This window comes from Luteimonas lutimaris (genome assembly GCF_039537065.1).
Lineage (GTDB): Bacteria > Pseudomonadota > Gammaproteobacteria > Xanthomonadales > Xanthomonadaceae > Luteimonas > Luteimonas lutimaris.
On record NZ_BAAAZU010000012.1, the window covers coordinates 379 to 58,049 of the forward strand.

The 57,671-nt window shown below is 68.7% G+C and carries 47 protein-coding genes, 2 tRNA genes and 1 pseudogene (1 of these 50 running past the window's edge); 43 read left to right on the plus strand and 7 right to left on the minus strand.

Annotated elements, in window-relative coordinates; all coding sequences use genetic code 11:
* From ABD679_RS10525 to ABD679_RS10560, 8 genes and pseudogenes are all read left to right on the plus strand, one after another.
* A pseudogene (locus ABD679_RS10525) lies at window positions 1–545 on the plus strand (DUF2345 domain-containing protein); the annotation flags it as partial.
* Between the two features lie 4 nt (window positions 546–549).
* Window positions 550–2,697, plus strand: a complete 2,148-nt coding sequence (locus ABD679_RS10530; RefSeq protein ID WP_344759944.1) for an esterase/lipase family protein — start codon at window positions 550–552, stop codon at window positions 2,695–2,697.
* 46 nt (window positions 2,698–2,743) lie between these two features.
* Window positions 2,744–3,649: a T6SS immunity protein Tli4 family protein gene (locus ABD679_RS10535; RefSeq protein WP_344759945.1), complete on the plus strand. Its 906-nt coding sequence runs from the start codon at window positions 2,744–2,746 to the stop codon at window positions 3,647–3,649.
* A 179-nt stretch (window positions 3,650–3,828) separates the two neighbouring features.
* Entirely contained in the window at window positions 3,829–4,893 is a 1,065-nt protein-coding gene (locus tag ABD679_RS10540) for a T6SS immunity protein Tli4 family protein (RefSeq protein WP_344759946.1), read from the plus strand.
* Window positions 4,894–5,088: 195 nt separating this feature from the next.
* The gene (locus ABD679_RS10545) at window positions 5,089–6,099 is read left to right on the plus strand and encodes a T6SS immunity protein Tli4 family protein (protein WP_344759947.1); all 1,011 of its coding nucleotides are present in this window, start codon (window positions 5,089–5,091) and stop codon (window positions 6,097–6,099) included.
* Window positions 6,100–6,472: 373 nt separating this feature from the next.
* On the plus strand, window positions 6,473–6,937 hold the full coding sequence (locus tag ABD679_RS10550; RefSeq protein ID WP_344759948.1) for a MarR family winged helix-turn-helix transcriptional regulator: 465 nt from the start codon (window positions 6,473–6,475) through the stop codon (window positions 6,935–6,937).
* On the plus strand, window positions 6,924–8,651 hold the full coding sequence (locus tag ABD679_RS10555; protein WP_344759949.1) for a chloride channel protein: 1,728 nt from the start codon (window positions 6,924–6,926) through the stop codon (window positions 8,649–8,651). Before ABD679_RS10550 ends, ABD679_RS10555 begins: the two co-directional genes overlap by 14 nt.
* Before the next feature lie 107 nt (window positions 8,652–8,758).
* Window positions 8,759–9,382, plus strand: a complete 624-nt coding sequence (locus ABD679_RS10560) for a trimeric intracellular cation channel family protein (RefSeq protein ID WP_344759950.1) — start codon at window positions 8,759–8,761, stop codon at window positions 9,380–9,382.
* Here the strand turns inward: ABD679_RS10560 and ABD679_RS10565 are convergent.
* The 4 genes from ABD679_RS10565 to ABD679_RS10580 all read right to left on the minus strand — a co-directional run bounded on the left by ABD679_RS10565 (window position 9,379) and on the right by ABD679_RS10580 (window position 15,861).
* A complete protein-coding gene (locus ABD679_RS10565) occupies window positions 9,379–10,710 on the minus strand; it encodes a hypothetical protein (protein ID WP_344759951.1) in 1,332 nt (443 codons plus the stop codon). The genes ABD679_RS10560 and ABD679_RS10565 overlap by 4 nt on opposite strands.
* Before the next feature lie 73 nt (window positions 10,711–10,783).
* On the minus strand, window positions 10,784–12,310 hold the full coding sequence (locus tag ABD679_RS10570) for a DUF1501 domain-containing protein (protein ID WP_344759952.1): 1,527 nt from the start codon (window positions 12,308–12,310) through the stop codon (window positions 10,784–10,786).
* A gap of 11 nt (window positions 12,311–12,321) precedes the next feature.
* Window positions 12,322–14,352, minus strand: a complete 2,031-nt coding sequence (locus ABD679_RS10575) for a DUF1800 domain-containing protein (protein ID WP_344759953.1) — start codon at window positions 14,350–14,352, stop codon at window positions 12,322–12,324.
* A 105-nt stretch (window positions 14,353–14,457) separates the two neighbouring features.
* Window positions 14,458–15,861, minus strand: coding sequence for a GntP family permease (locus ABD679_RS10580; RefSeq protein ID WP_344759954.1), 1,404 nt, complete (start codon window positions 15,859–15,861; stop codon window positions 14,458–14,460).
* A 186-nt stretch (window positions 15,862–16,047) separates the two neighbouring features.
* Between ABD679_RS10580 and ABD679_RS10585 the strand changes: the two genes are divergently transcribed.
* The gene (locus ABD679_RS10585) at window positions 16,048–18,330 is read left to right on the plus strand and encodes a TonB-dependent receptor (RefSeq protein ID WP_344759955.1); all 2,283 of its coding nucleotides are present in this window, start codon (window positions 16,048–16,050) and stop codon (window positions 18,328–18,330) included.
* A 263-nt stretch (window positions 18,331–18,593) separates the two neighbouring features.
* On the plus strand, window positions 18,594–21,917 hold the full coding sequence (locus ABD679_RS10590) for a hybrid sensor histidine kinase/response regulator (RefSeq protein ID WP_344759956.1): 3,324 nt from the start codon (window positions 18,594–18,596) through the stop codon (window positions 21,915–21,917).
* 7 nt (window positions 21,918–21,924) lie between these two features.
* On the opposite strand, the gene ABD679_RS10595 is transcribed toward ABD679_RS10590, so the two are convergent.
* Window positions 21,925–22,590, minus strand: coding sequence for a response regulator transcription factor (locus ABD679_RS10595; RefSeq protein WP_344759957.1), 666 nt, complete (start codon window positions 22,588–22,590; stop codon window positions 21,925–21,927).
* Window positions 22,591–22,687: 97 nt separating this feature from the next.
* Here ABD679_RS10595 and ABD679_RS10600 point away from each other — a divergent pair, with 97 nt between their 5' ends.
* The gene (locus ABD679_RS10600) at window positions 22,688–24,523 is read left to right on the plus strand and encodes a 3-hydroxybutyrate oligomer hydrolase family protein (protein ID WP_344759958.1); all 1,836 of its coding nucleotides are present in this window, start codon (window positions 22,688–22,690) and stop codon (window positions 24,521–24,523) included.
* A gap of 664 nt (window positions 24,524–25,187) precedes the next feature.
* Here ABD679_RS10600 and asd read toward each other — a convergent pair.
* Entirely contained in the window at window positions 25,188–26,057 is an 870-nt protein-coding gene (gene asd, locus ABD679_RS10605; protein WP_344759959.1) for an archaetidylserine decarboxylase, read from the minus strand.
* Window positions 26,058–26,123: 66 nt separating this feature from the next.
* Window positions 26,124–26,768, minus strand: a complete 645-nt coding sequence (locus ABD679_RS10610) for an SCO family protein (RefSeq protein WP_344759960.1) — start codon at window positions 26,766–26,768, stop codon at window positions 26,124–26,126.
* A 99-nt stretch (window positions 26,769–26,867) separates the two neighbouring features.
* Between ABD679_RS10610 and prmB the strand changes: the two genes are divergently transcribed.
* The 32 genes from prmB to nusA all read left to right on the plus strand — a co-directional run.
* A complete protein-coding gene (gene prmB / locus ABD679_RS10615; protein WP_344759961.1) occupies window positions 26,868–27,818 on the plus strand; it encodes a 50S ribosomal protein L3 N(5)-glutamine methyltransferase in 951 nt (316 codons plus the stop codon).
* Window positions 27,819–27,846: 28 nt separating this feature from the next.
* Window positions 27,847–28,938, plus strand: coding sequence for a chorismate synthase (gene aroC, locus ABD679_RS10620; RefSeq protein ID WP_344759962.1), 1,092 nt, complete (start codon window positions 27,847–27,849; stop codon window positions 28,936–28,938).
* A 111-nt stretch (window positions 28,939–29,049) separates the two neighbouring features.
* Window positions 29,050–30,066 carry an aspartate-semialdehyde dehydrogenase gene (locus ABD679_RS10625; RefSeq protein WP_344759963.1) on the plus strand — a complete coding sequence of 339 codons (1,017 nt, stop codon included), beginning with the start codon at window positions 29,050–29,052 and terminating at the stop codon, window positions 30,064–30,066.
* 59 nt (window positions 30,067–30,125) lie between these two features.
* Window positions 30,126–31,967 (plus strand): motility hub landmark protein FimV, encoded by a 1,842-nt coding sequence (locus ABD679_RS10630; protein WP_425561888.1) that lies wholly within the window; start codon window positions 30,126–30,128, stop codon window positions 31,965–31,967.
* An 18-nt stretch (window positions 31,968–31,985) separates the two neighbouring features.
* Entirely contained in the window at window positions 31,986–32,774 is a 789-nt protein-coding gene (gene truA, locus ABD679_RS10635) for a tRNA pseudouridine(38-40) synthase TruA (protein ID WP_344759964.1), read from the plus strand.
* Window positions 32,775–32,859: 85 nt separating this feature from the next.
* Entirely contained in the window at window positions 32,860–33,576 is a 717-nt protein-coding gene (locus ABD679_RS10640) for a phosphoribosylanthranilate isomerase (RefSeq protein ID WP_344759965.1), read from the plus strand.
* On the plus strand, window positions 33,573–34,811 hold the full coding sequence (gene trpB / locus ABD679_RS10645) for a tryptophan synthase subunit beta (RefSeq protein WP_344759966.1): 1,239 nt from the start codon (window positions 33,573–33,575) through the stop codon (window positions 34,809–34,811). Before ABD679_RS10640 ends, trpB begins: the two co-directional genes overlap by 4 nt.
* The gene (locus tag ABD679_RS10650) at window positions 34,808–35,404 is read left to right on the plus strand and encodes a hypothetical protein (RefSeq protein WP_344759967.1); all 597 of its coding nucleotides are present in this window, start codon (window positions 34,808–34,810) and stop codon (window positions 35,402–35,404) included. The genes trpB and ABD679_RS10650 overlap by 4 nt, the downstream gene beginning before the upstream one ends.
* Before the next feature lie 124 nt (window positions 35,405–35,528).
* Window positions 35,529–36,338, plus strand: a complete 810-nt coding sequence (gene trpA, locus ABD679_RS10655) for a tryptophan synthase subunit alpha (protein WP_344759968.1) — start codon at window positions 35,529–35,531, stop codon at window positions 36,336–36,338.
* A 65-nt stretch (window positions 36,339–36,403) separates the two neighbouring features.
* Window positions 36,404–37,294: an acetyl-CoA carboxylase, carboxyltransferase subunit beta gene (gene accD, locus ABD679_RS10660; RefSeq protein ID WP_344759969.1), complete on the plus strand. Its 891-nt coding sequence runs from the start codon at window positions 36,404–36,406 to the stop codon at window positions 37,292–37,294.
* An 8-nt stretch (window positions 37,295–37,302) separates the two neighbouring features.
* Window positions 37,303–38,664 (plus strand): phosphoglucosamine mutase, encoded by a 1,362-nt coding sequence (glmM, locus tag ABD679_RS10665; RefSeq protein WP_344760019.1) that lies wholly within the window; start codon window positions 37,303–37,305, stop codon window positions 38,662–38,664.
* Between the two features lie 145 nt (window positions 38,665–38,809).
* Window positions 38,810–39,763 (plus strand): isopenicillin N synthase family dioxygenase, encoded by a 954-nt coding sequence (locus ABD679_RS10670; RefSeq protein WP_344759970.1) that lies wholly within the window; start codon window positions 38,810–38,812, stop codon window positions 39,761–39,763.
* Between the two features lie 186 nt (window positions 39,764–39,949).
* Entirely contained in the window at window positions 39,950–40,705 is a 756-nt protein-coding gene (tpiA, locus tag ABD679_RS10675; protein ID WP_344759971.1) for a triose-phosphate isomerase, read from the plus strand.
* Between the two features lie 49 nt (window positions 40,706–40,754).
* Entirely contained in the window at window positions 40,755–41,186 is a 432-nt protein-coding gene (gene secG, locus ABD679_RS10680) for a preprotein translocase subunit SecG (RefSeq protein WP_344759972.1), read from the plus strand.
* Window positions 41,187–41,239: 53 nt separating this feature from the next.
* Window positions 41,240–41,324 (plus strand) — tRNA-Leu (locus ABD679_RS10685).
* A gap of 149 nt (window positions 41,325–41,473) precedes the next feature.
* A complete protein-coding gene (locus ABD679_RS10690; RefSeq protein WP_344759973.1) occupies window positions 41,474–41,830 on the plus strand; it encodes an NADH-quinone oxidoreductase subunit A in 357 nt (118 codons plus the stop codon).
* Window positions 41,821–42,408: a NuoB/complex I 20 kDa subunit family protein gene (locus ABD679_RS10695; RefSeq protein ID WP_344759974.1), complete on the plus strand. Its 588-nt coding sequence runs from the start codon at window positions 41,821–41,823 to the stop codon at window positions 42,406–42,408. Before ABD679_RS10690 ends, ABD679_RS10695 begins: the two co-directional genes overlap by 10 nt.
* Window positions 42,401–43,189, plus strand: coding sequence for an NADH-quinone oxidoreductase subunit C (locus ABD679_RS10700; RefSeq protein ID WP_344759975.1), 789 nt, complete (start codon window positions 42,401–42,403; stop codon window positions 43,187–43,189). Before ABD679_RS10695 ends, ABD679_RS10700 begins: the two co-directional genes overlap by 8 nt.
* Complete coding sequence (locus ABD679_RS10705; protein WP_344759976.1) at window positions 43,186–44,496, plus strand: NADH-quinone oxidoreductase subunit D; 1,311 nt, start codon at window positions 43,186–43,188, stop codon at window positions 44,494–44,496. Before ABD679_RS10700 ends, ABD679_RS10705 begins: the two co-directional genes overlap by 4 nt.
* The gene (nuoE, locus tag ABD679_RS10710) at window positions 44,493–45,020 is read left to right on the plus strand and encodes an NADH-quinone oxidoreductase subunit NuoE (protein WP_344759977.1); all 528 of its coding nucleotides are present in this window, start codon (window positions 44,493–44,495) and stop codon (window positions 45,018–45,020) included. Before ABD679_RS10705 ends, nuoE begins: the two co-directional genes overlap by 4 nt.
* 26 nt (window positions 45,021–45,046) lie before the next feature.
* A complete protein-coding gene (gene nuoF / locus ABD679_RS10715) occupies window positions 45,047–46,402 on the plus strand; it encodes an NADH-quinone oxidoreductase subunit NuoF (RefSeq protein ID WP_344759978.1) in 1,356 nt (451 codons plus the stop codon).
* Window positions 46,399–48,630 (plus strand): NADH-quinone oxidoreductase subunit NuoG, encoded by a 2,232-nt coding sequence (gene nuoG, locus ABD679_RS10720; RefSeq protein ID WP_344759979.1) that lies wholly within the window; start codon window positions 46,399–46,401, stop codon window positions 48,628–48,630. Before nuoF ends, nuoG begins: the two co-directional genes overlap by 4 nt.
* Complete coding sequence (gene nuoH / locus ABD679_RS10725; protein ID WP_344759980.1) at window positions 48,627–49,703, plus strand: NADH-quinone oxidoreductase subunit NuoH; 1,077 nt, start codon at window positions 48,627–48,629, stop codon at window positions 49,701–49,703. Before nuoG ends, nuoH begins: the two co-directional genes overlap by 4 nt.
* Window positions 49,703–50,191 (plus strand): NADH-quinone oxidoreductase subunit NuoI, encoded by a 489-nt coding sequence (nuoI, locus tag ABD679_RS10730; RefSeq protein WP_344759981.1) that lies wholly within the window; start codon window positions 49,703–49,705, stop codon window positions 50,189–50,191. The genes nuoH and nuoI overlap by 1 nt, the downstream gene beginning before the upstream one ends.
* A 7-nt stretch (window positions 50,192–50,198) precedes the next feature.
* Window positions 50,199–50,849: an NADH-quinone oxidoreductase subunit J gene (locus tag ABD679_RS10735; protein ID WP_344759982.1), complete on the plus strand. Its 651-nt coding sequence runs from the start codon at window positions 50,199–50,201 to the stop codon at window positions 50,847–50,849.
* Complete coding sequence (gene nuoK, locus ABD679_RS10740) at window positions 50,849–51,172, plus strand: NADH-quinone oxidoreductase subunit NuoK (protein ID WP_344759983.1); 324 nt, start codon at window positions 50,849–50,851, stop codon at window positions 51,170–51,172. The genes ABD679_RS10735 and nuoK overlap by 1 nt, the downstream gene beginning before the upstream one ends.
* A 12-nt stretch (window positions 51,173–51,184) precedes the next feature.
* Window positions 51,185–53,254, plus strand: coding sequence for an NADH-quinone oxidoreductase subunit L (nuoL, locus tag ABD679_RS10745; RefSeq protein ID WP_344759984.1), 2,070 nt, complete (start codon window positions 51,185–51,187; stop codon window positions 53,252–53,254).
* A 19-nt stretch (window positions 53,255–53,273) separates the two neighbouring features.
* Complete coding sequence (locus ABD679_RS10750; protein ID WP_344759985.1) at window positions 53,274–54,785, plus strand: NADH-quinone oxidoreductase subunit M; 1,512 nt, start codon at window positions 53,274–53,276, stop codon at window positions 54,783–54,785.
* A 40-nt stretch (window positions 54,786–54,825) separates the two neighbouring features.
* On the plus strand, window positions 54,826–56,280 hold the full coding sequence (nuoN, locus tag ABD679_RS10755) for an NADH-quinone oxidoreductase subunit NuoN (RefSeq protein WP_425561889.1): 1,455 nt from the start codon (window positions 54,826–54,828) through the stop codon (window positions 56,278–56,280).
* A 176-nt stretch (window positions 56,281–56,456) separates the two neighbouring features.
* Window positions 56,457–56,533, plus strand: a tRNA-Met gene (locus ABD679_RS10760).
* 188 nt (window positions 56,534–56,721) lie between these two features.
* Window positions 56,722–57,321, plus strand: a complete 600-nt coding sequence (gene rimP / locus ABD679_RS10765; RefSeq protein ID WP_344759986.1) for a ribosome maturation factor RimP — start codon at window positions 56,722–56,724, stop codon at window positions 57,319–57,321.
* Between the two features lie 7 nt (window positions 57,322–57,328).
* Window positions 57,329–57,671 carry the start of a transcription termination factor NusA gene (gene nusA, locus ABD679_RS10770; protein WP_344759987.1) on the plus strand. Its footprint extends 1,169 nt past the window's final position, so only the first 343 of its 1,512 coding nucleotides appear in the window; the start codon lies at window positions 57,329–57,331; its stop codon lies beyond the right edge, outside the window.

Below are 57,671 nucleotides of genomic sequence, written 5' to 3' on the forward strand. Positions count from 1 at the left end.
ACCTGCGGGTGCACAGCGGGCAGGCGATCGGGCTGCTGGCCGCGGCGGTGGAGGGGCAATCGGAGGAGACCGCGCTGAGCATCGTGGCGGGCAATGGCGAACTGGACGTGCAGGCGCAGAACGACGAAGCGCGGCTGCGCAGCCGGAACCAGCTCAAGGTGGTCAGCGCCAACGCCGAGGTGGAACTGGCGGCGGGCAAGACCGTGCACCTGGCCACGGCGGGCGGCGCAAGCCTGACGATCGAGGACGGCAACATCGTCATCGCGTGCCCGGGCACGATCAAGGTGCATGCGGGCAAAAAGAACTTCGTCGGGCCGACGCAGCTGTCACGGGAGATGAACAGCTGGCCGGAAACGAAGTTCGACCACGAGCACGTGGTCCGGTACGAGCATTCGGGCGAGCCGATCCGCAACTGGCCGGTCGAGATCACGCGCGCAGACGGCGCGCGGATCCGTGTGCAAACCGATGGCGAGGGACGCCTTCCTGTCCAGCGCGGGCAATCGCTCGAAGCGCTGGCGATCCGGATTCTGCGCAGCAAGGAATAGGCCGATGGCAGAAGAAGAGCAGATCTTGTTTTCCACCCTCGACGAGGACGGCGACTGGGTGACCAGCACCCGCCTGACCCCGTCCGGAAAAGAGGGGAAGACGCACCTGCTGGCCGACCCCCGGCCGGTCATTCCCGTTATCTTCCTGCCGGGAATCATGGGCACGAACCTGCGCAACAAGCATACCGGCGAGCGGGTTTGGCGTCCTCTGAATGCCAGTTCGCTCACCTTCGGTAGCGGAAATTGGCGTGAAGCCGGTTGGGCGGCCAAGTACCTGATGGCCACGGCAGCCGAGCGCCAGCGCCTGCTCGACCCCGATACCACCGAAGTCGACCCGGAGGGAAAGGTCTACTACCGGATCGATCTCAACAGCATGCCGGGCCGGCCGGATGAAAAACGAAAGTTCCGGTTGGGCTGGCCCGATCTGCGCAACCTGTCGCCGATCAAGTACGACTGGCGGAGCCTGGCGATCGACGAGAAAGAGGCAAAACACCGCGGATACGGGACGGTGATGCAGTCTGCCTATCAGCCGGCACTCGCGAACTTCGAGGTGGCGCTCAATCGCATGCTGCATGACGGAGAACTGGCAACCTCCTGGGCACAGGGCGACGACATGTACGGTATGCAGGCGCCGCCGGCAGACTATGGCGACAAGTACCAGGGTTCACAGCTGGTGGAAGACGAAATCCGCAAGGCCGCGGAATACCGGTTCGAATTCTGGGCCGTCGGCTACAACTGGATCCGCTCGAACGCGGACAGCGCGGCCCACGTCATCGATCAGATTGAAAACAGGATCATCCCGCACTACCGGGAACTCCTGGGAGCGGGCATTGCCGGGAAGATGAAAGTGATATTGCTCACCCATTCCATGGGCGGGCTGGTCGCAAGGGCCATGTCCGGCGTCCACGGATATGGTCGCGTCCTGGGTTCGGTCATCGGGGCAATGCCAGCGGAAGGGGCGCCCCTGACGTACAAGATGCTGCGGACAGGGGCCGACAGCTTCGCCATGAAATACATTGCGCAGGGCCAAACCGGAATCCATTTGGCCGCGCAGCTGTCCCGGTCGAATGGGGGCCTGGAGTTGCTTCCAAGCGCCAGATACGGCGGAACGAATGGTGGTTGGCTCAAGCTCCGCCGCGTGGGCGCCGGCAAGGGGGCCAACGAGGACCAGCTACCGCGTGCCGGCGATCCGTACGATGAAATCTACAGGTGCCGAAGCTGGTACGGCCTGATTCCCTCGAGCAACGTCATCGCGCTCGATTTTTCTGCCACGAAGAATGCGAGCGCAGCAGGTTACGCGTCCCGGGGCGGCGACCTGGATCCATTCAACGATTTCGACGACAAGATCGACGAGGTCCAGGATTTCCACGAGCGCATTGCCGACCAGTGCCCGAAGCCAGCCTACGTGCACATTGGCGCCGACGGAGACAAGAAGCGCGTTGCCTACGAGGAAGTCGTGTGGGCTGCTACCGGCAACGGACCGCTGCGCTTCGAGTTGCTGGTTCAACGGCGGTCCCGGATCCAGGGGGAGTATGTGCCAGCTGGCAATACCCCCGTGCCGATGCTTGATCCAGCCCAGATGCCGGAATGGATGCGCAGTCTCCGCCGGGTGCCTTCAAACCAGCGAAAACACGCTGCCGCGCTGAAGAAGGTGTTCGAGGACAACCTGGCCAATCAGCTGGAAGCAGGAATCTCCCTGGGCATGGCCAACGCGAATGGCATGTGGGGAGACAGCCTCAACGGGCGGCTGGTGCTGGCCGCGGTGAAGCCCGCGCCCCCGGCCACTGCTCCTCTCCAAGAAGATGGGGCCGGAGAGACGGTGCAGTTGGAAGAGATCGTCATCACGGCGGCCACACGCACGCCCGGTGTGGATGACGTGCTTGTGGAGGTCGTCGAGAAGGATGGGCCTGGTGACGGGACGGTACCCCGGGTGTCCGCGATTGCGCCTTGGGGCTGGAGTGGGGTGAAGGCCTTCTTTGCGGTGGGAACCGATGGCCGCAGTTCGGCGAGCGGCAGAAAAACCCAGGACATCAAGGGAAGGCGTGAGCCGGGCTATGAGCACCAGGATGCGTACAACGACAACCGGGCGCGCTGGGCATCCATGTACTCCCTCGTGAAACTTGCGCAGAGCGCGGACTGGAGCAACCAATGAACAGTCGGCCAGGCATCGGGCTGTTTCAGCTGCAGGAGATGGCACCTTGAGCGACAACGCACGGACTGCATGCTGGGGCCGCTTCATGATTGATCTGCCGCCAAATGCGCGCACGCGATCGGCGTTCATCTCCGGTGGGGCGCGCGTGTTGACGACTGCCGCTGTTGCCCCGGAGGGGTTCGAGCAGCTGTTGCAGGCGCGGGAAGCCGAGCTGGCTGCCCAGCGCCACGGCAATGGCGGCAGCATGCTGGTGGAGCGCTATGCGCTTTCAGAAAGGCACCAGGTCATCGCGTCGTGGTCGAGCGCCGTGGGGAAGCGTACCCAACGCTATGAAGAATTCCAGTATTTCCCGGACGAACGCGTGCTTTTCAGGTTTGAATCACAGGGCGATGCAACAGCGGTGGCACGCGAGCGGGCGCGGGCAAGCCAGGCGAAGTTCGGCGCGGCGATGCGCGCCCGCGAACCGGTCGTGGTCCCGACAGAGCCGGGCTTCTGCGTTGAGCGGGGATTCGTGGCCGGCAGTGCACTCAATCGTGAAGAAGTCGAGGCAGTCATCAGCTTCCCGGCCATGGCGCACGTCTCGATGGCCTTCAAGAGCTTCGTTACCCGCAATCCCGAGCCGGCGCTTCTCGAGCGGGTGCGCGAATTGCCTGTTGACCTTGCAGACAAGTCGTCCGGCATCGCCGTCGTACGTCGCACCAAGCGGATCCTGGATGGACTGGAGGGCAGCGAGGTCGTGGTCGAGGAGCGCGATGACGGACGGATAAATCATGAGTTTGCCTGGGAGTTTCCCGGCAAAGCCGATTCCCTGGCAGCGCCCTTCCTCAAGCTGGGGATGACGCTGGACGACGGAGCACTTGGCGAAGAAGGCGAGTTCCGCGACCTGGAAGAGGCGATCAAGTTCTGGCACGGCATCACCGCGTCGTTCCGGCTGCGGCCCGGCGCGGTGTGAACGGTGGCGTGGACCCCATGGCATGCTGGCCCGTGCGGAAGGACATGCAAGGTGGCCGGGGATCCCAGGTGCGATGAGCTGATCCCGAGCCAGCCCTGGAACCGGTAGCGGCGCCGGGACCTTCCAGGCGCGGTCGCCGAATGCTTGCGGGACAGCGGACATTTCCGGAGGAAGGAGCGATGAAGTCACCCCCACTGCAGATCGGAGCCTTGGACCAAGCGCCGGAAGGCCGCTCGCGGCAGCGGGATGGCGGGCGCAGGTGGGCAGTGGGCATGGTCCGTGGGTTCATGGCCACCTTTTTGGCGGGATTGGCGAGCGCCGCCTTGATTCTGCCTGCGGATGCCGCGGCCGGTGAGGCCACGCGACCTGCGGGCTGGTCCACGCATTGCGTTGGCCGCTTCCTGATCGACCTGCCGCGGGATGCAAAAACCAGGGCCAGCTTCACCTCCGGTGGGGCGCGAATCTCGACCATGGCCGGCGTCAACGCCGCCCGGTTCCGGGCGCAGGTCGGCGCACGGGAGTCCGAGCTGCGGTCGGCGAGGCGCAACGACGGTGGAAGCATGCTGGTGGAGCGCTACGCGCTGACCCCGAGCCATGAAGTGCTGGTGTCATGGTCGAGTCCGGCCGGCAGGCGTGTGTACCGTTACGAGGAGTTCCAGTATTTCCCGGATTCGGGTGCACTGTTCCGGTTCGAGTCGGAGGGCAACGCCAACGCGTCATCCATGGAGCAGGCGCGAGCAGCGCAAAAGCGGTTTGGCGCCGCGGTCCGCACGCGCGGTGCCGGCGAAATACCGCGCGATGCAGGTTTCTGCATCGAGGACGGGTTTGTCGCGGGAAGCCAGCTCAACCGCGAGGAGGTGGAGGTTGGCATCCTGCCCGGCAGGATGTCGCACACCCGGATCGATCTGACCGGTTTCGTCACCCGCAACCCAGAGCCGCCGCTGTCGCGTCGCATCCACAAGGGAGGCGGAGTGCGCGTGATCAGCCAGAAGCATCGCGAGATCGATGGTATGCCCGGCGACGAGGTGGTGATTGCCGAGGGGAATGGCCGATCAACCCGCCACGAGTTCGTGTGGGAGTTTCCTGGCACGCCAGACTCGCTCGCCGCGCCGTTCCTCAAGCTCAGCATGTCGCTCGAAGCCGGGGCGCTCGGTGAAGGTGGGGATTTCCCGGACCTGGCCGCTGCCACGCAGTTCTGGAACGACATGCTTGCCTCATTGCGTCGCCGGCCCGGCGCGACCTGACTCGTCCCGTATCATCGACGCCGTTTCCCGCTTGCCTGTTCCAGCTTCTTTCTGTCTCGTGATGCATAACCCTTTGCGGCGGAGGGGCGAGGTTGGCCTGCGCAGGGGCGAGCGGGGCATGCGCGCCGATGGCGTCCCTTGCACGTGCTGCCAGACAGCCTGCGGTGCCACGTAATGAGGAACTGCGCGAGGGGAGTGATCCTTTCTGTTCTCGGGGCGGTGCTTTCCGTCTCGTGCTCCACGGCAGGCACTGTCGATGCACGCCAACAGGCGACAGGGAAGGCGGTGTGCGTCGGACACCATGCGCTGCGCCTGCCGGCAACCGCCGACGTGCGGATCAGTGCGACCTACTCGGGGTTGGGCGTCCGTGACGAGGGCAAGGCCGAATGGCAACAGGTTGAACTGTCACTGCGCGACCAGGCCCGCGAAGCGAAGGTGCTGCCGTCACCGGGCAGCGAACGCGCCCGCGCCCTGTACCGGGCGGCCGGAGTGGACCCCGACGTCGCCTTCGCGGATTCCCGGCTCGTTGGATTCGATGTGCAGGGCGAGCAGGCGGTAATCGCAAGACATGCGCAGTCGTCGGGCTATTCGATCGAAGTGCATCGCATGTACGGCGGCCATCATTTCGTTTTCGAGGGCAGTCATGCCAATGCCGGCCAATATCCCGTGGTGCGCAATGGCGTCCTTGCCGCAGTCGCGCGATTCACCCCGCTGGCCTCCGGGGAAGTTCCGGATTCTGGCGGCTTCTGCACGGGCAATGGCATGTTTGCGCTCAAGGGGCGCAATGATGTTGGCGGTGACACGAGCCTGTACGTGACGTTCCCGGAGTATCCCGGGTTGCACTTTTCGATGAGCCTTTACGGGTTGGTCGCACGTGGCGACGAACCCTCCTTCCTGGAGCGCGTCGGACGAGGCCTCTTCGAATTGCGAATGTCGGGTGGCAAGGTGCGCACGCTGCATCGCGGAACACGCACGCATGCGGGGCAAAAGGGAAAGCTGGTGGCTATCAGCATGCCGCTGGAGAACGGGGGTGAAGGGCGTGCCTACAAGTATTTCTGGCATGCCGATGGCGTGCCACAGGATCCGTTCCGTCCCGAGATCGAGGCCGAGATGATGACCGATACCGATGCGTCTTCGGTGGACGGGGAAACCATCGAGGCGCTCTGGCAGCAGATCATGGGGAGCCTGCAACCCCGCGGGCCATAGGTACCGTTTGCCCGGCTGCGGTCGTTTCACGCAGTTGCACGCCGGCACGTATTCGACAGCCCCACAGGGCATTGCGCTTGGGTGAAGTACCCCGTCGCGTACGGCGATGAACCCGGGTGGCTCCCTGCCGCGTAGTGGCGCGGCACGCGCCGCTACGCGCGGCTGACTCCGGTCTCCCGCCGCCGCTTCGACTTTCATGCCACGCGGGACGTCGCGCCTCTCGTGGTCATGCTTTTTGGGCCGCCGCTCGCGGAAATGGCAACAGGCATCCCACGCGACTTTCCGGACCCTGCCTACGGGTACCCGGCAACGTCGGCTTTGCCCTGATACACAACATCGTTGTATATTTCGCGCCCTTCGGGGCGGGGCGCGGATGGACAAGCAGCAATACATGGCGCTGTCGGAGTTTCGTTTCCGGCTGGCGCAGTTCCTGCATTTCAGCGAGTCGGCGGCGCGTGCCGGGGGCATCACGCCGGCGCAGTACCTGCTGCTGCTCCACCTGCATGGGTTCGAGGGCCGTACCTGGGGCACGGTCGGGGAGCTGGCCGAACGCCTGCAGGCCAGCCACCAGGGCACGGTGGCGCTGGTCAAGCGCTGCGAGCGCAATGGACTGGTCAGCAAGCGGCGCAGCCGGCGCGATGCGCGCTGCGTGGAGATCCACCTCACGCCCAGGGCGCGCGGACTCGTGCGGCGGATCGCCCGCTGCCACGCACAGGCGCTGTCGCAGATGGGCGAGGTGTTCCGGGCCGCCACGGCCGCGGGCGCCAGCCTCGGCGGCACGCCCGGCCGCGATGCCGCCACCGCACGAACAGAAAAGGATTCCCATGCAGAAGCGTGACTTTTCCTCCAGCAACCGCCTGTTGCTGCTGTCCGCCTTCGCGGTGGTGATCGGCGGGCTGAGCACGCTTGGCGCGTGGCTGCTGCTGGCGATGATCCGGTTCTTCACCAACCTGTTCTTCCACCAGACGCTGTCGCTGGCCGAGGCATCCCCCGCCGACAACACGCTGGGGGCGTGGGTGATCCTCGTGCCCGCGCTCGGCGGGCTCATCGTCGGGCTGATGGCGCGCTTTGGCAGCGAGAAGATCCGCGGCCACGGGATTCCCGAGGCGCTGGAGGCGATCCTGTTCGGCAAGAGCCAGATGTCGGCGAAGGTGGCGGTGCTCAAGCCGCTGTCGTCGGGCGTGGTGATCGGCAGCGGCGGGCCGTTCGGCGCGGAGGGGCCGATCATCATGACCGGCGGCGCGGCGGCGTCGCTGCTTGCCCAGGCTTTCCACCTGACTTCGGCCGAGCGCAAGTCGCTGCTGGTCGCCGGTGCCTGCGCCGGCATGACGGCGGTATTCGGCACGCCGTTGGCGGCGATTCTGCTGGCGGTGGAACTGCTGCTGTTCGAACTGCGTCCGCGCAGCCTGCTGCCGGTGGCGCTGGCGTGCACGGTCGCGGGGTTCCTGCGTCCGCTGTGGGCGGAGCCGGGTCCGCTGTTCGCGATGCAGACGCCGCCCGTGGACACGATCGCGTTGCTGTCGTGCGTGGCGGCGGGGCTGGTGTGCGGGCTGCTGTGCACGGCAATGAGCAGCATCCTGTACAAGGTTGAGGACGGCTTCGGGCGCCTGCCCATCCACTGGATGTGGTGGCCGGCAATGGGCGGACTGGTGGTCGGCCTCGGCGGCTGGCTGGAGCCGCGCGCACTCGGCGTGGGTTACGACGTGATCGGCGACCTGCTGTCCGACCACCTCGCGCTGCAGGTGGCGGTGGCGCTGGTGCTGGTGAAGGCGGTGATCTGGGTGGTCGCGCTGGGGTCGGGCACGTCGGGCGGCATCCTCGCGCCGCTGCTGATGATCGGTGCCGGGGTGGGCTGCGTGCTCGGGCCGTGGCTGCCCGGTGGCGATGTGCGGCTGTGGGCGCTGGTGTGCATGGCCGCCACGCTCGGCGGCACGATGCGCGCGCCGCTGATGGCGGTGGTGTTCGCGTTCGAACTCACCTACGACACCAACGCGCTGCTGCCGACGATCCTGGGCTGCGTGGTGGCGTACGGGGTCTCGGTGGTGGCGATGCCGCGCTCGATCCTGACCGAGAAGATCGCGCGCCGCGGCCTGCACGTGTACCGCGAGTACGGCGTCGACCCGCTGGAACGGCACTTCGTCAGCGAAGTGATGACGACCGAAGCGGTGACGGTACCCGCGGCCATGCCGGTGCCGGAGGTGCAGGCAAGGTACTTCGGGCCCGGGCAGAAGCATCGCGCGTACCCGGTGGTCGACGACGGGCGCCTGGTGGGGATGATCGACCGCGAGGACCTGCCGCCCGGCGTGGTCCAGGACGAGGCGCAGCCGGTTGCCGAGCTGCTGCAGGGGATCGACGCGCCGCATGCGCTGGCGACGGAGAACTGCCGCACGGTCGCGTCGCGGATGGCGTCGCTGGGACTGCAGCGGTTGCCGGTGGTCGAGTCGGCGCAGTTGCCGAAGCTGCTGGGCGTGGTCAGCCGCAGCGACCTGCTCAAGCCCGCGCGCCTGCTGCACGAGGAAGAGTCGCGGCGCGAGCGCTTCCTCCGCCGCTGACACGGCTGGCGTCAACGCTGGCGATCGGCGATGCGGGAAGCTAGGCTGGCGCGATTGCCCGGCGGCCGCGGCCGCCCCCATCCCGGATCCTGCAGGCAAGGCGCGACGTGAACGAATCGATGCTGTTCAAGCTGCTGGACCTGGCGGGCACCTTCGCCTTCGCCATCAGTGGCGCGGTCGCGGCGCGGCAGAAGAAGCTCGATCTGTTCGGCATCATCACCATCGCCTACATGGTCGCCTGCGGCGGCGGCATCATGCGCGACCTGTGCATCGGCGCGATCCCGCCGGCGGGCCTGGTCGACTGGCGCTACCTGGCGCTGTCGCTGGTCGCGTCGATGCTCGCCATCGCGGTCTATCCGGTGCTGCAGCGGCTCGACCACCCGGTGCAGATGTTCGACGCGCTGGGCCTGGGTTTCTTCGCCGTGTTCGGCGCGCACAAGGCGCTGGCGTACGGGCACAACGTACAGGTTGCGATCGTGCTGGGCGTGGTCAGCGCGGTCGGCGGCGGGGCGATGCGCGACGTGCTGCTCAACCGCACGCCGCTGATCCTGCGCAAGGAGATCTATGCGTCGGCGGCGCTGCTCGCGGCCACGCTACAGGTGTCCGGCGAGCAGCTGGAACTGCCCGCGGATTGGCTGCCCTGGTTCGGTATCGTGCTGTGCTTTGGCCTGCGCTACCTGGCGATGCGCTACCACTGGAACCTGCCGCGCTTCCCGCGCGGGAACGGCTAGCGCCACTGCGCCGGCACTGGCCAGAAGGGAATGCGCCAGGGGCGGTCCTTGCCGGATTTCATGGTGGCTGGAGCGCCGGTCGAGGCCTTCGCGTGGGCCACCTGCAGCTCGTGCCGGCCGGCAGGCAGCGAATGGATGTCGATCATCGCCACCAGTACGGGGCGGCCGCTGCGCGGATCGCTGCCGATCTCGTAGGGCACCGGGTCCAGCGGCTTGCCGTCGAGTGACACCGCATGCATGCCTTGCAGGCAGGCGAGGGCGCGGTCGGCGCCGGCCGCGTCGTCGGTGGGCGGCCCGGCGCAGTCGCGCAACGCGTCGGCGGCCTGGGCTGGCACGTACGGCACGGTGAGGCGCAGATACGGTTCGGTGGCGATCGCCGACGGGATGAATGCCGCCATGTCCTTCAGCGGGTCGCGTTCGTCGTCGTAGTGCGCGCTGGCGAGCGTGTGCCGCGCGTCGCTGAATTCGGGGAACGCGCCGTAGTTGCCCGGGAACCTCGGACTGAAATTGGCGTACATGGCCAGCCCGGTGGCGATCACGACGGCTAACATCAGCAGTACGGTGACCGTCTGCATGCGGCGGTCGCCGCCGTGGCTCGAAAGCAGGGTGAAGGTGGGGTTGGATGCGCGCTGGGAGAGGCCGAGCCGGCTGTAGGTGCGGAACAGCCCGCGCAGCATCCGGGCGGCGACGCCGTCGCGCGGCAGGCGGTCGCCGAAGCGCCGGTCGACGAGGGTGGCCACGAACAGGGGCAGCAGGCACGCGATGAGCAGGTAAACCAGCGCGATACCGGCATTTCGCGGGACGCCGAAGACGCCCCGGATACCGACGATCAGGCAGAACAGGGTGACCACGGTCGCGCTGATCAGCATGAAGATCGTCGCCAGCGTTACCCCGACCGAGAACACGACCGTGGCGCGGTTGTCGGCGCGGTCGATCGCCGACTCGGCGTCGCCGTAGCGTGCCGCTTCGATTTCGCGCTGGATCGGGCCGATGCGCAGGCGGTCCCAGCGGATGCCGCCGGGGAACACCGAGTGCATGCCGACCACGGCGATCCACTGCGCGCGCACGAGCAGGTGGATGGCGAAGGTCGCCGCGAGCGTCAGTGCGCCGCACATCAGGTAGACATAGAGCAGGGCCAGCAGCTGGTTCCAGTCATCGTCCAGGCGTGCGCGCAGGTCGAAGAAGCGCGCATCCAGCCAGCCCGGCAGCTGCAGCATCGCGAAGATGGCGACGCCGGAAATCAGCAGTTCGACTTCCCACGTGGGCGTGGTGCGGCGTGGCAGGCGGGAAGCAGCATCCGCCGCCGACGGTGGGGTTGGGTCGGTCATCCTGGTCCCCCGGTAGTGCGTGCAGGCTGGCAAAGCGCCCGCCGTGATGCAAGCACGCCGTGGATCCTGGCGGTCAGCGTGCGCGGCGGACCAGGGTGCGATCGACCTTGCCGCGGCGTTGCCAGTCGGGGGCTTGGCGCAGGCCCGCGCCGCTGGCGGGGCCGAGCGATTCGCCGTAGGCCGGCTGCGGAATGTCCGGCAGGCGCGCGGCGGGGAGGGTGGCGGCGACCGGTGCGGCCAAGGCGCCCGCGTACTGCGGCGCCAGGTCGTTGCCCTGCACGATGCCCAGCGGCGAGTACCCGGCGTAACCGGGGAATACCGCGCCCAGCTGGCTGTTGCCCATGCGCCGGATCAGCAGTTCCGACAGCACGCGGCGGAAGTCGGTGGTCACCGGCACATCGCCGAAGTAGGGCGAGAGGATTTCCGGATCCAGCCCTTTCCAGGTGCCGTAGAACCTGCGCCCGTTGACCGGGCCGCCCAGCACCAGCAGCGGGTTGCCGTAGCCGTGGTCGGTGCCGCGGCTGCCGTTCTGGCGCACGCGGCGGCCGAACTCGGACTGCACCACGACGGTGACGCGGCCCAGTTCGCCGCCGTCCTTGAGCTCGCCGTAGAACGCGGCCAGCGCCTGCGACAGTTCGGCGATCCTGTCCTGGTAGTAGTGATAGCCGGACCCCGCCGTGCCCTGGCCGTCGTGCGTGTCCCAGCCGCCCACGTCCAGCGCCGCGTAGCGCATGCCGAGGTTGAAGCGCACCGACTGCGCCACTGTCCACAGCTGGCGGGCGAAGGTGCTGGTCGGCCAGCCTGCGGGCAGGTCGCCGTAAGGTTGCCCGGCGATGACCTTCAGCGAGGCGTCCGCGGCGCGCCCGGAGTCTTCCAGCCCGGTCTGGCCCTTCCACAGCCTGGCCAGCGTTTCGTTGACGCCCTTGAGCCCGGCCGGCGAATCCGCGCGCGTCTTCTGCCACGCCCACGCGCCGGCGTTGAGCGCGAAGTCGGACGGGCTGCCCATGGTCAGCGCATCGGTCGCGCCGAGCAGGTTGGTCGGCGTGCGGCTGTTGACCGCCAGCGCCGGCATGGTCGCGCCGGTGTCGCCGGGCTGCGTGTTCCAGGCGCGGGTGATCCAGCCGCTGCCGATGCCGTGCTGGCCCGGCGTGCCCAGGTCCAGGTACAGCTGCGCGTCGAAGTGGCTGCGCGTGACCGTGGTCAGCAGGCCGCAGCCGTGCACGATTGCCAGCCTGCCGTCGGTCCAGATGTCGCGCAGGCCGGTGGCCGACGGATGCAGGCCGAAGCCGGTGGCCGAGCCGTTCGACAGCGTGAGCGGCAGCGCGCCGTAGCTGCCGGAGGCGGCGATCGACAGGTCCGGGCGCGCCTGTTCGTAGAACGTGCGGTCGTTGCCCGACACCGGCAGCACCAGGTTCAGGCCGTCGATGCCGCCGCGCAGGAACACGTGGACGATGGTGTCGTGGGGGTTCGCCGCGGCATGCGCCGCGTCGGAGAACAGCAGCGACGGGCCGGCGACCGCGCCGGTCGCGGCGACCGCGCAGCAGCCCTTGAGGAACTCGCGGCGGTCGAGCAGCAGCCGGTCTTGCATCGAACGGGGCATGGGCGTGCTCCTCAGCGGGCCAGGAATTCGGGTGACATCATCACCAGCGACACCATCGAGCGCAGGCGCTGCTGGTTGTAGTGCTGCTTCAGGTCGTTGCCCGACCATGCGTCGCTGTCGGCGATGACGTCGCCCGCCGCGCCGTTCTGGCGCATGAAGTCGACCAGGATGCCGCGCCGGGCCGGCAGGTAGCCGAGCAGCCGCTTGCACCAGAAGTCGACCAGCGCGGTCGAGGTCCACTTCGACACGCCGCTGCGCGTGGCGGCGAGGATTGGCAGCAGCGGCGTGTCGCCGTCTTTGGTTTCCGCCAGCCAGTTGAGCAGCTTCCAGGTCATGCCGAAGCTGTTGGAACCCGCCCAGGCCACCGCGGTATCCGGATAGCCGTTCGGTGCCGGCCAGTCGTAGGGCGTGTGGCCGGTGAAGCCGAACCGCCACATGAACTCGTCGCTCTTGCCGTCGTCGACGCGCGGCGTCCAGTCGCTGCCGGAAGTGCGCAGGGCCGCCGCCGCCGCCTCGAACGGGCGCCGGCGCTTCTGGCCCCAGTTGTTGAACGCCGCATCCGACAGCAGGATGTGGCGCAGGGTGCGCTTGATCTGGTCGGGCTTCTGCCAGTTGGCGCGGAACACCGCCGCGGCGCTGTCGACCAGCTGCTGGCTCGGGCGGTCGGCGCAGAAGCGGCGGATCAGCTTGCCGCAGATGAACTTCGCCACCCGCGGATGGCTGGCCAGGCGGTCGAGGATGTCGCGGCCGTCCTTGAGCGCGGGCTGCTCGGGATTGAGGAACATGCCCAGCGGGAACTTCGGCCCCGCGTCATGCCAGCTCGAGCGGTAGGTAAACGTGCCGTCGTCCTCGGTGGGGAATTCCCAGTGCCCGTCCTTCACCGTCCAGCCGGTGAACGCGGCCGCGGCCTCGTACACGTCGACGTCGGTGTAGCCGATCGGATACGACGGATCCTCCGGGCAGGGCGGTACCTGGAACGGGTCCATGAAGCCGAGGTAGTTCTCTGCGCCGAACGTGTGCAGCTCCATCAGCTCGCGGGCGAAGTTCTCGTTCGGGCCGGCGCGGGTGTTGGAGCGGTTGTCGAGGAAATAGAGCATCGCCGTGCTCTGCGCGACCGCCTCAAGCAGGGTGCGGAAGTTGCCGAAGGCGTTGGCGCGGATCACGTCGCGGTCGTAGTGCACGTAGACCGGGCCGGCCGAGTAGTCGGTGGCCATGACGTTGAAGTGGTCGTGCCAGAACGTCACCAGCAGCTCGCGCAACTGGCGCTTGGAATGCACCGCGCGCACCAGCGCGGCGCGCTGCACTTCCCAGGCCGGGCGCATGCGGACTTCCCAGTCCGGTTCGGACTTCACGTGGTCGGTCCACAGCTGCTGCAGGCTCTTGCCCAGGGTGGTGTAGCCGGCGGAGGCCAGGCGCGATTCCAGCGCGCTGTCGTCGATCGATTCCCAGGCCAGCTGGCGGTCGACGTACGCGGTCATGCGCGCCGCGTCCGTGCTGCCGCCGGCGTTGAACGCGGCGATGTCGGCGGCGGTGGCGCCGTAGCTCATGTTGCCCAGCGCGCGGATCGCCAGCGAGGGCCGCGCCAGCGTGATCCGCTGCGGACGCGACATGCCGCCCAGCGTCGGCGCGCCGGAAGGGTCCTGTGGCGCGTCGGCGGCAAGGTCCGCGCCGTCCGAGTCGTCGTAGAACAAAGGCGTGACCGCATTGGATACCGCGGCGCGCGACGGCGGCATGGCGGAAGTGCCGCCCGCCGGGGCGGTGGTGCCGGCGCGCGCGCGCGGCGCCGCCTGGTATTGCAGCGGCCGGCCGTGACCATGGCGCTGCTCGAGGATCTCGCGTGCCCGCGACTCGTCGATGCCACGCCGGGCGCTGGCCACGCGGCGCTGCGGTTGCGATTGGGACTGCGACGGCGGTCCGGCCGTCGCTACGGAAGCATCGGCGGACGCGTCCTGCAGGAAATCGGCGGGTGCCGGGCACTGCAGCCCGGCGGCGTCCACGAGCCTGGCGCTCGGCGTCGCACTGCGCGACATCGGATTCGGCATGGGTTTTCCCCGGCAAAAACTCCCCTGTCGACAGAGTATGGGGGGATTTCCGGCCGCGGGTGTGACCGCCTTCGCAGAGCGGGTGCCGGGACACGGCCGGGGCCGTCAGATCAGGCCGGTGGCGTAGAACACCCCGATCACCACGAATACCGCCAGCGTCTTGACGATGGTGATCGCGAACACGTCCTTGTAGGCCTGCCGGTGGGTCAGGCCGGTCACGGCCAGCAGGGTGATCACCGCGCCGTTGTGGGGCAGGGTGTCCATGCCGCCGGAGGCCATCGCGGCGACGCGGTGGAAGACTTCCAGCGGGATCCCGGCCGCCTGCGCGTTGGCGATGAAGGTCTCCGACATCGCCGCCAGCGCGATGCTCATGCCGCCGGAGGCCGAACCGGTGATGCCGGCCAGCGCGGTGACGGTCACCGCCTCGTTGACCAGCGGGTTGGGGATCGCGCCCAGCGCGTTGGCCACCACCAGGAAGCCGGGCAGGGCGGCGATGACCGCGCCGAAGCCGTACTCGGAGGCGGTGTTCATCGACGCCAGCAGCGCGCCGCCGATCGCGGACCTGGTGCCCTCGGCGAAGCTCGCCAGCACCGGCTTCCATGCGAACGCGATCACGGTGAGGATGCCGACCAGCAGCGCGCCTTCCACCGCCCAGATCGCGGCGATCTTCGACACTTCCTGCACCACCGGCGCGGCGTTGCCGACCACCGCCGGCACGAATTCGTGGCTGTCGCCGTACGCGCGCGGGATCCAGTCGGTGAACAGCTTGTTGGTCACGCCCACCAGCACCAGCGGCAGGATCGCGACGACCGGGTTGGCAAGCTTGCCGCCGGTGAACTCGGCCGGCTCGTTCACCAGCGTGGCGGCGTCGCCGTAGCCTTCGCCGGCCTTCAGTGCGCTGCGCCGGCGCCAGTCGAGGTAGGCCATGCCGACGACCAGGATGAACACGCCGCCCAGCGTGCCCAGCCACGGCGCCGCCCAGGCGTTGGTGCCGAAGAACGACGACGGGATGATGTTCTGGATCTGCGGCGTGCCCGGCAGCGCGTCCATGGTGAAGGTGAACGCGCCCAGCGCGATGGTGCCCGGGATCAGCCGCTTGGGGATGTCGCTCTGGCGGAACAGCTCCGCGGCGAACGGATACACCGCGAACACCACCACGAACAGCGACACCCCGCCGTAGGTCAGCAGCGCGCACACCAGCACGATCGACAGCATCGCCCGCTGCGCGCCGACGATGCGGATGGTGGCTTTCACGATCGCCTTTGAGAAGCCGGAGATCTCGATCAGCTTGCCGAACACCGCGCCCAGCAGGAACACCGGGAAATACAGCTTCAGGAAGCCGACCATCTTGTCCATGAACAGGCCGGTGAACATCGGCGCCACCAGCGACGGATCCGTCAATAGCACCGCGCCGAGCGCGGCGATCGGCGCGAACAGGATCACGCTGTGGCCGCGGTAGGCCACGAACATCAGGAAGCACAGCGCGGCCAGCACGATCAGGAATGCCATTCACCCACTCCACGATTCCATTGCGCGACGTCGGGCCGTGCATTTCCGGGCCGACAGTGTCGTCGCGCGGCTCCGTCCCGGCCCATTGTCCGAAGGTACGATGCCGGCCGCGGCGCGGCGGCCCTAGCCTTGCGACCAATCTGCGGCGCATGCCGCGCGGCGTGCATCCTGAGGGGAGAAGATTCGATGAAGCGCAAGCACTTGAGCCTGGCAATCGGTTGCGTCCTGCTGTCGCCCGTGGCGTGGGCACAGCAGTCCGGCGATCCCGCCGCGCAGGACGTGGCGGCACAGGCAAGCCCGGCCGTCGCGCCCGCCCAGGCCGACGCCGACGCGCGCACCCTCGACACGGTCACGGTCACCGCGCGCCGCCGCACCGAATCGATCCAGGACGTGCCGGTGGCGGTCAGCGCCTTCGGCGAGGAACAGCTTGCCGACCTGCAGGCCAGCGACGTCACCGGCCTGCAGGGCGCGGTACCGAACATGAACATGGTCCAGGGCCGCGGTTCGGCCAACAGCGTCAACGTCTTCATCCGCGGCATCGGCCAGCCCGACGCGCTGCAGACCTTCGACCCGGGCGTGGGCATGTACGTCGACGACGTCTACTACTCGCGCATCAACGGCGCGATGTTCTCGCTGTTCGACATCCAGCAGGTGGAAGTGCTGCGCGGCCCGCAGGGCACGCTGTACGGCAAGAACTCCACCGGCGGCGCGATCAAGCTGACCACGAAGAACCCGTTCGACAACGAAGGCGGCTCGGTGGAGCTGACCGCCGGCGACTACGGCCGCGCCGAAGGCCGCTTCTACGTCAGTGGCAAGCTCAGCGATACCGTGGCCGGCAGCATCGCCGGCGCCTCGATCCGCAACGACGGCTACGTGCGCGATGCGGTCACCGGCCGCCACTTCAACAACGACGATACCCAGGCGCTGCGTGCCAAGCTGGCGTTCTCGCCGTCCGACAGTTTCCGCGCGACGCTGTCGTTCGACCGCACCGAACAGGATGTCGCCCCGACCTTGGGCCGGCCGATGGCGCCGCTGGTGCAGACCGACCTGGCGCTGGGCGCTGTGGTGCTGCATCCGGGGTCGAGCGGCGACTGGGACTACCGCGCGCGCACCTCGTTGGCGCCCCCGGGGCACGGCCAGACCCTGGAACACTCCGGCGGCTCGCTGTCGATGGAGTGGGATATCAACAGCCAGTGGCTGTTCAAGAGCATCAGCTCCTACCGCAGGCTCAAGACGCACTCGTTCATCGACATCGACGCGTCCGAGTTCGAGCTCGGCGACGTGCTGGTGGCGCTGGACCAGAAGCAGGCCAGCCAGGAGTTCCAGCTGCAGTACGACAACGGCAGCAACCTGCACGCCATCTTCGGCGCGTACTACATGCGCGAGAACGTGCCGTCGCACCAGGAAGCCTACGCCGACGACCTGTTCGCGCTCGCGGGGATGCCCCTGAGCTTCCTGCGCACCATCGACGACGACCTGACCACCACCAGCGTCGCGGCCTTCGCCCACGCGAGCTGGGAATTCGCGCCGACCTGGACGCTGGCCGCCGGCGTGCGCTGGACCCGCGACAACAAGGAGTACGACCGCACCACCAGCACCTTCTGGGGCGCGCCGTTCAGCGCGATCAACGAAACCGTCGCCTTCAGCGCCGAGCAGGACTGGACCGCGGTCACCCCGTCGGTGAGCCTGCAGAAGGCGTTCAGCGACAACGTGATGGGCTACGTGTCGGCCAACCGCGGCTTCAAGTCCGGCGGTTTCAACGGCCGCGCCAATACGGTGTACGACACCGAGCACGCGGAGTTCGACCCCGAATACGTGTGGACCTACGAGGTCGGCCTGAAGGCCAGTTCCGCCGACCAGCGCCTGCGTGGCAGCGTGGCCGCGTTCAAGAGCGACTACAGCGACTTCCAGGCGCGCGTGTCACAGGACGTGGGCACCTTCCCGGTGCTCAACGCCGCCGAGCTCGACATCAAGGGCATCGAGTTCGAAGGCAGCGCGCTGCTGGGCGAGGCGACATTGCTCAGCGCACAGGTCGGCTGGCTGGACGCGGACTATTCGCGCTTCGACGACTTCCGCCTCGACCCGGCCTATCCGGGCTACGACCCGAACCTCAACCACGACCACGTGCCGTTCTCGCCCAAGACCACCGCGCGGCTGGCGCTGCAGCAGGGCTTCAGCCTCGGCGACAGCGGTTCGCTGGCGGTGGGCGCGGACGCTTCCTACCGCGACAAGACCTGGCTGAGCGTGGACAACCGCGACGTGCTCAGCCAGGACGCCTACACCGTGGTCGGCGTGTACGGGGTGTGGGATTCGCCGCAGTACAGCTGGCAGGTGCGCGCCGGCGTGCGCAACCTGACCGACAAGCACTACAAGACCGAGGGCCAGGAGTTTGCCAGCGTCGGCAACATCCAGACCGCGTACTACGGCCTGCCGCGCAACTGGTACGTGTCGCTGCGCTACAACTTCTGAGCGGATGGGCAGGCAAACCGGCGGCGGGCTTCGGCCCGCCGTTTTCGTTGCCGGGCATCTCGGGTCGCCCTGTAGGAGCGGCTTCAGCCGCGAGCTTTTCCAGCAGTTGTTGGAAGGGCAAGAGCTCGCGGCTGAAGCCGCTCCTACAGGTGTCTGCGGGGGCATGGAGGTCGCGGCAACGGGCAGCGCCGGATATGCTCCCGCTGATTGGGGGCACTCGTGGATGACCGACTGACATTGCCAGCGACGACAGGGCCGCGCCGATGCTGAGCATCGGCGTCGTCGTGCTGGCCGCGGTGCTGTGGCTCGGCCTGATGTTCGGCACCGCCCTGTACGGTGAGCGACACCCGGCGGTACTGGCGCGGCACTGGCGGCACGTGTACGCGCTGTCGCTGGCGGTGCACTGCACCTCGTGGTCGTTCTACGGCACGGTCACCCAGGCCGCGCGCTACGGCTGGCCGCTGCCGCCGACCTTCCTCGGCGCGATCGCCTTCTACGCGCTGGCGGTGGCCTTCATGATGCGGCTGGTACGGCTCGCACGCGAGACCAACGCGACCTCGCTGGCCGACCTGATCGCCACGCGGCTGGGCAAGGATGCGTGGCTCGCTGCGGTGGTGACCCTGGTCGCCGCGCTCGGCCTGATCCCGTACATCGCTCTGCAGCTCAAGGCGGTGACGATGAGCTTCGTCACCCTGACCGGCGACGGGGCGCGCGGGGACCTGTCGCTGTGGCGCGACGGTTCGCTGTACGTGGCGCTGGCGATGGCGCTGTTCGCGATGTTGTTCGGGACGCGGCGCGCGAGTGCGGTGGAGCACAACCGCGGGCTGGTGCTGGCGATCGCGTTCGAGTCGGTGTTCAAGCTCGCGGCGATGCTGGCGCTGGGGGCCTTCGTCTGGTTCGGCCTGGGCAAGCTGCCGGAGGCGCCGGCGCCGCTGTCGCAGCAGACCACGGACGGCTTCGCGCCGCTGGTGCTGCTGGGGGCGCTGGCGATGTTCATCCTGCCGCACCAGTTCCACGTCGGCGTGGTCGAGTGCCGCGACGAGGGCGACGTGCGCACCGCGCGCTGGCAGTTCCCGTTCTACCTGCTGCTGATCGCGCTGCCGGCGCTGCCGCTGGCGCGTGCCGGCACCGCGCTGCTGGGCGACAGCGTGCCGTCGGACATGTACGCGCTGGCGCTGCCGTTCTCGCGCGGGCACGAGGGCGTGGCGCTGTTCGCGTTCCTGGGCGGGCTCAGCGCGGCCACCGGCATGGTGGTGGTGAGCACGCTGACGCTGAGCCTGATGATCGGCAACCACTGGTTCGCGCCGGGATTGCTGCGCGGCGCGTGGTCGCATGGCGGCGACGACGGCGACCGTCGTGGCGACGTGCTGCTGCTGCGCCGCGTGGGCATCGTCGCGACCATGCTGCTGGCGTGGGCGTACAGCCGCCAGATCGCCGGCAGCGAGGCACTGGCGGACGTGGGCGCGGTGTCGTTCTCGGCGCTGGCCACACTGGTGCCGGCGCTGGGGTTCGCGGTATGGCGGCCGCAGACGCCGGCGCGCGCGGCGACGGTGGGTGTCGCGGTGGCGTTCGCGGTGTGGGCGTGGGTGATGCTGGTGCCGATGGGAGTCGCAGCGACCGGCGGCGATGCCGGCTGGCTGCAGCGCGGGCCGCTGGGCATGGCGTGGCTGTCACCGGACGGATTGTTCGGATTGACCGGCTGGAGCCGGCTCGGCCGCGCGGTCGGCGCGAGCCTGTTCGCCGGCACGCTGGCGACGGTGCTGATGGCCACGGTGCGCGTCGCACCGCACCGCGTCGCCGCGCGCGGTTCGGACGTGCGCACCCTGCGCAGCGCCGGCCGCCGCTTCCTGCCGGCGCGCAGCGTCGACGAACTGCTCGCCGGCGCGCCGGCCAGCGGCCCGGTACCTGCGCATATCGAGGCGCGGCTGGAGCGCGAACTGGCCGCCGTGCTCGGCAGCGCCTCGGCGCGGCTGCTGCTCGATGCCGCGCGCCGCCAGGCCGGCGCGGACCTGGACACCGTGGCCGCGATCGTCGGCGAGGCCTCGCAGGACCTGCGTTTCAACCAGCGCGTGCTGGAAGGCGCGCTGGAAAACATGAGCCAGGGCATCAGCGTGGTCGACGCGCAACTGCGGCTGGTGGCGTGGAACCGGCGCTACGCGGAGCTGTTCGGCTATCCGCCGGAACTGCTGCAGGTCGGTCGCCCGATCGCCGACCTCAGCCGCTGGGCGCTGGAGAAACTGCCGCCCAGCGGGGACATCGAAAGCGCCCTGCAGCGCCGGCTTGCCTTCATGCGCGCCGGCACGCCGCACCTGTCCGAGCGCGTGATGCCGGACGGCAGCATCATCGAGATCCGCGGCAACCCGATGCCGGGCGGCGGCTTCGTGGCCACCTTCACCGACGTCACCGAATTCCGCAGCGTCGAACGCGGCCTGCGCCGCGCCAACGAAACCCTGGAGCAGCGCGTGGGCGAGCGCACCGCGCTGCTGGAATCGGCCAAGCGCGAGGCCGAGCATGCCAACGATGCCAAGAGCCGCTTCCTCACCGCGATCGGCCACGACCTGATGCAGCCGCTGCACGCCGCGCACCTGTTCACCGACACCCTGTCGCAGCAGCTCGCCGATCCCGCGCAGCGCGATGCGGTGCGGCAGGTGCGTGGCGCGCTGGATTCCACCACCGACCTGCTGACCGGGCTGTTCGACATGTCGCGGCTGGAAGCCGGTGGACTGGTGCCGCAGCCGCGCGAGTTCCCGCTGGCCGAGGTGCTGGAACCGCTGGCGTCGGAGTTCCGCGCGATGGCCGCCGAGCGCGGGCTTGCCTTCGCCTGCGTGCCGACCCCGGCCTGGGTGCGCAGCGATCCGCAGCTGCTGCGCCGGGTGTTGCAGAACTTCCTCGCCAACGCGGTGCGCTACACCGCGCACGGCGGCATCCTGCTGGGCGTGCGGCGTGCCGGCGATGCGCTGCGGATCGAAGTGCACGACACCGGCCCGGGCATCGCGCCGGAACAGCAGGCGGCGATCTTCGAGGAGTTCCGCCGCGGCGACGGGGCGGCGGGGCAGGGGCTCGGGCTTGGCCTTGCGATCGCCGACCGCATCGCGCAGCTGCTGGAAGCGCCGCTGGGGCTGCGCAGCCGCGTCGGCCGCGGCACCGTGTTCATGCTGGCGGTCCCGCGCGCGCCGGCACGTGCACCGGTGTCCGCATCGGCGAAAGCCGGCCTTGCCGGCACCCGGGTGCTGATCGTCGACAACGACCGCGCTGCACTGCAATCGCTGCGCGTGCTGCTGGAAGGCTGGGGCTGCGAGGTCGAGGCGGTGGCCGATGGCGTTGCGGCGGAAGCCGCGATGGCGGCGAACGACGCATTGCTGTGGCTGTTCGACTACCACCTCGACGACGGCGACACCGGCGCAGCGCTGCATGCGCGACTGGCCCGGCGTTTCGGCGCGCGGCCGGCGCTGATCCTCAGCGGCGACGGCGGCGATGCCGTGCGGCGCGCGGTGCACGAGGCCGGCCTGCCGCTGCTGGCCAAGCCGCTCAAGCCGCTGGCGCTCAAATCGGTGCTCGACCGCCTGCTGGCCGCGCGCGCGGCGTAGCTCGTCCCTACGACTCCAGCTGCCGCGAAGGGTCGCTGAGCTCGAGTTCGCGCAGCACCACGCCGGCCTGGGTGCGGTTGCGCACGCCGAGGCGGTCGAAGATCGCCGACAGGTGCGCCTTCACCGTGCGCTCCTGCACGTCCAGGCGATCGGCAATCTGCTTGTTGAGCAGGCCTTCGGCGACCAGCACCAGCACCCGGAACTGCTGCGGCGACAGACTGGCCAGGCGCGCGGCCAGGGCGCTGTCGCCGGCCGAGGACTGCGCCCGCGTCACCGCCGCGCGCAATGACGCGGGCAGCCACTGTTCGCAGGCCATCACGCTGCGGATCGCGTCGCGCAGATCGTCCAGGCCGGCACTCTTGGGCAGGTAGCCGGCAGCGCCGTGGTCGAGCGCGCGCCGCACCACGCGCGGGTCGTCGTTCGCGGACACCACGATCACCGCCACGCCAGGATGCTGGGCGCGGATCGCGGCCAGCCCGGCAAGGCCGTGGTTGCCGGGCATGTGCAGGTCGAGCAGGACCAGGTCGATGCCCGGCTCGGCGTCGAGCACGGCGAGCACGCTGTCCAGAGAATCGGCCTCGCGCACCTGCAGCGCGTCCACGGCATCGGCTGCGGCCTGGCGCAGCGCGGCGCGGAACAGCGGATGGTCGTCGGCGATCAGCAGGGTAGGCATTGCCGCGATTCTCGCAGGAATCCGCGTGCGGGCGGGCCGGCATGGCCTGGTACCAAAGTACGATGATCGAAGCGGCCCGGCTTGCTACTGTCGCGACATGATCAGAATTCCAGTCCGTGCCGTCGCCGTCTCCCTTGCCGTGCTGCTGGGCGCCTGCGCCAGCGGGCCGCAGCGCGATTCCACGGAGGCCCCCATGTTCACGTCCGAACGCAGCACCGACCACCGAGGCAACGACGACCTGCTGACCGCCGGCCTCGGCCTCGACGGCCTGCGTGCGATGACGCCGCCGGCCTTCGCCGATGCCGCGCATCCGACCGCGACCGAACTGCGCCGGCGCGCGATCTGGAGCAACTGGCGCGGCATCGCCGATCTCGCCGCGGGCGGCGGCTACGGCACGCTGTACGGCACCACGCAGGCCGTGCCGGGGCGCGAATACTCGGCGCTGGCGACGGTACCCGGCGCCACCCAGCCGCACCGCGTGCTGGTACAGGTGCCCGATGTCTTCGACAAGGCGCGACGCTGCGTGGTGGTCGCGCCGGCGTCCGGCTCGCGCGGCGTGTACGGCGCGATTTCCATCGCCGGTGCCTGGGGGCTGCCGAAGGGCTGCGCGGTGGCCTACACCGACAAGGGCGCGGGGACCGATTATTTCGACCTTGACGCGCAGGGTGGCGCGCGTGCGGACGGCACGTTCGGGACGCTGGATGCCGGCGACGACCTCGCGTTCGTGCCGGACGCGCCGATTGCAGCCAGTGGCGTCGCGTTCAAACACGCGCATTCGAAGGACAATCCGGAGGCCCATTGGGGCCGGCACGTCCAGCAGGCGGCGCAGTTCGCGCTGCACGCGCTGGACGAAGCGCTGCCGGACGCCGCGCCGTTCACCTTCGACAACACGCGGGTGATCGCGGTCGGCATCTCCAATGGCGGCGGGGCAGTGCTGCGTGCGGCCGAGCTGGACGGCGACTGGCTGGACGCGGTGGTCGCAGGAGAACCCAACGTCTTCGTCGAAGGCGGCCGCCCGATCTACGATTTCGCCACCGAAGCCGCGCTGCTGCAGCCCTGCGCGCTGTTGCACCTGGCGCCGGAGTCGCTGGCCCAGCCGCCGATGCGCGCGCAGGTCGAACCGATGTGGACGCTGCGCTGCGCCTCGCTCAAGGCGGCGGGGCTGGTCACCGGCGACACCACCGCCGGGCAGGCGAAGTCCGCGTACGATGCGATGCGTGCCAGCGGCTGGACCGACGCGGCGCTGCGCTCTGGCGCCGCTTCGAGCGGCTTCGACCTGTGGCGCTCTGTCGCGGCGACCTACGCCTCCGCGTACGGCCGCTACGGCGTGGGTGAACATCCCTGCGGATATGCTTTTTCGGCCCAGAACGCCGACTTCAGCCCGCGCGCCGCCACGGCGGAAGAGCGCGCGGCGTGGTGGTCGGATGCCGCCGGCATCCCGCCGGGCAACGGCGTCGGCCTGATCGATGCGAAGGTCGCGCCGCCGGACCTCACGCTGCCGGGCCTGCAGTGCCTGCGCGCGCTGTGGGACGGGCAGGGCGCCGACGCCGACCGCGTGCGCAGCGGCATCGCCGAAACCCGCGCTTCCCTGCCGCGCGCCGGCCTGCCGGTGGTGGTCGTCCACGGTCTCGACGACGGTCTGGTGCCGCCGGCCTTCAGCAGCGCGCCCTACGTGGCCGCGGCGCAGGCGGCCGGGCGCGAAGTGCGTTACTGGCAGGTGGAAAACGTCGAGCATTTCGACGCGTTCCTCGGATTCCCCGACTATGCGGCGCGTTACGTGCCGTCGCTGCCGTACGTGTATGCGGCGCTCGATCGCGTCGATGCCTATCTCGACGGCAAGGCTTCGTTGCCGTCCGACGCGGTGATCGCCACCACGCCGCGAGGCGCGGGCAAGCCGCTGGAAGCGGGGAACCTGGCGATTCCCGCCAACTAGCCTTCCTCCCCCACTTCCGCTTGGGGGGTGGGTTTGGGCGGGAATGAGCGTCGCAGGCGCGAATGCGGTTGCCTTTCCGTCTCCCGTTTCCTGCTTTTTTGCTTCTCGCCTCTAAAGATCCAGACGCCAATCCGTGGCATGCAGACCCGGAGGGCGCCGCACATGGATGTGCGGCGTTTTTCTATGGGACAGGATGTCCCTTAGAAAAATCCCCGCAACAATGACTTCCCGGGTGTGCCCTTGGCACAAAGCGTTTTCTTTGGTTCGTTTCTTTGACGCTTATCAAAGAAATGAACTCGGCCGCGCAGCGGGCGAAACGCCTTTGATCTTGTCTCTGGCAGGCATGCCTCACGCTGGCGTGAAGCAAAATCCATAAGTGCAAAAGTCAGAAGCTTTCGCCTTCGGCGACTTCATTTCTTTTGATGAGCGTCAAAAGAAACGGAAGCAAAGAAAAACGCTTTGTGTCCACAGCAAACCCGGCAATTCATTGTTGCGGGGATTTTTCTAAGGGACATCCTGTCCCATAGAAAAACGCTGCACATCCATGTGCAGCGCCCTCCGGGTCTGCAGACAGGCGGTGGAGCGGTGTGATCTTTAGAAGCGAAAGCGAAAGCGAAAGCGAAGGTGAAGGCGAGTGCAAGATCGCCAGCGCAGGCGTCCCGCGTCAGGACAGACGCGCCAGGGCCTGCCCCAGCTTCACCGGCGTCTCGGCCGCCAGACCCGGTGCCAGCTCGGCCACGCCCGGCGGCAGCAGCACGACCACCGTCGACCCGTAGTTGAAGCGGGCCATCTCCGCGAAACGTTCCACCGTGACCGCCGCGCCGTCGTCGTCGGTCCGGTAGTCCTTGACCGTGACCGCGTCGCCGTAGGCGGGGATCTCCTCGCCGCTCCACACGGTTTCCACGCCCGAGACCAGCAGCGCGCCGACCATGACCACGGCCATCGGGCCGAAATCGGTGTCGAAGTGGCACACGAGGCGTTCGTTGCGGGCAAACAGGCGTGGCACGTTGCGCACGGCATCGGGGCCGACGGAGAACAGGCGGCCGGGGACGTGCACGGTTTCGCGCAGGGTGCCGGTCCACGGCATGTGCACGCGGTGGTAGTCCTTCGGCGAGAGATAGACGGTGGCGAACAGGCCGCCGGCGAAGACTTCGGCCGCAGCCTCGTCGCCGAGCAGTTCGGCGGCGGTGAACGACTGGCCCTTGGCCTGGAAGATGCGGCCCGGCTCCCCGGACGGGTCTCCGATGCGGCCGCACTGGCTGATGCGGCCGTCGGCGGGCATCAGCAGGGTGCGCGGGTCGGGGTCGGGCACGCGCGCGCCGGGCTTGAGCGCGCGGGTGAAGAAGGCGTTGAACGTGGGATAGGCCAGCGGGTCGGCGTTGGCGGCTTCGGAGAGGTCGACGCCGAACTTCGCCGTGACCGTGTCGATCAGCCATTGCTTGAGCCGGGGGTTGTCCGAGTACGCCAGCCGCCGCGCCAGCGAGGACAGCAGGCGGTGCGGGAGGGCATAGGTGAGGCGGGTGACGAGGCTCATGGGGCGGCTATCCGGGGAAGGCGCATCGGGTCTTTCCCGCGGCGGGAAGGAGGCCGGGCGCGGACGTTACTTGAACGAAGCCTGCGTCAGCGCCGCCATGTCCGCCGCGATGGCCTTCGGCTGCAGCGGCGGCTGGATGATGCCGGCCATGCGGCCCTGCGGGTCGAGCACGGCGATGGTGGCCGAGTGGTCGATGGTGTAGCTGTCGGGCGGCGCGCCCTCGGCGGCCGGCACCTTCGCGAACACCATCGACAGCGAACGCGCGAAGTGCTCCAGTGCCGGCACGTCCGCGGTCGCGGCCAGGGTGTCGCGGTGGAAGGCGTGCGCGTACTCGCCGATGCGGTCGGGGTCGTCGCGCTGCGGGTCGACGGACACGAACAGCACCCGTGGCCGGGTCGGTTCGGGCAGGGCTTCCCATTGCTTCTGCGCCTGCGCCAGTTCGGCCAGCGTGGTGGGGCAGACGTCCGGGCAATAGGTGAAACCCAGGAACACCAGCGTCCAGTGGCCCTTGAGCTCGCCGGGCACCAGCTGGGTGCCGTCGGACTGGCGCAGGGAGAAGTCGGGCAGGGTCCGCGGCTGCGGGAACAGGCGGACGGTCTCCATCGCCGGGCCCGCCGGCGCGGGGGCGGCGAAGAAACGCTGCGAGGCCAGCAGGCCGAGGCCTGCGGCCAGGGCCACCACCAGGATGACGAGGGTCGTGCGGTTGAACATGGGCAGGGCGCTTGTTCACGCAATACTTGAAGTGCGGCCATGATAACCGCGCCGCCGCTATACTTCCCGGTCCCTGCTGCCCAGCGCCCGGGCGCCGCCATGACCGACGAACTGCACACGATCATCGACCTGATCCGCTATGGCGCCAGCCGCTTCAACGCGGCCGGGCTGACGTTCGGGCACAGCTACGACAACGCGATCGACGAGGCCACCCAGCTGGTCCTGCACGCCCTGCACCTGCCCCACGACCTCGGCCCGGCCTACGGCCAGGCGCGGGTGACGCTGGCGGAGAAGGAGGAAGTGCTGGCGCTGTTCCTGCGCCGGATCGAGGATCGCATCCCGGCCTCCTACCTGACCGGCGAGACCTGGTTCGCCGGCCTGAGCTTCAAGTCCGACCCGCGCGCCCTGGTGCCGCGTTCGCCGATCGCCGAGCTGATCGAGGCCGGGTTCGAGCCCTGGCTGGGCGGGCGCGAGGTGCGGCGCGCGCTCGACCTGTGCACCGGTTCGGGCTGCATCGCCATCGCCATGGCCCACTACAACCCGGGCTGGCAGGTCGACGGCGCCGACCTGTCGGACGACGCGCTGGCGCTGGCCGCCGAGAACAAGGCGCGGCTGCACGCCGACAACGTGAAGCTGATCCGCTCGGACCTGTTCGCCGGCCTGTCCGGGCGCCACTACGACCTGATCGTCACCAATCCGCCCTATGTCACCAACGACGAAACCGACGCGCTGCCGGCCGAGTACGCGCATGAGCCGGAGATGGGCCTGCGCGCCGGCGATGACGGCCTGGACATCGTGCTGCGGATCCTGCGCGACGCGCCGCTGCACCTGGGCGAGGACGGCCTGCTCATCTGCGAGGTCGGCGAATCCGAGCGCGCGCTGGTGCGGTTGCTGCCGGACGTCGAGTTCGCCTGGATCGAGTTCCGGGTCGGGCAGATGGGCATCTTCGCGGTCGAGTGCGCGGAACTGATCCGACACCACGGCCGCATCGGCGAGCTGGCCGCCGCGCGCGAGGGCAGGCCGGCGGAAGCGGCGGGTTCGCTGTTTTGAGCGCGGCTGCGGCGCGGCGAACGGACGCATGAACACCTTCGGCCAGCTGCTGCGCGTGACCACCTTCGGCGAGTCGCACGGGCCTGCGATCGGCTGCGTGGTCGACGGCTGCCCGCCCGGCATCGCGATCGCGCCGGAAGACTTCGCCCATGACCTGGCGCGCCGCGCCACCGGCCGCAGCCGTCATACCTCGGCGCGGCACGAGGCGGACGCGGTCGAGGTCCTGTCGGGCGTGTACGAAGGCCGCACCACGGGGACGCCGGTCGCGCTGCTGATCCGCAACACGGACGCGCGCAGCCGGGACTACGACCGCATCGCGCGTCAGTTCCGCCCCGGCCACGCCGACTACACCTACTGGCAGAAGTACGGCACCCGCGACCCGCGCGGCGGCGGGCGTTCGTCGGCGCGCGAGACCACGATGCGCGTGGCGGCGGCGGTGATCGCGAAGCGGTGGCTGGCCGACCGCTTCGGCGTTCGCGTGCGCGGCTTCCTTGCGCAGATCGGCGAGGTCCTGCCGCGCGCGCATGACTGGGGCGTGGTCGAGGACAACCCGTTCTTCTGGCCGGATGCCGCGCAGGTGCCCGAGCTGGAGGCGTACATGGATGCGCTGCGCAAGTCCGGCGACTCGGTCGGCGCGCGCGTCACCGTCGTTGCCGACGGCGTGCCGCCGGGCTGGGGCGAGCCGGTGTACGGCAAGCTCGACGCGGAGATCGCCGCGGCGATGATGTCGATCAACGCGGTCAAGGGCGTGGAGATCGGCGACGGCTTCGCGGCGGTCGCCCGGAAGGGCAGCGAACACCGCGACGCGATGGCGCCGGACGGTTTCCGCTCCAACCATGCCGGCGGCATCCTCGGCGGGATTTCCAGCGGCCAGCAGGTGGTGTGCTCGGTGGCCTTCAAGCCGACCTCGAGCCTGCGGCTGCCGGTCGAGGGCGTGGACGTGGACGGCAACGCGGTGGAGATCGTCACCACCGGCCGCCACGATCCCTGCGTGGGCATCCGCGCCACGCCGATCTGCGAGGCGATGCTGGCGCTGGTGCTGATGGACCAGGCGCTGCGCCACCGCGCGCAGTGCGGCGACGTGGGCGACGTGGCGCCGCGGATCCCCGGCGCCACATGATCCTGCAGGAGCGGCTTCAGCCGCGGGCTTTTCGTCGGCCGGAAAGATCAAGAGCTCGCGGCTGAAGCCGCTCCTACAACAATCGAAGCGATATAGCGGCAGGAAGAACTAATGAGCAAGCAATACAAGGTCGCGGTGGTCGGCGCCACGGGCGCGGTGGGCGAGGTGATGCTGTCGGTGCTGGCGGAGCGGAAATTCCCCGCCAGCGAAGTGGTCGCGCTGGCCAGCGAGCGCTCGGCCGGCGTGGAGGTGGCCTTCGGCGACGACGAAGTGACGGTCCGCGACCTGGCGACCTTCGACCCGGCCGGCGTCGACATTGCCCTGTTCTCGGCCGGCGGCGACATCTCGAAGGAGTACGCGCCGAAGTTCGCCGCCGCCGGCGCGGTGGTGATCGACAATTCCTCCGCCTTCCGCATGGACCCCGACGTGCCGCTGGTGGTCAGCGAGGTCAACCCGGAGGCGGTCAAGCAGCGTCCACGCGGCATCATCGCCAACCCCAACTGCTCGACCATGCAGCTGATGGTCGCGCTGGCGCCGATCCACCGCGCCGCCGGCATCGAGCGCATCAATGTCGCCACCTACCAGTCGGTGTCCGGCACCGGCCGCAGGGCGCTGGAGGAGCTGGGCCGGCAGACGGCCGGGCTGCTCAACTTCCGGTCGGTGGAATCCGAGGTGTATCCGGTGCAGATCGCCTTCAACGTGATCCCGCATGGCGGTGACTTCGACGACAACGGCTACACCAGCGAGGAAATGAAGCTGGTCCACGAGACCCGCAGGATCCTCGGCGACGACGCGATCCGGGTGAATGCCACCGTGGTTCGCGTGCCGGTGTTCTACGGCCACTCGGAGGCGGTGAACATCGAAACCCGCGACAAGCTGGGCGCTGCCGGGGCGCGGCGGCTGCTGGAGGCCGCGCCGGGCGTGGAGGTGGTGGATGAACGCGCCGCCGGCGGCTACCCGACGCCGGTCACGCACGCTTCCGGCAAGGACGCGGTGTACGTCGGCCGCATCCGCGACGACCTCTCGCACGAGCGCGGGCTGAACCTGTGGGTGGTCGCGGACAATATCCGCAAGGGCGCTGCGCTGAACGCGGTCCAGATCGCGGAACTGGTTGTCGCGGAAGGCTGAAGCGTTGCGGAGCGGTCGCCGCGGCGGCTAGAGTCGGTGCCATGAACCAGGGGAAAGGCGTGACCAGGACAATGCGGAAGGCATGGCTGCCGCTGCTCGCGGCGCTGCTCACCCTGCTGGCGATGCCTGCGTTCGCGCTGGGGCTGGGCCAGATCACGGTCAAGTCGCAGCGCGGCGAGCCGTTGCTGGCCGAAATCGCCATCGTTTCCAGCGATCCGGGCGAACTGGAGAACCTGCAGGCGCACCTGGCCTCGCCGGAGACCTTCGCCCGCGTCGGCCTGGAGCCGCCGAACAGCACCGTGAGCGGACTGCAGTTCACCGTGGCGCTCGATCCGCAGGGCCGGCCGGTGATCCGCGTGACCAGCGCCGGGCCGGTCGACGAATCGCTGCTGACCTTCCTGCTGGAGGTCGACTGGGGCCAGGGCCGGCTGGTGCGCGAGTACTCTGCGTTGCTGGACGCACCGCGCACCGTGTCCGCGCCGGCGCAGCCGCCGATCGAGGCGCCAAGCGTGGCGCCGTCGAACACCATCGTCCGCGAACCGGTCGCGCCGGTGCCAGCCCCGGCTCCGGAATCGGCGCCGGCGGATACCGCATCCACGCCCGTACCCGAACCCGAACCCGAACCCGAACCGCAGCCCGCGGCGCCGGTCGCAGCCGAGCCGCCGGCAGAAGCCCCCGCGCCATCGAATGCCATCGCCCCGACGCCCGCGCCCCCGGCCGCCGCGCCGGAAGAGCGCCGCGTCCAGCCGGTCGCGGCGACGCCCGGCGACTACGGCCCGGTGCAGGTCGGCGACACGCTCGGAAAGATCGCGCGATCGATCGACGCCGACGGGCATTCGCTCGACCAGGTCATGCTGGCGCTGCTGCGCGCAAATCCCGATGCCTTCATCAACGGCAACGTCAACCTGGTCAAGACCGGCGCGGTGCTGCGCATCCCCAACGGCTCGGAGCTGTCCGAGTACAGCCGGAAGGAAGCGCGGGCCATCGTCCACGAGCAGATCGGCCAGTGGCGCGAGATGCGCAGGCCGGCCGAGCAGCCTGCCGCCGTCGCCGGTGATGGCGCAGTCACCGATGCGGCCGGCAACAAGAATGGCGAAAGCGCCGGGGCGGCGGCGCGTACCGCCGATGCCCGGCTGGAAATCGTGCCGCCGTCCGCCAAGGACGCGCGGCAGGCGGGGACACGATCCGGCATCCAGGCCGACGGCGAGGGCGACATGCTGCAGGAACTGCAACAGACCAAGGAAACCCTGGCGGCGCGCGACGCCGAAGTGCAGGAGCTCAAGACGCGGGTGGCCGACCTGGAGAAGCTGCAGCAGGACCAGCAGCAGCTGATCGCGCTCAAGGACGGCAAGCTCGCGGAAACCCAGCAGGCACTGGCCGCGCGCCAGGCCGGGCAGGCGCAGGAGGCTTCAGCGCCCATCTGGCCGTGGGCGGTCGGCGGACTGGTGATCGGGCTGGTGCTGGCGTGGCTGTGGATGCGGCGCAAGCCGGCGACTGCCGGCCGTCCCGTGTTCGACACCTCGCGCCTGGCCGCAGGCGTGCCGGAGAAGCCGTCGCCGGCGCCCGCCGCGCCGGAACCGCCGGCGCCGGCTGCGACGGGTACCGCGCCGACCTGGCATGCCGGCGGCTCCGCCGCGCCAGCGCAGCCTGCCGTGCCGGTGGTGGACGCCGTTCCGCCGGAGCCTGAGCCGGAGCGGCCAGCGGAATCCGCAGCGGACGCCGAAGCCGCCGACGCGGACGACAAGCCCGTCTCGGCCGGCCACGACCGCATCGAACTGGCGCTCGCCTACATCGACCTGGGCGACGTCGACACCGCGCGCGGCCTGCTGCAGGAAGTGGCCGACAACGGCGACGCGGCCGCGCGCGGCGAGGCCTCGCGGCTGCTGCGCGACCTGGTCTGACCCCGGCCGGCGATCCGCATGCGCTACGCGCTCGGCGTCGAATACGACGGCAGCGGTCTGTTCGGCTGGCAGCGGCTGGGCAAGCCGGGCACCCAGGCCGTACCGACCGTGCAGCAGATGCTGGAGGAGGCGCTGTCCTCGGTCGCCAATGCGCCGGTCGACACCGTCTGTGCCGGCCGCACCGACGCCGGCGTGCACGCGCGCTGCCAGGTGGTGCACTTCGACAGTGATGCCCGGCGCGAGCCGCGCGGCTGGATGCTGGGCGCGACGTCGCGCCTGCAGCAGGCCGTGTGCGTGCGCTGGTGCGTGCCGGTGGCCGACGATTTCAGCGCCCGGTTCTCCGCGCGCGCGCGCCGCTACCGCTACAGCATCCTGAACCGGCCGATGCGGCCGGCGCTGGGCCGCCAGTACCTGTCCTGGGTGCGACAGCCGCTGGACGCCGACGCCATGCACCGGGCCGCGCAGGTCCTGCTCGGCGAACAGGACTTCTCCGCTTTCCGCACCGTCCACTGCCAGGCCCCGCACGCGCGGCGCAACCTGCAGCAGGTCACGGTGGCCCGCGATGGCGAATACGTGCACGTCGACGTGCAGGCCAACGCTTTCCTGCACCACATGGTGCGCAACATCGTCGGTTCGTTGCTGCTGGTGGGGCAGGGCGAACGGCCGGAAGCGTGGATCGCCGAACTGCTGGCCGGGCGCGACCGCACGCTCGCCGGCCCCACTGCGCCGCCCGGCGGGCTGGTGTTCGTCGGGCCGCTGTACCCGGTCGAATGCGGATTGCCGGCGGAAGTGACGTTGCCGGACTGAATGCAGTCGCCGTCCGCGCGACGCGATCGCGCGCCAGCGGTTACGCTATCGCACCCCGATTGCCCATTCGTCGAAGCTTCCGCGCATGTCCCGCACGCTGTTCCGCACCCGCATCAAGTTCTGCGGCATGACCCGCGCCGGCGACGTGCGCCTTGCCAGCGAGTTGGGCGCGGACGCGGTGGGCTTCATCTTTGCCGATGGCAGCCCGCGCCGGATCCACGCCCGCGAGGCGCGCGCGCTGCGTGGCGCGCTGGCGCCGCTGGTCGACGCGGTGGCGGTGTTCCGCAACAACGCCGCCGACGAAGTGCGTGACGTGGTCCGGCAGGTACATCCGACGCTGCTGCAGTTCCACGGCGATGAGGAGGACGCGTTCTGCCGCGGCTTCGGCGTGCCCTACGTCAAGGCGATCGGCATGGGCGATCCGCTGGTCGAGGACGCGGTGGCGCTGCAGGTGCGTTACCGGGGTGCCGCCGCGTTCCTGTTCGACAGCCACGGCGGCGACACCGACGGCGGCAGCGGACAGGCCTTCGACTGGTCGCGGATCCCGACCGGGCTGGTCAAGCCGGTGATCCTTGCCGGGGGCATCGGCAGCGGAAACGTATTCGACGCGATCCTGCGCACGCTGCCCTGGGGCGTGGACGTGTCCAGCGGCATCGAGGCCTCGCCGGGCATCAAGGACGGCGACCGCATGCGCGAGTTCGTCGAGCAGGTGCGCCGCGCCGATTGCCACGTCGAGCCGGACATCGATGCGGGCAGCGACCTGGCTGCCAGGGCCAACGGAATCAGCGGAACCAGCAAGTGAACGATCCCGACAACGCAAGCACGGCCGCCGGTGCGGTCGACTACCACGCATGGCCGGACGCCAGCGGTCACTTCGGTCGCCACGGCGGGCGCTTCGTCGCCGAAACCCTGATCGGGCCGCTGGAGGAACTGGCCGCGGCCTACGACGCGGCGCGCGTGGATCCGGCCTTCATCGATGCCTTCGACCGCGACCTGGCGCATTACGTCGGCAGGCCCAGCCCGATCTACGAGGCCGAACGGCTGTCCGCGCATGTCGGCGGCGCACGCATCCTGCTCAAGCGCGAGGACCTGAACCACACCGGCGCGCACAAGATCAACAACACCATCGGCCAGGCGCTGCTGGCCAGCCGCATGGGCAAGACCCGGATCATTGCCGAGACCGGCGCCGGCCAGCACGGCGTGGCCAGCGCCACGGTCGCCGCCCGGCTGGGGCTCGAATGCGTGGTCTACATGGGCGCCACCGACATCGAGCGCCAGAAGATCAACGTCTACCGCATGCAGCTGCTCGGCGCGAGCGTGGTGCCGGTGACCAGCGGCTCGGCCACGCTCAAGGACGCGCTCAACGAAGCGATGCGCGACTGGGTCACAAACGTGCGCGACACCTTCTACATCATCGGCACAGTGGCAGGCCCGGACCCGTACCCGCGCATGGTGCGCGACTTCAATGCCGTGGTCGGCCGCGAGGCGCGCGCGCAGATGCTGGCCGAACACGGTCGCCTGCCGGATGCGATCACCGCCTGCGTGGGCGGCGGCAGCAACGCGATCGGCATCTTCCACGCCTTCCTCAACGACCCGGGCGTGCGCATCGTCGGCGCCGAGGCGGCGGGGGAGGGCATCGCCAGCGGCCGCCACGCGGCTTCGCTGGCCGCCGGACGGGTCGGCGTGCTGCACGGCAACCGCACCTACGTGCTGTGCGACGACGACGGCCAGATCACCGAAACGCATTCGGTCTCGGCCGGGCTGGATTACCCGGGCGTCGGCCCGGAGCACGCCTTCCTCAAGGACACCGGCCGCGCCGAATACGTCGGCGTGACCGACGACGACGCCCTGGCCGCCTTCCACCTGCTGGCGAAGACCGAGGGCATCCTCGCCGCGCTCGAATCCAGCCACGCCATCGCCCAGGCCATCAAGCTAGCGCGCGACATGCCCAGGGACGCCATCGTCCTGTGCAACCTGTCAGGCCGCGGCGACAAGGACGTGCACACCATCGCCGCGCGCGAGGGGATGCAACTGTGAACGCGGTGCCGGTTTGGTTCCATGTTGCCTTCGCTGTCACCCTGGTGCCGTTTCAGCTGGACCTTGCCATGCCAGTGGGTGGAGCCGCCGAGTCAGGCGTGGATGATGCCTCTGCCGCGTCCCAGCAGGCGGTTGAGACACCGGATTCGACCGCATTCGACCATGTTGGTGCTCTCGTGGTCGGCGATGCCTTCGACGAACGTTCAAGGGCGTCGAGGCCGTGGGTCAATGCAGGGGTCAATCAGGAGACGGGTTGCTTCCACGTCACCGGCGGAGACCTGCCTGATGGCCTTGCGATGATGGTGATGGACGGCCGGATTGCCCGTTTCGAGGTGGGTCCGCCAAACCGGGGTGCCGACGTGCGTCCGCCGTTCGGCCTGCACCCGGGCATGGCCCGGGCGGCGGTCGAAGAGGCGATGCCAGTGGATGTGCGTGTTTCGCAGCACCAGTACGGTGGCGAAGGCGATGTCTACATCGACTGGCTTGTACCCGGCGGCCGGTATGGAGTCCGTGCGGAGATCACCAACGACAAGGTCGACGCCGTGTTCTGGGGCGATGGCGACGCCATCCAGCTGATCGAGGGGTGTTCCTGAGGCAGTTGTCGGAAGTCCCCGATGGGGACGGCGTACGGGGCACGGGGTCCGACAATGCCACCGTGGCCGTTGCCGGCGCCTAGTTTCATCCGTGTTCCATCATTCCCGAGCCAGATTTTTCCAAATGAGTCGAATCGAACAAATGTTCTCAATCCTCCGTGCCGGCAACCGCAAGGCGCTGATCCCGTTCGTCACCGCCGGCGATCCGTCGCTCGAGTCGCTGGTGCCGGTGATGCACGCGCTGGTCGATGCCGGGGCGGACGTGATCGAGCTCGGCGTGCCGTTCTCCGACCCCATGGCCGATGGCCCGACCATCCAGCGCAGTTCCGAGCGCGCGCTGGCGCGCGGGGCGGGGCTGTCGTTCGTGTTCGACAGCGTGAGCGCCTTCCGGCGGACCGACGCGCAGACCCCGGTGGTGCTGATGGGCTACCTCAACCCGGTCGAAGTGCGTGGCGCGGAAGCGTTCGCGCGCGACGCGGCCGGGGCCGGCGTCGACGGCGTGCTGCTGGTCGACCTGCCGCCGGAAGAAGCGGGTGGCTTCCGCGAAGCCTTCGCCGCGCATGGCGTGGCGCTGGTGCTGCTGGCCTCACCGACCACCACGGACGCGCGGCTCCAGGCGTTGTGCCGGCAGGCGCAGGGCTATCTCTACTACGTGAGTTTCGCCGGCGTCACGGGCGCATCCGCCCAACTGGACCCGGCGGTGGCCTCCGCGCGCCTGCGCGCGATCCGATCCATGAGCGCGGCGCCGGTGGTCGCCGGGTTCGGCATCCACGACGCCGCCAGCGCGAGTGCCATGGCCGTCGACGCCGACGGCGTGGTGGTGGGCAGCGCCCTGGTCGCGGCCATGGCCGAATCGACCGATGCCGGGGACGCTGCCGGCCGCGCCGCTGCCTTCCTGGCGCCCCTGCGGGCGGCGCTGGACCGGGCGGGCTGAATTGCGCCGTGCGCTAAACTTTGCCGCCTGACGCGGCCGACGGCCGCTCCGAGGCAACCGATCGCATGTCCTGGCTGAAGAAAGTGATGCCCGCCCGCATCCGCACCGAACCCGGCGCGCCCAAGAAGCGCAGCGTCCCCGAGGGGCTGTGGGAGAAGTGCGACCGCTGCGGGTCGGTGCTGTACAGGCCCGAGCTCGAGGAGAACCTCGAGGTCTGCCCCAAGTGCAACCACCACATGGCGATCCGTGCCCGCGCGCGCCTGCGCGCGCTGTTCGACCCGGACAGCACCCGCGAGATCGGCGCCGCGCTCGGCCCGACCGACGTGCTGAAGTTCAAGGACCAGAAGAAATACGTCGACCGGATCAGGGCCGCGCAGAAGAGCACCGGCGAGCGCGACGCGCTGGTGACCCTGGAAGGCACGCTCAAGGGCCGGCCGCTGGTCGCCAGCGCCTTCGACTTCGCCTTCATGGGCGGCTCGATGGGTTCGGTGGTCGGCGAACGCTTCACCCTCGGCGCCGAACGGGCGCTGGAGATCGGTTCGCCGTTCGTGTGCTTTTCCGCCAGCGGCGGCGCGCGCATGCAGGAGAGCCTGTTCTCGCTGATGCAGATGGCGAAGACCTCGGCTGCGCTCGCGCGACTGCGCGCCGCCGGGCTGCCGTACGTTTCGGTGATGACCCATCCGACCACAGGTGGCGTGTCGGCCTCGTTCGCAATGCTGGGCGACATCAACCTGGCCGAACCCGAGGCCCTGATCGGCTTCGCCGGCCCGCGCGTGATCGAGCAGACGGTGCGCGAAACGCTGCCCGAGGGCTTCCAGCGCTCCGAGTTTTTGCTCGAGCACGGCGCCATCGACCAGATCTGCGACCGCCGCGAACTGCGCGACCGGCTGGCGACGCTGTTCGCGTTGCTGATGCGGCAGCCGCAGCCGGAGGACGACGTGGAGGTGGAGGCGTGATGGCGCCCATGGCCCGCAAGTACTTCGGTACCGACGGCATCCGCGGCCGGGTGGGCGAGGGCCCGATCTCGGCCGACTTCGTGCTGCGCCTGGGCAACGCCTATGGCCACGCGCTGCGCGCCTCCGCGCGCGAGGCGGGCGCCGGCGAGTGGCGCCGGCCGGTGGTCATCATCGGCAAGGACACGCGCGTGTCGAACTACATGTTCGAAGCCGCGCTGGAGGCGGGCCTGGTCGCCGCCGGCGTGGACGTGCAGCTGATGGGGCCGATGCCCACGCCCGCGGTGGCGCACCTGACGCGCTCGCTGCGCGCCGACGGCGGCATCGTCATTTCCGCCTCGCACAATCCGCACTACGACAACGGTATCAAGTTCTTCTCCGCCGAGGGCGAGAAGCTTGACGACGCCACCGAGTCCGCGATCGAGGCGGCGCTGGACCATCCGTTCAGCACGGTGCCATCCGAGCAGCTGGGCAAGACCACGCGCACGCGCGATGCGGTGGGCCGCTACGTCGAGGCCTGCAAGAACTCCGTGTCGCGCAACTTCGACCTCGACGGCATGCGCATCGTGGTCGACTGCGGCCATGGCGCGACCTACCAGATCGGGCCGCTGGTGCTGCGCGAGCTGGGCGCCCGGGTCGATGCCATCGGCGTCGAGCCCAACGGCCTGAACATCAATGACGGCGTCGGCTCGATGCATCCCGAAGGCCTGGCCGCGCGCGTGCGCGAGACCGGCGCCGAGCTCGGCATCGCCTTCGACGGCGACGGCGACCGGGTGCTGTTCGTCGACGGCGACGGCATCGTCCGCGACGGCGACGACCTGCTGTACGTGCTGGCCGGCGACTGGCGCGCCAGCGGCCGCCTGCACGGGCCGGTGGTCGGGACGCTGATGAGCAACTTCGGCTTCGAGCGCGCGCTGGGCGATGCCGGCATCGGCTTCATCCGCGCCAGGGTCGGCGACCGCCACGTCCACCAGGCCATGCTGGAACACGGCAGCAACCTCGGTGGCGAGGCGTCCGGCCACCTGCTGTGCCTGGACCGCACCACCACCGGCGACGGCATCGTCAGTGCATTGCAGGTGCTGGACGTGCTGCATCGCAGCGGCAAGAGCCTGCAGAATTCGCTGCGCGGCATGCAGAAGGTGCCTCAGAAGACGGTCAACGTCCGCTATTCCAATGGCGCGCGGCCGGCCGAGGCCGAAAGCGTCCAGGCCGCGCTGGCGGCTGCGCAGGCCAGCGTGGCCGGCCGCGGGCGCGCTTTCCTGCGTCCCTCGGGCACCGAGCCGGTCGTGCGGGTGACGGTGGAAGCCGACGACGCCGCACTGGTGCAGTCCACGCTCGACACGCTCGCCGAGGCCGTGCGCTCGGCCGCCTGAGCCTGCGGGGCGGGCAGGGCGCCCCGGCGCGACCGGGCACGCGCGACGGCTCTGGATTAATCTAGTGCGATGCGGGCGCGCTCCCGCATCCGCCCGGTGATGCGGCTCCCGCACGCCGGTGGGCACACCCGACCAGAGCAACCGCATGCCAGCCCGAATCCCCACCCTCGACATCCGCCGCTTCACCCATCCGTCCAGCCCCGGCGACCGCCAGGCCTTCGTCGACGAGCTCGGCGCCGCGTATCGCGAATGGGGGTTTGCCGGCATCCGCAACCACGGCATCCCGCAGTCGCTGATCGACGACGCCTACCGGGTGTTCCAGGCCTTCTTCGCGCTGCCGGAAGACACCAAGAAGCAGTACCACGTCGCCGGAGGCGGTGGCGCGCGCGGCTATACGCCGTTCGGCGTCGAGACGGCCAAGGGCGCCAAGCACTTCGACCTCAAGGAGTTCTGGCATATCGGCCGCGAGATCCCGGACGACTCGAAGTACCGCGACGTGATGCCGCCGAACCTGTGGCCGGCCGAGGTCGCGGATTTCCGCGAGAAGGGCTACGCGCTGTACAGCGCGCTCGACGCGCTCGGCGCGCAGGTGCTGGCGGCGCTGGCGCTGCACATCGGCCTGCCGGAGGACTGGTTCGCGGACAAGACCGACTCGGGCAATTCGATCCTGCGGCCGATCCACTATCCGCCGATCACCGCCGACGACATCCCCAACGTGCGCGCCGGCGCGCACGAGGACATCAACCTCATCACCCTGCTGGTCGGCGCCAGCGCGGCGGGGCTGGAAGTGCTGTCGCACGAGGGCGAATGGGTGCCGTTCACCTCGGACGCCGACACCATCGTGGTCAACATCGGCGACATGCTGCAGCGCCTGACCAACCACGTGTATCCGTCCACCACCCACCGCGTGGTCAACCCGCCGGGGGACGAGGCGCGCAAGCCGCGCTACTCGGTGCCGTTCTTCCTGCACCCCAACCCCGACTTCGTGATCGACGTGCTGCCGTCCACGGTCAGCGCCGACAACCCCAGCCGCTATCCCGAGCCGATCACCGCGCAGGGTTACCTGGAAGAGCGCCTGAAGGAAATCAAGCTCAAGTAGGAGCGGCGGAAGCTGCGGGCTTTTCCGGCTCCGGGGCGGTCCCGGCCGGACCGCAAGCTGCGCTTCGACAACCCCGCGCCATGCGCGCCCGGCGCAGTAGCGGGTGCGTCGGCCATGGCGGGGATGCGCGCGCCGGGCCGCGCGGGCGATCGGCTATCCTGTGCGCCTTTCACAGGAGAGTCCACGATGCGCCGCAGGATCGTCGCCGGAAACTGGAAGCTGCACGGCAGCCGTGCCTTCGCCACGGAACTGCTCGGCGGCGTCGCCGCGGGCCTGCCGGTGGCGGGCGTCGAGGTCGTGGTGCTGCCGCCGCTGCCGTACCTGGGCGACCTGATCGAGGATTTCGAGGAGCAGGGCCACCTCGAGTTCGGGGCGCAGGACGTGAGCTGCAACGAAAAGGGCGCCTACACCGGCGAGGTGTCCGCGGGCATGATCGCCGACGTGGGCGCCCGCTACGGGCTGGTGGGCCATTCCGAGCGCCGCCAGTACCACCAGGAGAGCAGCGAACTGGTCGCGCGCAAGTTCGTCGCGGCCAAGAACGCCGGGCTGGTGCCGATCCTGTGCGTGGGCGAGACCCTCCAGCAGCGCGAGGACGGCCAGACCGAATACGTGATCGCCAGCCAGCTGGAGCCGGTGTTCGAGGCTGCCGGCCCGAAGGCCCTGGAGGGCGCCGTGGTGGCCTACGAGCCGGTCTGGGCGATCGGGACCGGGCGCACCGCGACCCCGGAGCAGGCGCAGGCCGTGCACGCATTCATCCGTGGCGAGGCCGCCAGTCGCGATGCTACAATCGCCGGCTTGCTGCCGCTGCTTTACGGCGGCAGCGTGAAGCCCGACAACGCGGCAGAGCTGTTCTCGCAGCCGGACGTGGATGGCGGGCTGATCGGCGGCGCGTCGCTCGTGGCTGCCGATTTCCTGGCCATCGCCAAGGCGGCGGCTTCCTGAATCCGAAAGCGGCTTCCTTCCGGGGCAGCCCACATCCAGAGTCCAAGCGATGTTGATGTTGGTCCTCAACGTGTTGTTCGTGCTGATCGCGGTGGCGATGATCGCGCTGATCCTGATGCAGCGTGGCGCCGGTGCGCAGGCCGGTTCCGGCTTCGGCGGTGGCGCCTCGGCGACCGTCTTCGGCTCCCGTGGCTCGTCGAACTTCCTGTCCAAGGCCACCAAGTGGCTGGCGATCGTGTTCTTCGCCATCACCCTGTTCATGGCCTGGCACGCGACCCACGATGCGCAGCCTGGCCAGATGCAGCAGGACCTGGGCGTGATGGGCGACGTGCCCGCCGCCAGCGTGCCGGCCGCCGGCGAAAGCACCGTGCCGCAAGCCGCCGAACCGGCCGTGCCCGCGGCCCCGCCGGCCGACACGGCGCCCGCGCAAACGCAATCACAACCGCCCGCGCCGGCGCAACCGGTTCCGCAGGGCGACTGAGGTCCTTACAATGCCGGTGTTTCGCGCCGGGAGCGGCGCGAACGAAGAGATTTGCCCAGGTGGCGGAATTGGTAGACGCACTACCTTGAGGTGGTAGCGGCTTAGGTCGTGGGGGTTCGAGTCCCCCCTTGGGCACCAGAAACCGGAAGGCCTGCATCGTGCGATGCGGGTCTTCCGGCAAGAACGCCCGCTGCATGCCGGATGCGCGCAGCGGCACATGGGTTCCGGGCTTGATGCGGGACCCGAGCAATGGCCGTTCACGCGGCCAGTAGCCGAGAGAAACAAGCGTGCTGGCCGAATACCTGCCGACCTTGCTGTTCCTTCTTGTTGCCACCGGCATCGGCATCGCGCTGATCGTGATCGGCAACCTGCTCGGGCCCAAGCGGCCGACGGCGGAGAAGCTTTCGCCGTACGAATGCGGATTCGCCGCGTTCGAGGATTCGCGGATGCAGTTCGACATCCGCTACTACCTGATTGCCATCCAGTTCATCGTCTTCGACCTGGAAATCATCTTCATCATCCCGTGGGCCACCGTGTTCCGCCAGCTCGGCGTGCTCGGCCTGGTCGAGATGGGCATCTTCGTGGGCATGCTGCTGCTCGGTTTCATCTACGTGTGGAAGAAGGGAGCCCTGGAATGGGAGTGATCCAATCCATCCAGAAGGCGGCTGATTTCATCAGCAACCCGCTGCCGGAAGGTCGCGTCGACGACATCCTGCGTCCCGAGGGCGAGAACCCGCTGCTGGACCGAGGCTTCGTCACCACCAGTTCCGACGTGCTGCTCAACTGGGCGCGCACCGGCTCGATGTGGCCGATGACCTTCGGCCTGGCGTGCTGCGCGGTGGAAATGATGCACGCCGGCGCCTCGCGCCTGGACCTGGACCGCTTCGGCGTGGTGTTCCGCCCGTCGCCGCGCCAGTCGGACGTGATGATCGTCGCCGGCACCTTGGTCAACAAGATGGCCCCGGCGCTGCGCAAGGTCTACGACCAGATGCCCGACCCGAAATGGGTGATCTCGATGGGCAGCTGCGCCAACGGCGGCGGTTACTACCACTATTCGTATTCCGTGGTGCGCGGCTGCGACCGCATCGTGCCGGTCGACATCTACGTGCCCGGCTGCCCGCCGACGGCCGAGGCGCTGGTCTACGGCATCCTGCAGCTGCAGAAGAAGATCCGCCGCGCGACCAACTTCGGCGAGACCAAGACGGGGCTGCGCAATGGCTGAGTCCATGTCGGCGTTCGCCGATCGCCTGCGCGCGCGCTTCGACGGCGCCGAGGTCGGCGTGGCCCTGCCGCGCGGCGAGGTGGGCATCGTGTTCCCGCCCGAGGCCTGGCACGACGGCTGCCGCGCGCTGCGCGACGAATTCGGCTTCGAGATGCTGGTCGACCTGTGCGGCGTCGATTACTTGGGTCATGGCAGCGACGAGTGGGATACCGAAGTGTCGTCGCAGGGCTTCAGCCGTGGCGTCGAGGGCAGGGGCCCGGGGCGCTTCAAGTACGGCGAGCGGCCGAGCCGGCAGGTGGCGCAACCCGAGTCCATCGAACTCACCCCGGTTCCGCAGCGCCGCTTCGCGACGGTGGCGCAGCTGCTTTCGGTCGAACACAACCAGCGCGTGCGGGTGACCTGCTTCGCCACCGACGACAGCCTCCCTGTGGTGGCCTCGGTGACCGACCTGTGGCCGGGCGCGAACTGGTTCGAGCGCGAGGCGTTCGACCTGTTCGGCATCATCTTCCAGGGCCATCCCGACCTGCGCCGGATCCTGACCGACTACGGTTTCGTCGGCCATCCGTTCCGCAAGGACTTCCCGCTGATCGGCAACGTCGAGGTCCGCTACGACGCCGAGAAGCAGCGCGTGGTCTACGAGCCGGTCACCTCGGTCGAGCCGCGCGTCGGCGTGGCGCGCGTGATCCGCGACGACGCGCGCTACGAGACCGCCATCGGCGAGGACCATGACCTGAAGGTCCGCAGCACGATCGGGCCGGCCGATGCAGGAGCCGAGAAATGAGTGCGCATCCGGAGGTTTCCAGCACGCCGTTCGCCAGCAACGTGGCCGAGGCGCGCCAGGAGATCCGCAACTACACGCTGAACTTCGGCCCGCAGCACCCGGCCGCGCACGGCGTGCTGCGCCTGATCCTGGAAATGGACGGCGAAGTCGTGCAGCGCGCCGACCCGCACATCGGCCTGCTGCACCGGGGTACCGAGAAGCTGGCCGAGTCCAAGCCGTTCAACCAGTCGATCGGCTACATGGACCGCCTCGACTACGTGTCGATGATGTGCAACGAGCACGCCTACGTGCTCGCGATCGAGACCCTGATGGGGATCGAGGCACCGGAGCGCGCGCAGTGGATCCGCACGCTGTTCGACGAAGTCACGCGCATCCTGAACCACCTGATGTGGATCGGCTCGAACGCGCTCGACCTTGGCGCGATGGCGGTGTTCCTGTACGCCTTCCGCGAGCGCGAAGAACTGATGGACGTGTACGAGGCGGTGTCGGGCGCGCGCATGCACGCGACCTACTACCGCCCCGGCGGCGTCTACCGCGACCTGCCCGAGCGCATGCCGCAGTACCGCGAGTCGAAGTGGCGCAAGGGAGGCAACCTCAAGCGCTTCAACGCCTGGCGCGAGGGCTCGATGCTCGATTACCTCGAGGCCTTCGCGAAGGACTTCCCGACGCGCATCGACGAATACGAAACCCTGCTCACGGACAACCGCATCTGGAAGCAGCGCACCGTCGGCGTGGGCGTGATCCCGCCGGAACAGGCGCTGGCGTGGGGCATGACCGGCCCGATGCTGCGCGGTTCGGGCGTCGCTTGGGACCTGCGCAAGAAACAGCCGTACGCAAAGTACGCCGAGGTCGATTTCGACATCCCGGTGGGCGTCACCGGCGACTGCTACGACCGCTACCTGGTGCGCGTGGCGGAGATGCGCCAGTCGGTCCGGATCATCGAGCAGTGCGTGCGCTGGCTCAAGGCAAACCCCGGCCCGGTCATGATCGACAACTTCAAGGTCGCCCCTCCCAGCCGCGAGGAGATGAAGGACGACATGGAAGCGTTGATCCACCACTTCAAGCTGTTCTCCGAAGGCTATTGCGTGCCGGCGGGCGAGACCTACTGCGCGGTCGAGGCGCCGAAGGGCGAGTTCGGTTGCTACCTGGTCTCCGACGGCGCCAACAAGCCGTTCCGCGTGCACCTGCGCGCGCCTGGCTTCGCCCATCTGTCGTCGATGGACGAGGTGGTGAAGGGACACATGCTGTCCGACGTGGTGGCGATGATCGGCACCTACGACATCGTGTTTGGTGAGGTCGATCGATGAAGGCCACCGGCAATTTCGAAAAGGCGCGCAACGTCGACCCGATGGTCGCGCTGTCCGACGACGTGCGTGCGCACATCGACCACTGGGTCGCCAAGTTCCCGTCCGACCGCAAGCGTTCGGCCGTCATCCAGGGCCTGTTCGCCGCGCAGCAGGCGAACGACGGCTGGCTGACCGACGAGCTGATCGCCGCGGTCGCCAAATACCTGGGTATCCCACCGGTGTGGGCGTACGAGGTGGCGACGTTCTACTCGATGTTCGAGACGCAGAAGGTCGGCCGCAACAACGTCGCCTTCTGCACCAACATCAGCTGCTGGCTCAACGGCGCGCAGGACCTTGTCGCGCACGCGGAGAAAAAGCTGGGCTGCAAACTGGGCGAGTCCACCGCCGACGGCCGCGTCTACCTCAAGCGCGAGGAAGAATGCGTGGCCGCGTGCTGCGGCGCCCCGGTGGTCGTGGTCAACGGGCACTACCACGAGAAGCTCACGCCGGAACGGGTGGACGAACTGCTGGACGGGCTGAAGTAATGGCTGGACATTCGCCGGATTCAAATGTGTGTGCATCGGAGGGCTACGGCCCGGTCGGCCCGGCTCCGAAGGAGCACCAGGCCGTCTACACCACGCTGCACTTCGACAAGCCGTGGTCGTACGAGAACTATCTCAAGACCGGCGGCTACCAGGCGCTGCGCAAGATCCTGGCCGAGAAGATCCCGCCTGCGGACGTGATCGAGATGGTCAAGCAGTCGGGCCTGCGCGGCCGCGGCGGCGCGGGCTTCCCGACCGGGCTGAAGTGGAGCTTCATGCCCAAGGATTCGGGCATGCAGAAGTACATCCTCTGCAACTCCGATGAATCCGAGCCGGGCACCTGCAAGGACCGCGACATCCTGCGCTACAACCCGCACTCGGTCATCGAGGGCATGGCGATTGCGTGCTACGCGACAGGCAGCACCGTGGCCTACAACTACCTGCGCGGCGAGTTCCACCACGAACCGTTCGAGCATCTCGAGGAAGCCACCGCCGAGGCTTATGCGAACGGCTGGCTGGGCAAGGACGTCCTCGGCAGCGGCATCGACATCGACATCTACAACGCGCTCGGCGCGGGCGCGTACATCTGCGGCGAGGAAACCGCGCTGATGGAGTCGCTGGAAGGCAAGAAGGGCCAGCCGCGCTACAAGCCGCCGTTCCCGGCCAACTTCGGCCTCTATGGCAAGCCGACCACGATCAACAACACCGAGACCTACGCCTCGGTGCCGGCGATCGTGCGCAACGGCGCCGAGTGGTTCCTCAACCTGGGCAAGCCGAACAACGGTGGCTGCAAGATCTTCTCGGTCTCCGGCCATGTTGCGCGCCCGGGCAACTACGAGATCCGCCTCGGCACCCCGTTCTCCGAGCTGCTGGAGATGGCCGGCGGCATGCGCCCGGGCCGCAGGCTCAAGGGCGTGATCCCCGGTGGCTCGTCGATGCCGGTGCTGCCGGGCGAGACGATGATGCAGCTGACGATGGACTACGACAGCATCCAGAAGGCCGGTTCCGGCCTCGGCTCGGGTGCGGTGATCGTGATGGACGACACCACCTGCATGGTCCGCGCCTGCCAGCGCATTTCGCGCTTCTACATGCAGGAAAGCTGCGGCCAGTGCACGCCGTGCCGCGAGGGCACCGGCTGGATGTACCGGATGCTCACCCGCATCGCCGAAAAGCAGGCCACGGTCGACGACCTGCAGATGTTGCGTGCCGCGGCGGGGCAGATCGAGGGCCACACCATCTGCGCCTTCGGCGAGGCCGCCGCATGGCCGGTGCAGGGTTTCCTGCGCCACTACTGGGACGAGTTCGAGTACGCGATCGTGAACAGGCGGTTCCTCGTGGACGACGAGCGCAACGGCACCGTGGTGCCGAAGGCGGTGGCCGCGTGAGCGCACAGCCCGTCAACCCGAACCTGCCGCCCGACCAGGTCACCGTCTTCATCGACGGTGTCGAACTGGCCGCGCCCAAGGGTTCGATGATCATCCAGGCCGCCGACAAGGCCGGCATCCCGATCCCGCGCTTCTGCTACCACGACAAGCTCGCCATCGCGGCCAACTGCCGCATGTGCCTGGTCGAGGTCGAGAAGATGGGCAAGCCGGCGCCGGCCTGCGCCACGCCGGTGATGGACGGCATGAAGGTCTCCACGCGCAGCGACAAGGCGCTCAAGTCGCAGCGCAACGTGATGGAGTTCCTGCTGATCAACCATCCGCTCGACTGCCCGATCTGCGACCAGGGCGGCGAGTGCGAACTGCAGGACCTGTCGCTCGGCTACGGCCGCTCGGTCAGCCGCTTCTCCGAACGCAAGCGCGTGGTGGCCGACGAGGACATGGGTCCGCTGGTCGCCACCGAGATGACCCGCTGCATCCAGTGCACGCGCTGCATCCGCTTCACCGCGGAGATCGCCGGCACCTACGAGCTGGGCGGCATGCAGCGCGGCGAGAACCTGCAGATCGGCACCTACGACGGCAAGCCGCTGGCCACCGAACTGTCGGGCAACGTCATCGACGTGTGCCCGGTGGGCGCGCTGACCAACAAGGTGTTCCGCTTCCGCGCCCGTCCGTGGGAGCTGATCGCGAAGGAATCGCTGGGCTACCACGATGCGCTGGGCAGCAACCTGTTCCTGCACGCGCGCCGCGGCGACGTGCTGCGCGCGGTGCCGCGAGACAACGAGGCGGTCAACGAGTGCTGGCTGTCCGACCGCGACCGCTACTCGCACCAGGGCCTGTATGTCGAGGATCGGGCAGTGAAGCCGCAGGTCAAGGACGGCGACCAGTGGCGCGAAGCCTCGTGGGACGAAGCGCTGGGCAAGGCCGCGCAGATCCTGCGCGACAACGCCGCCGACGACCTCGGCATCCTCGTCCATCCGTCGACTTCCAACGAGGAAGGCGCGCTGCTGGCGCGCATGGCCGATGCGCTGGGCACCGGCAACCTCGACCACCGCATCGCCGCGCACGACCTGTCCGACGGCGCCGTCGCCGAAGCGTTCGGCATGCCGGTCGCGGAGATCGAGAACGCGGACGTGATCCTGATCGTCGGCAGCCAGCTGCGCCATGAGGTGCCGCTGCTGCACCAGCGCGTGCGCAAGGCCTGGAAGCGCGGCGCGAAGGTGCACGTGGTCAACCCGGTCGACTTCGACTTTGCGTTCGACATCGCCGGCAAGCAGATCGTCGCACCCTCGCGCATTGCCGATGCCCTGGGCTCGGCCGAGCTGGCGCAGGCGTTCGCCGGTGCGACGCGCGCGGTGGTCATCGTTGGCGCGATCGCCGGGAACGGCATCCACGCCTCCGCGATCGGCAAGGCCGCATCCGCTTTCGCCAGTGCCAACAACGCCGCGCTGTGCCGCATCCCGCAGGGCGCCAACGCGCTCGGCCTGACGCGCCACGGCGTGCTGCCGGCGTCGCGCGACGCCAATGCGATGCTCGCGCAGCCGTGCGGCGCCTACGTGGTCTACGGCATCGAGCCGGGACTGGACTTCGCCGACCAGGCCGCGGCGCTCAAGGCGCTGGGCGGGGCGCAGGTCGTTGCGTTCAGCCAGTTCGCCTGCGAGTCCACGCGCAAGGTGGCCGACGTGATCCTGCCGATCGGCGCGCTGCCCGAAATCGACGCCACGCTCACCAACCTCGACGGCCGCGACCAGGCCGCGGTCGCAGCCGGCAAGCTGCCCGGCGAGGCGCGCGCCGGCTGGCGCGTGCTGCGCGCGCTCGGCGGCGAGCTCGGGCTGGCGGGCTTCGACTTCACCGACCTCGACGGCCTGCGCGCATCGATCGCGCCGCGCGAGGTGGCCGTCGCCGCCTCGGCCGCACCGGCCGCGGCAGGCGAGGGGCTCGAACTCGCGGTGTCCGAAGCAATCTACCGCGTCGACGCCGTCACCCGCCGCGCCGCCGCGCTACAGGCGCACCCGCTGACCGTTGGCCCGCGCGTGACGCTGCATCCGCAGGATGCGGCCGCGGCGAACATCGCCGACGGCGCGATGGCGAAGCTCTCCAACGCCGCCGGCACGGCAACGCTGCAGGTCGTGCTGGATGACCGCGTGGCGCCGGGGTCGGCCTGGGTCGAACGCGGCTATGGCGCCACCGCGGCGCTGGCGGCCGGCAACGCCAGGGTGGAGGCCGCATGAACACTGCGACTTTCCTCGCCGACCTGTTCGGCCCGCTGCACGAATGGCTGCTGTCGCTGGGTGCATTCGGATTGGTCGTCTGGATCGTGCTGAAGATCCTCGTGATCGCGGTGCCGGTGATCCTGGCGGTCGCGTTCTACGTGGTCTGGGAGCGCAAGCTGATCGGCTGGATGCACGTGCGCCACGGACCGATGTACGTGGGGCTGGGCGTGTTCCAGGCGTTCGCCGACGTGTTCAAGCTGCTGTTCAAGGAAGTCATCCAGCCGAGCAACGCGCAGAAGGTGCTGTACCTCCTGGCGCCGTTGATCACGCTGGCGCCGGCGTTCGCGGCGTGGGCGGTGGTGCCGTTCGACGCGCAATTGGTGCTGTCGAACGCCAACGCGGGCCTGCTGTACCTGCTGGCGATGACGTCGCTGGGCGTGTACGGCGTGATCCTTGCCGGCTGGGCGTCGAACTCGAAGTACGCCTTCCTTGGCGCGATGCGTTCGGCCGCGCAGGTGATCAGCTACGAGATTGCGATGGGCTTCGCCCTGGTCGGCGTGATGATCGGTGCGGGTACTCTGAACATGTCCGGGATCGTGATGGCGCAGGCCGGCAACAGCGGCTTCCTGGAGTGGTTCTGGCTGCCGATGCTGCCGCTGTTCGTGGTCTACTTCGTGTCCGGCGTGGCCGAGACCAACCGCGCGCCGTTCGACGTGGTCGAGGGCGAGTCGGAAATCGTCGCCGGCCACATGGTCGAGTACTCGGGCGCCGCGTTCGCGCTGTTCTTCCTGGCCGAGTACGCCAACATGATCCTGGTCAGCTTCCTGGCCTCGATCTTCTTCATGGGCGGCTGGCTGTCGCCGTTCCACGGCTGGGACATCCCGGTGCTGTCGGTGGATGGCTGGTGGTGGCTGTTCCTGAAGGTGGGCTTCTTCGCCAGCGCCTTCATCTGGTTCCGCGCCACGTTCCCGCGCTACCGCTACGACCAGATCATGCGGCTGGGCTGGAAGGTGTTCATCCCGCTGAGCATCGCGTGGATCGCGGTGACGGCGCTGATGGCGTACTACGGCGTGTTCGAGGCGGGCAAGTGATGGGCAAGATTGCGTCCTGGTTCAAGAGCCTGCTGCTGCTGGAGATGCTGGCCGGCATGTGGCTGACGCTCAAGTACCTGTTCAGGCCGAAGTACACGCTGATGTACCCGATGGAGAAGACGCCGCAGTCGCCGCGCTTCCGCGGGCTGCACGCGCTGCGCCGCTATCCCAACGGCGAGGAGCGCTGCATCGCCTGCAAGCTGTGCGAGGCGGTGTGCCCGGCGCTGGCGATCACCATCGATTCGGAACCGCGCGCCGACGGCACCCGCCGTACCACGCGTTACGACATCGACCTGTTCAAGTGCATCTACTGCGGCTTCTGCGAGGAGTCCTGCCCGGTCGATTCGATCGTGGAGACGCACGTGCACGAATACCACTTCGAGAACCGCGGCGAGAACATCGTCACCAAGCCGCAGTTGCTGGCGCTGGGCGACAGGCTCGAGGCCGAGATCGCCGAACGCCGCGCCGCAGACGCGCCTTTCCGCTGAGGACCGCATGGATTACGCACTGCTCGCTTTCCTTGCCTTCGCCACGGTGACCGTGGTCGCCGCCGGCGCGGTGATCAGCGTCCGCAACCCGGTGCACGCCGCGCTGTGCCTGGTGCTGGCGTTCTTCACGGTCGCCTGCACCTGGATCCTGGCGGACGCGGAGTTCCTCGGCATCGCGCTGGTCGTGGTCTACGTCGGCGCGGTCATGGTCCTGTTCATGTTCGTGGTGATGATGCTGGACATCGACGTGGTCGCGATCCGCGAAGGCTACGTGCGCTACCTGCCGGTGGGCCTGGTGGTCGCGGTGGTGATGCTGGTCGAGATCCTGATGCTGATCGGCATCAAGGCGCGGGTCGAGCCGTTCGGCGCCGACCCGGCCGCCGCCGCCGGGGTGCCCAACATCGAATGGCTGGCCGAACGCCTGTTCACCGGCTTCCTGCTGCCGTTCGAGGTCGCCGCGCTGATCCTGACGGTCGCGGTGATCGCCGCGGTCACGCTCACCCTGCGCCGCCGCGAGGGCACCAAGCACCAGGTCCCGTCGGAGCAGACGCGGGTCAGGGCGGGCGACCGCTTCCGCATGGTGAAGATGGATGCCACCCGGCCCACGCCGGAGGCCCGGCCCGCCGCGCAGGACGGGACGAACGGGGAGGACAAGTGATGGAACTGTTCGCGCAGGGCCTTTCGCTCGGCCACTACCTCGCGCTGGGCGCCGCGCTGTTCTGCATCAGCGTCGCCGGCATCTTCCTCAACCGGAAGAACGTGATCATCCTGCTGATGTCGATCGAACTGATGCTGCTTTCGGTCAACGTCAATTTCGTCGCGTTCTCGCGCGCCGCCGGCGACGCCGCCGGGCAGGTGTTCGTGTTCTTCATCCTCACCGTGGCCGCGGCCGAGGCCGCGATCGGCCTTGCGATCCTGGTCACGCTGTTCCGCAACCGGCGCACGATCAACGTCGCCGAAATCGACACCTTGAAGGGCTGAGTGATGCCGGGCATGGAAATCGCGATCTCGAAAACGGTGCTGCTGGCCATCGTGCTCGCGCCGCTGGTCGGCGCGATCGTGGCCGGGCTGTTCGGCCGCCAGGTCGGCCGCGCCGGCGCGCACTGGATCACCATCCTGGGCGTGGCCGCGAGCTGTGCGCTGTCGTCGTACGTGTTGTGGCAGCTGGTGGGGCAGGGCGCGGCGCCGTTCAACGAGAACGTCTACACCTGGTTCCAGGTCGGCGGGATCGAGGCCCATGTCGGCTTCATGATCGACAAGCTGACCGCGATGATGATGGTGGTGGTGACCTTCGTCTCGCTGCTGGTGCACGTCTACACCATCGGCTACATGGCCGACGATCCGGGCTACCAGCGCTTTTTCAGCTACATCAGCCTGTTCACCTTCTCGATGCTCATGCTGGTGATGAGCAACAACTTCATGCAGCTGTTCTTCGGCTGGGAAGCGGTGGGCCTGGTCTCGTACCTGCTGATCGGCTTCTGGTTCAAGCGCCCGACGGCGGTGTTCGCCAATCTCAAGGCGTTCATGGTCAACCGCGTGGGTGACTTCGGTTTCCTGCTCGGCATCGCCGGCGTGCTGTACTGGTTCGGGACGCTGGACTACGCGACGGTGTTCGCCAATGCCAGCGACCGGATCGGCGACGGCCAGGCGATCGCGATCTTCGAGGGCCACGCCTGGTCGGCGGCGACGGTGATCTGCCTGTGCCTGTTCGTCGGCGCGATGGGCAAGTCGGCGCAGGTGCCGTTGCACGTGTGGCTGCCCGACTCGATGGAAGGCCCGACCCCGATCTCGGCGCTGATCCATGCCGCCACGATGGTCACGGCGGGCATCTTCATGGTCGCGCGCATGTCGCCGCTGTTCGAGCTGAGCGAGACCGCGCTGAACTTCGTGCTGTTCATCGGCGCCACCACCGCCTTCTTCACCGGCCTGATCGGCATGGTCCAGAACGACATCAAGCGCGTGGTCGCGTACTCCACGCTGTCGCAGCTGGGCTACATGACCGTGGCGCTGGGCGTGTCGGCCTACAGCGCCGGCGTCTACCACCTGATGACGCATGCCTTCTTCAAGGCGCTGCTGTTCCTGGCCGCCGGCTCGGTCATCATCGGCATGCACCACGAGCAGGACATGCGCCGCATGGGCGGCCTGCGCAAGTACATGCCGGTCACCTACTGGACGATGCTGATCGGCACCCTGGCCCTGGTCGGCACGCCGTTCTTCAGCGGCTTCTATTCGAAGGACACGATCATCGAGGCCGCGGCGCACCACGCGCACGAGTCCGGCAACTGGATCGCGACGTACGGCTACTGGGCCGTACTGCTGGGCGCCTTCGTCACCGCGTTCTACAGCTTCCGCCTGCTGTACCTGACCTTCCACGGCAAGGAGCGCTTCCGCGACGCGCATGCCACCGGTGGCGGCCATGATGCGCACCACGACGACCACGGCCACGGCGCGCACGAACCGCACGAGTCGCCGTGGGTGGTGACGGTGCCGCTGGTGCTGCTGGCGATCGCCTCGATCGGCGTGGGCTTCTTCACGATCGGCCCGATGCTGTTCGGCACCGACGTGATGGGCCACGCGAAGCAGCTGCCGTTCTTCCTCGGCTCGATCGACGTGGCCGGCCCGCGCGACGTGGTGGCCGTGATCGGCGCGGCCGACTGGCACGGCCCGGTGGAGTTCGCGCTGCACGGTTTCATGGCGCCGGCCTTCTGGCTTGCCTTCGCCGGCTTCGTCGTGGCGACGGTGATGTACCTGCTCAAGCCGGAGCTGCCTGCGAAGGTCGCGCGCGTGCTGGCGCTGCCGATCCGCGTGCTTAACAACAAGTACGGGATGGACGACCTCTGGATCAAGGGTTTCGCCGGCGGCAGCATGCTGCTGGGCAAACTGTCGCGTCGCAACGACGAGAAGGTCGTCGATGGCCTGTTCGTCAACGGCAGCGCGCGCCTTGTCGACCTGTTCTCGGGCGTGCTGCGGCGCACCCAGTCCGGATTCCTCTACCACTACGCCTTCGCGATGATTCTCGGCCTGATTGTTCTGCTGGCCGCGCTGATCCGCTACTGGCGCTGACCGTCACGGATACGAACAAGTGTCGAACTGGCCCCTCCTGAGTCTGTTGATCTGGCTGCCGATCGTCGGTGGCGGACTGGTGCTCGCGCTCGGCAACCAGCGTGCGTCCGCGGCGCGCTGGCTGTCGCTGCTGATCGCGCTGGCGGTGTTCGTGCTCAGCATCCCGCTGTTCACGGGCTTCGATCTCGCCAACCCCGGCCTGCAGTTCCTCGAGCGCCGCGAGTGGATCCCGGCCTACGACATCCAGTACCACCTGGGTGCCGACGGCATCTCGGTCGCGCTGATCATCCTCACCACGATCACCACGATCCTGGTGCTGATCGGCGCGTGGGGTTCGGTGGCCAAGCGGGTGAGCCAGTACTTCGCCACCATGCTCATCCTCGAAGGCGTGATGATCGGCGTGTTCTGTGCGGTCGACGCGATCCTGTTCTACGCCTTCTTCGAGGGCATGCTGATCCCGATGTTCATCATCATCGGCGTCTGGGGCGGCCCGCGCCGCGTCTATGCGGCGATGAAGTTCTTCCTGTACACGTTCCTCGGCTCGGTGTTCATGCTGGTCGGGCTGATCTACATGTACATGAAGGGCGGCAGCTGGCAGATCCCGGACCTCGTGCAGCTGTCGCTGACGGCCACCGAGCAGGCGTGGCTGTTCTTCGCGTTCTTCATTGCGTTCGCGGTCAAGGTGCCGATGTTCCCGGTGCACACCTGGCTGCCGGATGCGCACGTCGAGGCGCCCACCGGCGGCTCCGTGGTGCTGGCGGCGATCATGCTGAAGATCGGCGGTTACGGCTTCCTGCGCTTCAGCCTGCCGATCGTGCCGGACGCCAGCCACGAGTTCGCCTGGTTGATGATCGCGCTGTCGCTGGTCGCCATCGTCTACGTCGGCCTGGTGGCGCTGATGCAGGACGACATGAAGAAGCTGGTCGCGTACTCGTCGATCGCGCACATGGGCTTCGTGACCCTGGGTACCTTCATCGCGCTGTCGCTGGTGCGTGACGTGCAGAACCTGGACACCGCGCGCCTTGGCCTGCAGGGCGCGATGGTGCAGATGGTCTCGCACGGTTTCATCTCGGGCGCCATGTTCTCCTGCATCGGCGTGCTCTACGACCGCATGCACACGCGCCGGATTGCCGACTACGGCGGCGTGGCCAACGTGATGCCGTGGTTCGCGGCGTTCTGGATCTTCTTCTCGATGGCCAACTCGGGCCTGCCGGGCACCAGCGGTTTCGTTGGCGAGTTCATGGTGATCCTGGCCAGCTTCCAGCACCATCCGCTGATCGCGTTCGCCGCGGCGACCACGCTGATGACCGGCGCGGGCTATTCGCTGTGGCTGGCAAAGCGGGTGATCTGGGGCGACGTCGGCAACGCCCACGTGGCGGAGCTGAAGGACATCAACAGCCGCGAATGGATCGTGCTCGGCGTGTTCGCAGCGGGCGTGCTGCTGATCGGCATCTGGCCGAAGCCGCTGACCGACCTGATGGAGCCCTCCATCGCGCAACTGGCGGCGCAGCTCGCCGCAAGCAAGCTTTGAGGACGATGCCGCGATGATCCCTGGTGTACTGATCGAAGGCGTGATGACCCCGCAGGTGAGGGGACTGGCGGACATCGCGCCGCTGGCGCCCGAACTGCTGGTCGTGCTCGGCGCGTTCGCGCTGCTGATGCTGGACCTGTTCATGGACGAGCGCCGCCGCATCGTGACCCACGTGGGCGCGATCGTCGTGCTGCTCGTGGCCGCGTGCATGGTGGCTGCGGGCACGGGCGGGCAGGGCTCGGTGATGCACGACATGTTCGTGCGCGACGGCATCGCCGACGTGCTCAAGATCTCGCTGCTGGTGGTGTCCGCGGTGGCGCTGGGCTTCGCGTGGACCTTCATGCGCGAGCGCGGCCTGTACAAGGGCGAGCTGCCGGTGCTGGTGCTGTTCGCCGCGGTGGGCATGATGCTGCTGGTGTCGGCGGGCAACCTGACCATGGTCTACGTGGGCCTGGAGCTGCTGGCGCTGGCCTCGTACGCGCTGGTCGCGATCGACCGCGACAATCCGCTGTCGTCGGAAGCGGCGATGAAGTATTTCGTGCTCGGTTCGCTGGCCTCCGGCCTGCTGCTGTACGGGATGTCGCTGCTGTACGGCGCCACGCACTCGCTGGACCTGGCGACCATCCACGCGGCAGCCGGGAGCCTGGCGGGCGACGACCGCATGCTGATGCTGACCGGCACGGTGTTCGTGGTCGCCGGCATCGCGTTCAAGTTCGGCGCCGCGCCGTTCCACATGTGGCTGCCCGACGCCTACCACGGCGCGCCCACGCCGATCACGCTGTTCATCGGCTCAGCGCCGAAGCTGGCCGCGTTCGGCATGACCTACCGCTTACTCGAGTCGGGCCTGGCGCCCGCGGGCGACCAGTGGCACCTGCTGCTGGCCGGCCTGGCCGCGCTGTCGCTGGCGATCGGCAACATCGTCGCGATCGCGCAGACCAACCTCAAGCGCATGCTGGCGTACTCCACCGTCTCGCACGTGGGCTTCATCTTCCTCGGCTTCGCCGGCGGCGGTGCCGAGGGCTACGCGGCAGCGATGTTCTACGCGATCAGCTACGCGATCATGTCCACTGCCGCCTTCGGCGCCATCGTGATGCTGTCGCGCAACGGCTTCGAAGCCGATCGCATCGACGACTTCAAGGGCCTGAACGCGCGCAGTCCGTGGATGGCGGGCATGGTCCTGTGCATCATGGCCTCGCTCGCGGGCGTGCCGCCGTTCCTGGGCTTCTGGGCCAAGCTGGCGGTGCTGCGCGCGGCGATCGAGGGCGACATGCTGTGGCTGGCGATCGTCGGCATCGTGTTCGCGGTGATCGGTGCGTTCTACTACCTGCGGGTGATGAAGGTGATGTACTTCGACGAGCCCGCCGGCGAGCCGATCCAGGTGCGCCCGGGGCGCCCGTTGCGGGTCGTGTTCTCGATCAATGCGGTCGCGCTGCTGGTGCTCGGCTTCGCCTGGAGCCCGCTGATGAGCTGGTGCCAGCGGGCCTTCGGGGTCTGAGGGCCGGCACCGAAGCGTCCGCTTGCGCCGCGTGTAATCCGTTCAGCCATTCGACAGGAAGGCCGCAGGCGCGAGCATTCACGCTCCAGGCGGCGCAGGGAACGCCGCCCGGACAGCGCGCAAGCACGACTTGGGGTTGCAATAAATTCCCATAGTCACCATAATTCCGCGCCTGATGCGGGGTGGAGCAGTCTGGCAGCTCGTCGGGCTCATAACCCGAAGGTCGCAGGTTCAAATCCTGCCCCCGCTACCAGCTTTTCGCGATCGACGGAAAGCCTCCATGGAGGCTTTTTTTGATGACGGAAAGTCGGGCTTGATCGAGGCGCGCTTCAGCCTCGACGCCGAAATCCAGTGGTATCGGACAAGGGGCCCAACGGGCCCCTTGTTGCATCTGGGGCCGGACACCGTACGTCACCCGCAGTCAGGGCCCTTACCGAACAGATGAGCGACAAGGCAAACCGGATCACAGCGCTGTTGGCGCCCACCGTCCAGTCCATGGGACTGGAGCTGCTGGGCGTCGAATACCTGCCGGCCCCCGGGGGCGCGGTGCTGCGCCTGTATATCGACCTGCCGGCCGATGCGGAGGAGGGGCGCCTGGTCGGTATCGGTGACTGCGAGGCGGTCAGCCGCGAAGTCTCGGCACAGCTGGACGTGGAAGACCCCATCAGCGGCAACTACACGCTGGAAGTGTCGTCCCCCGGCGTCGACCGCCCGCTGTTCGCACCGGAGCAGTTCGCACGCTTCATCGGCAAGCAGGCCAAGGTCGGGCTGAAGCTGCCGCAGGACGGCCGCCGCAGGTTGCAGGGCGTCATCGCGGCGGTCGAGGGTGACCGCATCACCTTCGATGTCGAGGGTGCGGCCATCGAGGTCGGCTTCGACAACATCGACAAGGCGCGCCTGCTGCCCGACTGGGCGGCACTCGGACTGGCGCCGGCACAGGACAAGTCGGGGCGCGACGCGCGTCCGGGCAAGGCAAAGAAGAAAACCACAGGCAATCGAACCAACAAGACGGAGACGGCAGGCCCGTCCCGCGCGGAGTGAGAAACAGATGAGCAAGGAACTGTTGCTGGTCGTGGACGCGGTCGCCAACGAGAAGGGCGTGCCGGAATCCGTGATCCTCGAGGCGATCGAGGCGGCGCTCGCCACCGCGGCCAAGAAGCGCTACCTCGAAGAAGACGTGCTGACGCGCGTCCAGATCGATCCCAAGGACGGCAGCTACCAGACCTTCCGCCGCTGGGAGGTCGTGGCCGACGACGTGGTGATGGAATCTCCCGACCGCCAGATCCGCATGATGGACGTGGTCGACGAGAGCCCGGAGGCCGAGGTCGGCGACTTCATCGAGGAGCAGATCGACAACGTCGATTTCGGCCGTATTGCCGCGCAGGCCGCCA

Bases quoted from the DNA above. Each gene is read 5' to 3' on its own strand.
- ABD679_RS10530 (WP_344759944.1), top strand. From the start codon at position 550: ATGGCAGAAGAAGAGCAGATCTTGTTTTCCACCCTCGACGAGGACGGC.
- ABD679_RS10540 (WP_344759946.1), top strand. From the start codon at position 3,829: ATGAAGTCACCCCCACTGCAGATCGGAGCCTTGGACCAAGCGCCGGAA.
- ABD679_RS10550 (WP_344759948.1), top strand. From the start codon at position 6,473: ATGGACAAGCAGCAATACATGGCGCTGTCGGAGTTTCGTTTCCGGCTG.
- ABD679_RS10555 (WP_344759949.1), top strand. From the start codon at position 6,924: ATGCAGAAGCGTGACTTTTCCTCCAGCAACCGCCTGTTGCTGCTGTCC.
- ABD679_RS10565 (WP_344759951.1), bottom strand. From the start codon at position 10,710: ATGACCGACCCAACCCCACCGTCGGCGGCGGATGCTGCTTCCCGCCTG.
- ABD679_RS10570 (WP_344759952.1), bottom strand. From the start codon at position 12,310: ATGCCCCGTTCGATGCAAGACCGGCTGCTGCTCGACCGCCGCGAGTTC.
- ABD679_RS10575 (WP_344759953.1), bottom strand. From the start codon at position 14,352: ATGCCGAATCCGATGTCGCGCAGTGCGACGCCGAGCGCCAGGCTCGTG.
- ABD679_RS10580 (WP_344759954.1), bottom strand. From the start codon at position 15,861: ATGGCATTCCTGATCGTGCTGGCCGCGCTGTGCTTCCTGATGTTCGTG.
- ABD679_RS10585 (WP_344759955.1), top strand. From the start codon at position 16,048: ATGAAGCGCAAGCACTTGAGCCTGGCAATCGGTTGCGTCCTGCTGTCG.
- ABD679_RS10590 (WP_344759956.1), top strand. From the start codon at position 18,594: ATGCTGAGCATCGGCGTCGTCGTGCTGGCCGCGGTGCTGTGGCTCGGC.
- ABD679_RS10595 (WP_344759957.1), bottom strand. From the start codon at position 22,590: ATGCCTACCCTGCTGATCGCCGACGACCATCCGCTGTTCCGCGCCGCG.
- ABD679_RS10600 (WP_344759958.1), top strand. From the start codon at position 22,688: ATGATCAGAATTCCAGTCCGTGCCGTCGCCGTCTCCCTTGCCGTGCTG.
- asd (WP_344759959.1), bottom strand. From the start codon at position 26,057: ATGAGCCTCGTCACCCGCCTCACCTATGCCCTCCCGCACCGCCTGCTG.
- ABD679_RS10610 (WP_344759960.1), bottom strand. From the start codon at position 26,768: ATGTTCAACCGCACGACCCTCGTCATCCTGGTGGTGGCCCTGGCCGCA.
- prmB (WP_344759961.1), top strand. From the start codon at position 26,868: ATGACCGACGAACTGCACACGATCATCGACCTGATCCGCTATGGCGCC.
- aroC (WP_344759962.1), top strand. From the start codon at position 27,847: ATGAACACCTTCGGCCAGCTGCTGCGCGTGACCACCTTCGGCGAGTCG.
- ABD679_RS10625 (WP_344759963.1), top strand. From the start codon at position 29,050: ATGAGCAAGCAATACAAGGTCGCGGTGGTCGGCGCCACGGGCGCGGTG.
- truA (WP_344759964.1), top strand. From the start codon at position 31,986: ATGCGCTACGCGCTCGGCGTCGAATACGACGGCAGCGGTCTGTTCGGC.
- ABD679_RS10640 (WP_344759965.1), top strand. From the start codon at position 32,860: ATGTCCCGCACGCTGTTCCGCACCCGCATCAAGTTCTGCGGCATGACC.
- trpA (WP_344759968.1), top strand. From the start codon at position 35,529: ATGAGTCGAATCGAACAAATGTTCTCAATCCTCCGTGCCGGCAACCGC.
- accD (WP_344759969.1), top strand. From the start codon at position 36,404: ATGTCCTGGCTGAAGAAAGTGATGCCCGCCCGCATCCGCACCGAACCC.
- glmM (WP_344760019.1), top strand. From the start codon at position 37,303: ATGGCCCGCAAGTACTTCGGTACCGACGGCATCCGCGGCCGGGTGGGC.
- ABD679_RS10670 (WP_344759970.1), top strand. From the start codon at position 38,810: ATGCCAGCCCGAATCCCCACCCTCGACATCCGCCGCTTCACCCATCCG.
- tpiA (WP_344759971.1), top strand. From the start codon at position 39,950: ATGCGCCGCAGGATCGTCGCCGGAAACTGGAAGCTGCACGGCAGCCGT.
- secG (WP_344759972.1), top strand. From the start codon at position 40,755: ATGTTGATGTTGGTCCTCAACGTGTTGTTCGTGCTGATCGCGGTGGCG.
- ABD679_RS10695 (WP_344759974.1), top strand. From the start codon at position 41,821: ATGGGAGTGATCCAATCCATCCAGAAGGCGGCTGATTTCATCAGCAAC.
- ABD679_RS10700 (WP_344759975.1), top strand. From the start codon at position 42,401: ATGGCTGAGTCCATGTCGGCGTTCGCCGATCGCCTGCGCGCGCGCTTC.
- ABD679_RS10705 (WP_344759976.1), top strand. From the start codon at position 43,186: ATGAGTGCGCATCCGGAGGTTTCCAGCACGCCGTTCGCCAGCAACGTG.
- nuoE (WP_344759977.1), top strand. From the start codon at position 44,493: ATGAAGGCCACCGGCAATTTCGAAAAGGCGCGCAACGTCGACCCGATG.
- nuoH (WP_344759980.1), top strand. From the start codon at position 48,627: ATGAACACTGCGACTTTCCTCGCCGACCTGTTCGGCCCGCTGCACGAA.
- nuoI (WP_344759981.1), top strand. From the start codon at position 49,703: ATGGGCAAGATTGCGTCCTGGTTCAAGAGCCTGCTGCTGCTGGAGATG.
- ABD679_RS10735 (WP_344759982.1), top strand. From the start codon at position 50,199: ATGGATTACGCACTGCTCGCTTTCCTTGCCTTCGCCACGGTGACCGTG.
- nuoK (WP_344759983.1), top strand. From the start codon at position 50,849: ATGGAACTGTTCGCGCAGGGCCTTTCGCTCGGCCACTACCTCGCGCTG.
- nuoL (WP_344759984.1), top strand. From the start codon at position 51,185: ATGGAAATCGCGATCTCGAAAACGGTGCTGCTGGCCATCGTGCTCGCG.
- rimP (WP_344759986.1), top strand. From the start codon at position 56,722: ATGAGCGACAAGGCAAACCGGATCACAGCGCTGTTGGCGCCCACCGTC.